Genomic DNA, 57671 nt, shown 5'->3' on the forward strand with positions numbered 1-57671 from the left:
CGGCCACCTGAATCAGGCGGCGGCCCGGCGCGTTGGCAATCTCAGCCGAGAATGCCTGGCAGGTCCAGTCCCTTCTCTTTCGCGCAGTCGATGGCGATCTCGTAACCGGCATCGGCGTGGCGCATCACGCCAGTGGCCGGGTCGTTCCACAACACGCGGGCGATGCGCTTGGCCGCGGCCTCGGTGCCGTCGCAGACGATGACCATGCCGGCGTGCTGCGAAAAACCCATGCCGACGCCGCCGCCGTGGTGCAGCGACACCCAGGTCGCGCCAGAGGCGGTATTGAGCAGCGCATTGAGCAGCGGCCAGTCGGACACGGCGTCCGAGCCGTCGCGCATGGCTTCGGTTTCGCGATTGGGTGAGGCGACGCTGCCGCTGTCCAGGTGATCGCGGCCGATGACGACCGGCGCTTTCAGTTCACCATTGGCGACCATCTCGTTGAACGCCAAACCCAACCGATCACGATCGCCCAGGCCGACCCAGCAGATGCGCGCCGGCAGGCCCTGGAATTTGATCTTCTCGGCGGCCATGTCCAGCCAGCGATGCAGGTGCGGGTTGTCCGGAATCAGTTCCTTGACCTTGGCATCGGTCTTGGCGATGTCCTCCGGATCGCCGCTTAGCGCGGCCCAGCGGAACGGGCCGATGCCGCGGCAGAACAGCGGACGGATGTAGGCAGGCACGAAACCAGGGAAGTCGAAGGCATCGTCAACGCCTTCTTCCAGCGCCATCTGGCGCAGGTTGTTGCCGTAGTCCACGGTCGGCACGCCGAGCGCGTGGAAGGCGAGCATGGCGCGGATGTGGTTGGCCATCGACGCGCGCGCGGCCTTCTCTACGTCCTTCGGGGCGGACACGCGCTTGTCGTCCCACTGCGCGACGGTCCAGCCCTGCGGCAGGTAGCCGTTGACCGGATCGTGCGCGGAGGTCTGGTCGGTCAGCAGGTCCGGCTTGACTCCGCGCAGCAGCAGTTCGTCCAGCACGTCGGCGACGTTGCCGAGCAGGCCAACCGACAGCGGCTTCTTGGCCGTGCACGATTCCTCGATCAGGCGCAGCGCCTCCTCGAGGTTGTCGGTCCAGGTATCCAGATAGCCGGTGCGCAGGCGCATCTCGATGCTGCTCTTGCGGCATTCCACGGCCAGGCACGAGGCGCCGGCCATCACCGCGGCCAGCGGCTGCGCGCCGCCCATGCCGCCCAGCCCACCGGTGAACAGCCAACGCCCGGCCAGGCTGCCGTTGTAATGCTGGCGGCCCATTTCCACGAAGGTTTCGTAGGTGCCCTGGACGATGCCCTGCGCGCCGATGTAGATCCAGCTGCCGGCGGTCATCTGGCCGTACATCGCCAGGCCCTTCTTATCCAGTTCGTTGAAGTGATCCCAGTTGGCCCAGCGCGGCACCAGGTTGGAATTGGCGATCAGCACGCGCGGCGCGTCGGCATGGGTGCGGAATACGCCGACCGGCTTGCCCGACTGCACCAGCAGGGTCTGGTCGTCGTCCAGCCGCTTGAGCGTTTCGACGATGGCATCGAAGCTTTCCCAGTCGCGTGCGGCGCGGCCGATGCCGCCGTACACCACCAGTTCCTGCGGGCGCTCGGCCACGTCCGGGTGCAGGTTGTTCATCAGCATGCGCAGCGGCGCTTCGGTGAGCCAGCTCTTCGCGGTCAGCGTGGTGCCAGTAGGCGCCTTGATCACGCGGGTATCGTCGCGACGGGTCATGGAAGGTCCTTGAATGAATTAGACAGTCCGCACAGGGATGTGTGGGCTTGTTGCGAAGGGATGCGCAGATGTGAAGTGCAGGCAGTCGTCCATCACCTGGCGCAGCACCGCCTGCAGTGCGGCGGCGCGCGCGTCGGTATAGGGCGTGGGCCAGGTGTCGGGCGCGGTGACGGCGGGCTCGTCCATGTAGCCACGGCAGGCCAGTTCCATCTGGATCGAATGCACGCCGCCGTGCGGATCGGCGTGCTTGCGGGTGATCCAGCCACCCTTGAAACGGCCGTTGAGCACGTTGCTGAAACCGCTGGCGGCGCAGCGCGCTTCGACCGCGGTTTGCAGTGCAGGATTGCAGCTGGTGCCGGAGTTCGTGCCGATGTTGAACTGCGGCAACTCCCCATCGAACAGATGCGGGATGTGCGAGCGGATCGAATGCGCGTCGTACACCACGATGTGCGCATGCCGTGCGCGCAGGCGGGCTATCTCCGCATCCAGCGCCTGGTGATACGGATGGAACCAGGTGTAGGTGCGGCGTTCGATTTCCTTCTCGTCCGGCGTCAGCCCATCGCGATACAGCGGCTGGTCATCGAAGGTGGTGACCGGGCACAGGCCGGTGGTGTTCTGGCCCGGATACAGCGACACGCCGGACGGATCGCGGTTGACGTCGATCACCGAGCGGCTGATCGACGTGCGCACCGTGGTGGCGCCCAATGCACGGACGAAGTCATAGAGCTGGTGCACGTGCCAGTCGGCATCGCGACGGGCCAGCCACGGCGAGACGAACTGGCCTTCCAACTCCGCTGGCAGGTCGGTGCCGGTATGCGGAAAGCTGATGATCAGCGGCGCCTCGCCGCGATGGATTTGCAGCCAGTCATGGACCTGGTTCATGCGTGGCTGCTCCAGTCCATGCGATGCACTTTGACCTCATCATCCCCGCGCAGGCGGGGATCCATGGACTTTCGCAATGTACCGACAGACGTCCATGGGTTCCCGCGTTCGCGGGAACGACGGAAGTACCTTCCGCTTGCACGTGAATGACGCGCAAAAGCGGATCGCGCCTGGCAGTGAAGCCAGGCAATCACGACAGGCTGCCGGCGCTGGGCAGGGCGTGACCGGTGGCCTTGGCCAGATCCCCGGAGCGCACCAGCGTGGTGGCGGCGACCATGTCCGGATGGAAATAGCGGTCGTCCTGCAGCGTCGGCACCTGCGCGCGCAGCAACGCGCGCGCGGCTTCCAGCGAGGCGCTGGAGTGCAGCGGCGTGTGGAAATCGCAGCCCTGGCCGGCGGCCAGCAGCTCGATGCCGACCACGTTCGCCGCGTTCTCGGCCATCGCCAGCAGCCGGCGCGCGCCGTGTGCGGCCATCGATACGTGGTCTTCCTGGTTGGCTGAAGTCGGGATCGAATCGACGCTGGCCGGATACGCGCGCTGCTTGTTCTCCGACACCAGTGCCGCGGCGGTGACCTGCGGAATCATGAAGCCCGAGTTCAGCCCCGGCTTGGGCGTCAGGAACGCAGGCAGGCCCGACAGCGCCGGGTCGACCAGCATCGCGGTGCGGCGTTCGCTGATCGAACCGATCTCGCACACGGCCATGGCCAGCATGTCGGCGGCGAAGGCGACCGGTTCGGCGTGGAAGTTGCCGCCGCTCAGCGCCTCGCCGGTGTCGGTGAACACCAGTGGGTTGTCGGACACACCGTTGGCTTCGGTTTCCAGCGTGCGCGCGGCCTGGCGCATGACGTCCAGGGCCGCGCCCATGACCTGCGGCTGGCAGCGCAGGCAGTACGGATCCTGCACGCGCACGTCGCCTTCGCGATGCGATTCGCGGATGGCGCTTCCGGCCATCAGCCCGCGCAATGCATCGGCGACCGCGATCTGTCCGGGCTGGCCGCGCAGCGCGTGGATGCGCGGATCGAACGGCGTATCCGAGCCTTTGGCCGCTTCTACCGATAGCGCGCCGGCAACCAGTGCCGCCTGGAATACCGCTTCGATCTCGAACAGGCCGGCCAGCGCGTAGGCCGTCGAATACTGGGTGCCGTTGAGCAGGGCCAGGCCTTCCTTCGCGCCGAGGGTCAGTGGCGACAGGCCGACGCGCGCCAGCGCTTCGGCGGCGGGCAGGCGTTCGTCGCCGATGAAGGCTTCGCCCACGCCGATCATCACCGTGGCCATGTGCGACAGCGGCGCCAGGTCGCCGGAGGCGCCGACCGAACCCTGGCAAGGCACCACCGGCATCACGTCGTGCTGCAGCAGCGCGGCCAGCAGCGCCAGCGTGGCCGGCTTCACGCCCGAGGCGCCCTGGGCCAGGCTGACCAGTTTGAGCGCCAGCATCAATCGCACGACCGGCACCGGCATCGGTTCGCCCACGCCGGCGGCGTGCGACAGCACGATATTGCGCTGCAGGGTTTCCAGGTCTTCGCGCTCGATCCGCACGCTGGCCAGCTTGCCGAAGCCGGTGTTGATGCCGTAAACGGGCGCGCCCTTGGCGACGATGGCATCGACGGTCTGCGAGCTGCGCAGCACCGCGTCGGCGCAGGCCGGGTCCAGCTGCACACGGGCGCCGCGATAGACGGCGCGCCATTGCGCCAGGCTGACCGCGCCGGGGCGCAGCAGGACGGAATCGCTCATGGGTGTACTCCGAAGATCATGTGGGTGTTGCCTGGCAATGAGGATCGCGGACGACCCGTAGAGCGGAGCTTGCTCCGCTGGGGCTTTCCCGACGTCCGATCGGATAGCAGCGGAGCAAGCTCCGCTCTACAAAGCGCAATGCGCGTGTCACGCATCGCGCCCATGGCGGACGCGTGCGTGCAGCGGGTTGAAGCCCATGCGGTAGACCAGGTCGGCCGGGGCTTCGATGTCCCAGATCGCCAGGTCGCAGTCGAAGCCTGCGCGCAGCCGGCCCAGGCGATCCTGTCGACCCAGTGCCCGTGCGGCTTCGCGGGTGAAGCCGGCGATGCATTCGGACACGGTCATGCGGAACAGGGTGGCGGCCATGTTCATCGCCAGCAGCGGGCTGGTCAGCGGCGAGGTGCCTGGATTGCTGTCGGTGGCCAGGGCCAGCGGAACGCCAGCCTCGCGCAGCTGCTGGATCGGTGGCGCCAGTGTGTCGCGGGTGAAGTAGAACGCGCCCGGCAGCAGCACCGCGACCGTGCCGGCGGCAGCCATCGCCGCGATGCCTTCAGCATCCAGGTGTTCGATGTGATCGGCCGAGAGTGCACCGTGGCGCGCAGCGAGCGCGGCGCCATGCTGGTTGGACAGCTGCTCGGCGTGGATCTTCACTCGCAGCCCATGCGCTTTGGCGGCGACGAAGACCTGTTCGGCTTGTGCGGTGCTGAAGGCGATGGTTTCACAGAACACGTCCACCGCTTCGGCCAATCCCTGGGCGGCGACCGTCGGAATCATCTGCATGCAGACCTGGTCGATGTAGGCCTGTGCGTCCTCGCCCGGCGGCACTGCATGGGCGCCCAGGAAGGTCGGCACCACTTCGACATCGCGCAGTTCGCCCAGGCGTCGTGCGACGCGCAGCTGCTTGCGCTCATCGTCCAGGGTCAGGCCGTAGCCGGACTTGATCTCGAGGGTGGTCACGCCTTCGGCCAGCATCGCGTCCAGGCGCGGCAGGCTTGCGGCGATGAGCGCGTCCTCGTCGGCCGCACGCGTGGCGCGCACGGTGGAGACGATGCCGCCACCCGCGCGGGCGATGTCGGCATAGCTCACACCGCGCAGGCGCTGTTCGAACTCATTGGCGCGGTTGCCGGCATAGACCAGGTGGGTATGGCAGTCGATCAGGCCGGGACTGATCCAGCGGCCTGCGCAGTCGATGCGCCGTGCAACGTCCAGCGTCGTGGGAAGGTCGCGAGCCGGGCCTGCGTAGACGATCCGGCCATCGCATGCGGCGACCACGCCATCGTGGATTTCACCCAGTCCGCCATCGGCAGCGTCGAGTGTGATCAGCTGGGCGTCGTGCCAGAGCGTGTCGCAGCGCATGGGCATCAGGGATGGGTGGACGGGTATTTGTCTATACAATACGAGTGAGAATGCGAAGGTGTCCAGTCGCTTGGAAATGAAGATGACCGACGTGCGGTTCTGGATTGAACATGCCTTGCTCCCGCAGGGTTGGGTGCGCGATGTGCGACTGCAGGTCAGCGCAGGGCGCATCGTCGGGGTGATGCCGGGGGCGGTGCCCGAACACGGCGACGTGCGCCTGAAGATCGGCGTGCCGGGCCTGGGCAACCTGCACAGCCATGCGTTCCAGCGCGGCATGGCCGGGCTGGCGGAGATCGGCGGGGCCAGCGGCGACAGCTTCTGGACCTGGCGCGAGCTGATGTACACCTTCCTGCACCGGCTCGACCCGGACAGCTTCCAGGCCATCGCTGAGCAGGCTTACATGGAGATGCTGGAAGCCGGCTTCACCCGCGTCGGCGAATTCCATTACCTGCATCACCAGCCTGATGGCGCGCGGTACGACCGGCCGGCCGAGATGTCCGCGCGCGTCGCGGCGGCCGCGCACGCGACCGGGATCGGCCTGACCTTGTTGCCGGTGTTCTACGCCCACGCCGATTTCGGTGGCGCGCCGCCCAATCCGGCGCAGCGTCGGCTGATCCACGATGTGGACGGCTTTGCCCGCCTGCTGGACGACGCATCGCGCGCGGTCGCGTCGCTTGGCGATGCGGTGCTCGGCATCGCGCCGCACAGCCTGCGCGCGGTCACGCCGGAGGAGTTGAATGTCCTGGTGCCGCTGACTGCCGGCCCGGTCCATATTCACATCGCCGAGCAGACCCGTGAAGTCGACGCCTGCCTGGCCTGGTCCAGCCAGCGCCCGGTGCAATGGCTCTACGACCATGCGCCGGTCGATGCGCGCTGGTGCCTGGTGCACGCCACGCACGTCGATCCGGCCGAAGTGGCGGCGATGGTCGCCAGCCAGGCCGTGGTCGGCCTGTGCCCGATCACCGAAGCGAATCTGGGTGACGGCATCTTCCCGATGCAGGCGTTCGCGCAGGCGGGCGGGCGCTTCGGCGTGGGTTCGGATTCCAACGTGCTGATCGACGCGGCCGAGGAACTGCGCCTGCTCGAATACGGCCAGCGTCTGGTCGCGCGCGGGCGCAACGTGCTGGCGCGTGGCGATGGGGTATCCAGCGGACGCTGGCTGTATCAGGGTGCGTTGGACGGCGCGGCGCAGGCGCTGGGGGGTGAAGCAGGCCTGGTGGTCGGGGCATCGGCGGATCTGGTCGAACTCGATGCCGGCCACGCTGCGATGACGGCACGCAGTGGCGATGCCTGGCTGGACAGCTGGCTCTTCGCCGCGCGCCGTGGCGCGGTCAAGGCCGTCTGGCGGGCAGGGCGGCAGGTCGTCAGCGAAGGACGCCATCGCCACCGCGAGGCCATCGCCGCGCGTTACGCCGCCGTGCTGCACAAGGTGCTGGGCGCATGAGTGGTTGTGGTCGGCCTGCGATATCGTCCAGGCGTCTGCGTCATGCTGGCGTGGGCAGGCTGCAACCAGGAAAGCAACACGCATGAGCAACAGCGGGGCGATGCCGCTCAACCAGCGGATCCGCGGCGACATCGAAGGCAACATCCGCAGCGGCGCCTGGCCACCGGGCCATCGCATTCCGTCCGAACACGCGTTGATGGTCGAGTACGGCTGCTCGCGGATGACGGTGAACAAGGTGCTGGCGATGCTGGCCGATGCGGGGATGATCGAGCGCCGCCGCCGCGCCGGTTCATTCGTGTCGCGTCCGCATCCGCACATCGAACAGGTGGCGCTGGAGATCCCTGATATCCCGATCGTGGTCGCCGCGCGCGGCCACGTCTACGGCTACCGGCTGTTGCAGCGACAGCTGCGCAAGTCCCGTGCCGGCCACCCGCAGGAGCACGAACTGGGCAGCCAGGACCGGTTGCTGGCGCTGCAATGCCTGCATCTGGCCGATGGCCGGCCGCTGGCGCTGGAACAGCGGGTGATCGACGTGGCCACCGTGCCGGAGGCGTTGCAGCAGGACTTCGGCGTGCTGGCGCCGGGCAGCTGGTTGCTGCGTACCGTGCCGTGGACGCGCGCGCAGCACAGGATCAGCGCGGTCAATGCCGATGCCACGCAGAGCGCTGCGCTGGCGGTGGCAGTCGGCACCGCGTGCCTGGTCATCGACCGCCATACCTGGCGCGGCGAACAGCCGGTGACCTATGTACGGCAGGTGTTCCTCGGCGAGGCCTATGACCTGGTGGCGCGGTTCGCGCCTGGGTTGCGCTGAGCCGCAGGCGGAAGGAACGGGCTTGGGATAGCGCGACGCCGCCCGCAGGCGGCGTTGTCACGGTTGCGGTGCATCGGCGGCGTGGCCTCAGGCCAGCACGGACAGGATGGTGCCGACCGTGCCGATCGCTGCCAGCACCTTGCCGGCGGTATAGAACTTGTTCTGTTCTTCCTTGGGTTTCTCGATCGTGGGGTCGTCCAGCCCGAGCGCACCGCTGACCATCGAATGCACGGCCTGCAGGCTGCCTCCCTCGCTTTGGCTGGTGGCTTCCGCCTCATCGGCCTTGGCGACGTTCTTGTCGCCCTCCACCTTCGGGGTGGGGCGATTGGCAAGGGCGGCGCTGCTGCTGCCGACGCTGCTGATGGCCATCTGGACGTGCTCCGTAATCAGTTACCTATCAAGTTAACGGCGGGGCTGACAGGAAATTGAGGCCCTATTCGGGGTTTCACGGACTGACACAGCCTCCCTCGTAGAGCCGAGCTTGTTCGGCTGCTCTCCGGCTGGATCATCGGGAAAGCCCCGGCGGAGTCCCCAAGACGGGGTTGAAACAAGTTCCGCGCTACAGGTATGGAGCGCAGGGAGGCATGGGTCGAATCAATGGTGCCCGGTCGGCGGCACGGCCAGTGGCGCGGCTTCGCACTGGCGCCAGCGCACGCGCTCGTTGCTGTCCGGTGCCGGATTGAGCTGGATCCGCGAGAGCGTCAGCTCCGGATGCTTGGCCAGCTCGGCACAGACCGTGGCCATGACCGCGGCTTCGCTGGCGAGCATGTCCACCGACAGCGTCGAACCCGAAATCCACATCGGCTGGCGCAGGCCGCCCGCCTTGGCCAGGGCCTTGGCGACCTGGCTGCGCTGCTGGGCCAGTTCCTGCTCGGTGACTGGTTCGGCGGGCATCGGGATCGTCGGCGTCGTGGCCGCTGGCGGCGGGGCGACCGGTGCCACCGTGGGTGCCACCGTCGAGGCCTGCTGCACGGACGGCACGGCTTCGGTCACGGGAAGGAGCGTGGTGACCAGCACGCCAGTCAGCAGGGCCAGGATCCAGCACAGGCCGATGCGCCGGCGCGCATGCAGGTTGGCCTGGCCGACGATGCGCTGGGTGATGGCGCTGTCCAGCATCGGCTTCACTTCATGCCACAGCCTGGCCCCGTCGAGGACTTCGACGCTGGAACGCTCGGCCTTGTCGCGGCCAGTGGCATCGACCACGCCCTCGGTGGCCAGGATGGCGCGGTGCGCGCCACGCAGGCGCGCTTCGGAAGCCAGTTCGTCGATGGCGACCGAGCCGATGCGATAGGCGGTGCCGTGCTTGCAGCTGAGCAGCCAGTGTTTGCCCTGGGCATCGCCCAGCAGGAAGCTCGGATGCTGGTTGCGGACATCTTCCGGTTCGAACGACAGGCGTTCCAGCCCGCGCAGCTGCAGCGAAGACAGCACAAGCCGCGAGAAGTCGCGCCAACGCATGGCGGCCAGCGCCAGCAGGCCGGCCGAGGTTTCATCGATCCGGCGCCGAAGCACCCACAGGTAGAACGTTGCAGCAAGACCAAGCGCCAGGGCGACGAGGGTTCCGATCAGCCAGGACGGCATGTTGAACTTTTCCAGTAAAACGCGGGGAGGGAGTTTAGTGCGTGCCGAGGATTTTGAGGTGCGCTGCGTTGGTTTTCAGCGATGTGGGTGACGCATGGCGCCGTGTTGCACGCATTGCCAAGGTGGCTGATGCGCGCGTTGTCCCGGCGCATCACCGGCCAGCCCGCATGCATCTCCAGATCCACGGCATGTTCATGGAAAACGTCTCCGGACGAGGTGTTGCGCACCGGGCCCACGTCAGCCCCTTGGTCAGGTCGAGGCCGGCTTGCGGCCTGGCTTCCCGCTGGCACGCACCGGGGCCTTCTTGACGGCGCGCTTCACGGCTTTGCGTGGCGCTGCCTTCTTCGCGGTCGTTTTCCTGGCGGGCGCACCGGGGGCGCTGGCCGGAGCCTTGCGGCTTGCAGTTTTCCGGGTCGCAGTCTCGGGTGCCGGGGGCGCGTTGTGTTTGCGCAGCTGGTCGTTGAGTGCGTCGATCCGGTCGATCAGTGCGCCGAGTTCGCGCCGGGTCGGGACTTCCAGCGATTTCAGCGCGCCCTGCACATTCGCGCGGAAGGCTTGGTCAACCTTGCCAAGGGTGTCGCGCGCGCCTTGGACGGTGTCGTCCAGGGCATCGCGCAGCTTGCCTGCACCAGCACCGGCGCGTTGCTCGACGCGGCTTCCTTCCTTGACCAGGGTGTCGAACAGTTGGGTGCCCTGGGTCTGGGCGCGGCTGAAGGCGCCGACGCCAGCCAGCCAGATCTGCTGGGCCGATTCGCCCAGGGTCTGCTGCAGCCGTTCAGCCTGCTGCTGCAATGAAGGTTCGGATGCGGAATTGCGCTTGCCTGCGGTCTTCTTCGTGGCCATGGGGTGCCTCCGGATCGGATGGAATGCCCGAGATCGGGCTTCGCCGGCAGTGTCCCTGCCATTGGGTGAGCGCGATGTCACCGTGCCGCCGCTGGATGGATCGACAGGCGCGCGCTTGCAGGGCCGCTTGCCGCGGGCCGATCATGCCGAGCATGGCGCGAGGCACTCCCATTCCTGCACGTCTTGCCCGGCGCTTGTCCTGGCACCAGGCGCTGCATGACCCGCAGCGCGAGCCGCGCAATGCCTCGCGCTGGCTTTCGCCGCTGCGGCAGTGGCAGGCCAGGCGCGTCGAACACAGCTTCGGCCATTTCCTCGAAGACCCGCAGCGCCACGACGCGGCGATGTTCTTCCTGTCCGAGGTCTACGGCGACCACGACTTCAGCCGGCGCGATGCCAGCGTGGCCAGGATCGTGCCGACGATGCAGAAGCTGCTGCCGGCCTCGGTGCTGGGGACCCTGGCAGACGCGATCGAACTGGATGCGCTGACCCATGCGCTGGACCTGCGCATGGCCGGCGCGCTGGAATCCCTGGCGCCGCGGCGCAAGACCCTGGACCAGGCGCTGTACGCGCAGGCCTATCGACAGGTGGGCCTGCGACGGCTGCGCCTGCACCAGATCGCGCTGATCGTGCGGGTCGGTGCGGGGCTGGCGCAGGCCGTGCGCCTGCCCGGCGTGTCGATGCTGCTGCGGCTTTCGCGTGGGCCGGCCAGGGCGACCGGGTTGGCTGATCTGCAGGGATTCCTGGAGCGCGGCTTTGCGGCCTTCGCGCTGCTGGGCGACGCAGGCACGTTCCTGCACGAGATCCAAACCAGCGAGCGGGCCAGTGCCGGGCGGTTGTTCGCCGGCAAGCCGGATCCGTTCGGGCTGGGGGCGCCAGCCAAACCGGCCGCCGCGAAGCGACCGGCGACGAAACGGCCTGCGGTCAGGCGAACCGCTCGCTGAGCACGCGGCGGATTTCCGACTCGATCGGGCCCTTCATGGCCGACATCAGGAAGCCCAGTTCGGCGGTGACGTGCAGGGCATCGGGCTGCATGGCGATGCGGCCATCGACGCCGGCACCGTTGAAAGCCAGTGTGTCGCCATCCCAGTGGTGGTCCACGCCGAAGCGGCTGGACAGCTTGCTGGCCACTTCCTCGAGTGCCGCGCGGGTCTGTTCGGGCGTCTTGGTGTTGGGGTGCTGGATTTCGATGCGGGACATGGCGGCTGCTGTGCGAAAGAAAGTAGTGGTGCATTGTGCGCAGGCAGGGCGCGGGGCGCCAAGCGTGGGTGCTGCATGCTAGGCTCGCGCCGCGTGCAGAACCTCAGTCTCCATTTCCCCCAGGGCCGAACGGCCGACCGTGCATTGGGCACCGGTGTCCACCGCATCGTGCGCGAAGCCAGTGGCACGATCGGCGTGGGCGATGCCGTGCCCGGCGCACTGCTGGTGCAGTTTTGCCTGGACCGTCGCGGCCTGTGGCTGCAAGTGCCGTCGGGCATGCGCGGCATCCACGTCAACGGTCGCCCGGTCCGGCGCATGGCCATGCTGCGCCCTGGCGATGCGGTCTACGCCGATGGCGTGGAAGTGCTGGTACGCGGCCAGGCCTCGACCAATACGCCCCATGCCGCGCCGCGCAGTGGCGAATCCGATCCGCGCGTCGTGTTGCGTGGCATTGGTGGGCGTCATCACGGCCGTGCGTTCCCGATTGAATCCGGTTGCGTGGTCGGTGCCTCGCGCGAGGCCGACATCCGCGTCGAGGCCCCGCACATCGGCCAGCAGCATGCGCGGCTGAGCCTGCATGGCGGCGGCGTGGTGTTGCGTCACCACGATGGCGCGGTGACCAGCGTGGTCAACGGCATTCCGGTGCATGAAGCCATGTTGGGCGCGGGCGACCAGGTCGCGTTCGACCCGCAGTCGCGCTTCGTGGTGGAAATCCCGTGGGCGCAGCTGGAGGCGGACAAATCGATGGCCGCCGACGAGGGCGAAACCGAAGTCGCGCTCCAGGCCGAAAAGCCTTCGGGCGCGTCGTTCAAGCGCTGGCCCTGGCTGCTTATTGCGGCCGCGGGGCTGGCCGGGCTGTTGTCGCTGCTGCTGCTGTTCGGCGCCGGCTGAGCGATTTCCAGGCGCGCCAACCCAGCAGCACGGCCAGGATGCCGGCATAGAGCATCGGCTCGCGGATGTCGGACTTCACCAGCCACCAGAAATGCAGCACGGCCAGCACGCCGATGGCGTAGATGGCCTTGTGCAGCTTGCCCCAGTTGCGGCCCAGCCGGCGGATCCAGCCGGTGGTCGAGGTGATCGCCAGCGGCACCAGCAGCAGCCAGGCGGTGAATCCCACGGTGATGTACGGGCGCTTGACGATCTCGGCGAAGATCTGGGTCCAGTAGCCACGCAGGTCCAGCCCGAGATAAGCGCCCAGGTGCAGGGTCGCGTAGGCGAAGGCGTACAACCCCAGCATCCGGCGGAAGCGGAGGAATTCGGCCCGTCCGGTGAGCTGGCGCAGCGGCGTCATCACCAGGCAGATCAGCACGAACCGCAGCGCCCATTGGCCGGTGAAGTGTTCGACCGCGGCGATCGGATCGGCGCCGAGTGCGTCGCTGCCGGTCTGCCACACCGCCCAGAAGCGCCAGCCCAGCAGGGCCAGCGGCATCAGGCACAGCAGGTGGACCACCGCCTTGGCGGCGACCAGCCAGGCGGGCGTCTTGGGTTTGGGGCGGGTTGGTCGGGGGCGTGCGGCAGGGGTAGGGGCAGGGCGCTCGGCACTCAGAACCATTTGTGCAGGTCCATCCCGCTGTACATCGAGGCGACCTGGTCGGCGTAGCCATTGAACATGCGCGTTTCGATGCGCTCGGCGAACAGCTTGCTGGCATTGCCCGCGATCCGGCGCTCGGTCTTCTGGCTCCAGCGCGGATGGTCGACCTGCGGGTTGACGTTGGAGAAGAACCCGTACTCGCTGGGCTGCAGGTCATGCCAGGCGGTTTCCGGCATCTTCTCGACGAACCTGATCTCCACGATCGACTTGATGCTCTTGAAGCCGTACTTCCATGGCACCACCAGCCGCAGCGGCGCACCGTTCTGTTGCGGCAACGCCTTGCCGTACAGGCCGGTGGCCAGGAACGCCAGCGGGTTCATCGCTTCGTCCATGCGCAGGCCCTCGCGGTAGGGCCAGTTGATCGAGCGGTAGCGGATGCCTGGCATCTGCTGCGGATCGGCCAAGGTGGTGAAGGCCACGTACTTGGCCTTGGAGGTCGGCGCGAACTGCTTGAGTACCGCTGCGAGCGGAATGCCGATCCATGGGATCACCATCGACCAGCCTTCCACGCAGCGCAGGCGATAGATGCGCTCCTCGGCCGGGGCGGCCTTGAGGATGTCTTCCAGGTTGACCTTGCCGGGCTTGTCGCATTCGCCAGACACGGTGACCGTCCATGGCGAGGTCTTGAGCGTCTTGGGCGCGCGCGAAGGATCGGTCTTGTCGGTGCCGAATTCGTAGAAGTTGTTGTAGCTGGTGACGTCTTCCAGCCTGGTCAACTCCTCGGTGGTGCGGAAGCCGGACCTGGCCTGTTCCGGGGTGACCACGGCCTGGGGTGCGGCAGGCGGATCGGCATCGGCACAACCGGCCAGGGCCAGCGCGGGTGCAGCGGCCATCAGCCGGAACAGATCGCGCCGCCCGCGGTAGATGGCTTCATCGGTGACCTGGTGGTCCTTGATCTTCAGGGCGTCGCGAATGGACACGGGGTTCTCCTGTGAAAGTCACAATGGCAACCAATTGGACGTGCAAAGCGCCGGAAAATTCCCTGCTCCTGCGACTTTTCCATCCTTACGCCGCCGCATTCCATCCCGGTTACGCAAATCGCGTCAGCGCGGATGCAGGCGCGGGCGTTTGCCGATTCAGGCTGCGGCATACTATGCGCCCCCTGAAAGAGGCTGCCATGGCACGCGTCCACAACTTCAGCGCCGGCCCTGCGGCACTGCCCGAAGCCGTCCTGCGCCAGGCGCAGTCCGAAATGCTGGAATGGAATGGCGTGGGGGCCTCGATCGTCGAGATCAGCCACCGCAGCGCGGAGTTCATGGAAGTGGCCGCCAAGGCCGAAGCCGACCTGCGTACGCTGGTCGGCATCCCCGACGACTACGCGGTGCTGTTCCTGGCCGGTGGCGCGACCACCCAGCAGGCGCTGCTGGCGCTGAACTTCGCCAGCCCCGGCCAGACCGTGGATTACGTGGTGTCCGGCCACTGGGGCAAGACCGCGATCAAGCAGGTCAAGGATTACGTGAACGTGCACGTGGCCGCGACCAGCGAGGCCGGCGGCTTCACCGATATCCCGGCGCGCGACACCTGGCAGTTGTCGGCCGATGCGGCCTACGTGCACATCACCGCCAACGAGACCATCCACGGTGTCGAGTTCCGCGGCACGCCGGAGGTGGGCGCAGTGCCACTGTTCGCCGACTTCTCCTCCTCGATTGCATCCGAGCCGGTCGATGTGTCCAAGTACGGCGTGATCTACGCCGGGGCGCAGAAGAACCTCGGTCCTGTCGGCGTGGCGGTGGTCATCGTGCGCCGCGACCTGCTGGAACGTGCCGGCCAGCCGCGTGCGGACATCTTCGACTACCGCTCGCATGTCGCGCGCGACTCGATGCTCAACACCCCGCCGACCTGGAACTGGTATCTGGCCGGATTGATGTTCCGCTGGATGCTGGACGAAGGTGGCGTCACCGAATTCGCCAAACGCAGCGCGGCCAAGTCCGGGCTGGTGTACGGCGCCATCGACGGCTCGGGCGGGTTCTATCGCAATGATGTCGTGCCGGGCGCGCGTTCGCGGATGAATATCCCGTTCTTCCTGCCGGACGACACGTTGACCGCGCGCTTCGTGGCCGAATCCAAGGCCGCCGGCCTGTTGGCGCTGAAGGGCCACAAGGCCGTCGGTGGCCTGCGTGCGTCGCTGTACAACGCGCTGCCGGTGTCCGGCGCGCAGGCGCTGGTGGATTTCATGCGCGACTTCCAACAGCGCAACGGCTGATACCGCTTGATGTGAGATCTGCCCTGGCGGCGGAGACCTGACCGGTAAAGCCTCGCCGCTGTTGTCCGGGCTCCATCAACACCGCCGCATCGCTGGCTTCTTTCATTGCCCCCTGCATTTCGCTTCATGGATCACCGCGAATGACCAAGAAAACCTCCAAGCCTGCTCCCGCCAAGACCGCCTCGGCGTCCAAGGTCGCCAAACCCAAACCTGCCGCCAAGCAGGCCAAGGCCAAGGCGCCGGTGCCGGAAGCGCCCACGTTCAACCTGGCCGAAGTGCGCAGCCGCATCGACAGCATCGACCGCGAGATCCAGGCCTTGATCGCCGAGCGTGCGAGCTTCTCGCTGCAGGTTGGCAAGGCCAAGGGCAAGCTGGCCGCCGCGGTGGATTACTACCGTCCCGAGCGCGAGGCGCAGGTGTTGCGCATGGTGGTGGACCGCAACGAAGGTCCGCTGTCGGATGAGCTGCTGGTGCACATCTTCCGCGAGATCATGTCCTCCAGCCTGGCCCTGCAGGAGCCGCTGAAGATCGGCTACCTCGGCCCGGAAGGCACCTTCAGCCAGCAGGCCGTGCTCAAGCACTTCGGCCGCTCGGCGCTGGGCCTGCCGATGGCCAGCATCGAGGAAGTCTTCCAGGAAGTGGAAAGCGGCAGTGCCGATTTCGGCGTGGTGCCGGTGGAAAACTCGGGGCAGGGCACGATCCAGATCACGCTGGACATGTTCCTGACCTCCAATCTGAAGATCTGCGGCGAAGTGGAACTACGCGTGCAGCAGTACCTGATGTCGCGCAGCGGCCGGATCGAGGACATCGAGCGCGTCTACGCCCATCCGCAGTCCTTCATGCAGACCGCTGGCTGGCTGCGTTCCAACCTGGCCAAGGCCGAGAAGGTGCCGGTGTCCAGCAATGCCGAGGGCGCACGTCGCGCCCGTGGCAGCGATGACGCCGCGGCCATCGGTGGCGAGAGCGCGGTGCATGCCTATGGCCTGAAGAAGGTCGTGACTGGCCCGATCCAGGACGACAAGGACAACACCACGCGTTTCCTGGTGGTGGGCCGGCAGATCTTCCCGCCGTCGGGCCACGACCGCACCTCGGTGCTGGTGTTCATCCACGACAAGCCTGGTGCGCTGTTCGACGTGCTCAGTCCGTTCGCGCGCCATGGCATCAGCATGAACCGGATCGAGTCGCGTCCCAGCCACCACGCCAAGTGGGAATACGGCTTCTTCATCGACCTGGCCGGCCATATCGAGGACGAAGCGATGAAGCTGGCCCTGGCCGAGCTGAAGGCCCATTCGGCGCAGATCAAGGTGCTGGGCAGTTATCCGGTGGCCGTGCCGTAAGCCCACTTTTTGTAGAGCGGAGCTCGCTCCGCTGCTCTTCGTGGCGTTCTCCATGCCATTCCTTTGCACCGGCTGCCGGCTAACCGGCGGCGTATGAAAAAGATGACCGCCCCATGACCAATACCCAAGACTGGATTGCCTCGCCCGGAACCCCGCTGCGCGGCACGCTGGAGATTCCCGGCGACAAGTCGGTTTCGCACCGCGCCATCATGCTGTCGGCGCTGGCCGACGGCACCAGCCAGATCGATGGTTTCCTGGAAGGCGAGGACACCCGCGCCACCGCCGCGATCTTCGCGCGGCTGGGCGTGCAGATCGAAACGCCGTCGGCCTCGCGTCGCATCGTCCATGGCGTGGGCATCGATGGCTTGAAGGCCGCCGATGGCCCGCTGGACTGCGGCAACGCCGGCACCGGCATGCGCCTGATCGCCGGGGTGCTGGCCGCGCAGGCATTCGACAGCACCCTGGTCGGCGATGCTTCGCTGACCAAGCGGCCGATGCGCCGCATCACCGATCCGCTGGCCCTGATGGGCGCGAAGATCGACACGCAGGAAGGCGGCGTGCCGCCGCTGCACATCCACGGCACCACGGCGCTGACCGGCATCGACTTCACCCCGCCGGTGGCCAGCGCGCAGATCAAGTCCTGCGTGCTGCTGGCCGGGCTGTTCGCGCAGGGCGAGACCATCGTGCGCGAACCGCACCCGACCCGTGACTACACCGAGCGCATGCTCGCCGCGCTGGGCGTGGACATCGAATTCTCGCCCGGCTATGCGCGCCTGCGCGGCGGCCAGCGGCTCAAGGCCGGCGACATCGTGGTGCCGGCGGACTTCTCGTCGGCAGCGTTCTTCCTGGTCGCTGCCAGCATCGTGCCGGGCAGCGAACTGCGCCTGCGCCAGGTTGGCCTGAACCCGCGTCGCACCGGCTTGCTGCACGCGCTGCGCCTGATGGGCGCGGACATCACCGAAGAGAATGCCGGCGTCCATGGCGGCGAATCGGTCGCCGACCTGGTCGTGCGTTACGCGCCGCTCAAGGGCATCGAAGTCCCGCTGGAGCTGGTGCCGGACATGATCGACGAGTTCCCCGCGTTGTTCATCGCCGCGGCCTGTGCGCAGGGCCCGACCGTGGTGCGTGGCGCGGCCGAACTGCGGGTCAAGGAATCCGACCGCCTGGCCGCGATGGCCAATGGCCTGCGCGCGCTGGGCCTGCAGATCGACGAGACCGAAGACGGTGCGACCATCCATCCCGGTCCGATGCACGCCGGCAGCATCGACAGCCATGGCGACCACCGCATCGCGATGGCTTTCGCCATTGCCGCGCAGCGCTGCACCGGCCAGATCCGCATTGGTGACATCGCCAACGTGGCCACTTCGTTCCCCGGTTTCGATGCGCTGGCGCGTGGGGCAGGGTTCGGTCTGCGCGAACCAGTCTGATTCGGGCGGTTCATCACGGAAGAAATCTGATTCCGTGCGTGAAATTGCCTTGCTTGGTTTCGCAATTCCGGGGTTCTGCGGTCCGCGTCGGCCTGTTGGTACCGCGCCGCGGGATTGCCGGTCTTTTCCGCACCCTGCATGCTTGCTGCTGAAACAGGGGGAGTGGAACGATGTTTGCTGGTCTTGACTGGATGAACGGGTCGCCGGAAGCATGGGCGGCTTGGACGCAGGCGGTGTTTTCCGTGCTGGCCATCTGCGTGGCGATCGTGGTGCCGTGGCGTTACCGCCGTCGCCAGCACAAAGCCGAAGCGGCGCTGGAGCGCCTCAAGGCGCGCAGCCTGGCGTTGCTGGCCACTGGGGCCTGCAAGCAGGTCGTCGATGGCGTTGGCGAAGTGCTCGAACTCAAGGGTGCCGGCACCCACGCGATCTTTTTCGGAGAAGCCGCCCGGCGTGCCGCCAAGGTGCCGGAGGAACTGCGACGGTTGATCCCGCAACTCCCGATGCTTGGCCGCAATGGCGCCTTGTTGCAGGACCTGATCCTGGTGCTACAGGGGATTGAGTCCATGCAGCACGCGTTCGACCGGAAGGGCGTCGGCCATCTGCGTGATCCGGACGACGCGTTCCCCTTCATTGGTGAGCAGTTCGAACTGGCCATGCGCCTGGCCGAGGAAATCGAACTGCGGTTGAGCAACCTGTTCGACATGCGCCCACTGGATGGACTCGACCTGGCACCGTCCCTGGCCGCCCCGGACCGGCACCGGCGCCAGCAGGCGGCCGGTGTGCGCCAGGATTGAGTCGAGCGCGCCGATCCACACAGCGTTGCGTTCACATGATCGGGGTGGCAGGTGCCGGATCGGCTTGCCGGGTCCGGCAAGGCGCGCTCAGAAGTTGGGAAGCCCCGGCGGATTGGTTTCGGAGCGGGGTACGGCTTCCTCGGTGAGATTCCAGCGCGCCAACGCCTTGGCGTAGGTGCCGCTGGCGATCTGCGCGTTCAAGGCTTGGGTGATGGCATCGGCCAGGCCGCTGCCCTTGCGGGTGGTGACCGAGATGGCCGCGGCGCTGGGCCAGCCGCCCGGGAACAGGCCCACGCGGCGCACCTTGCCGTCACGCGCGGCATAGGCGCCAGTGGCATTGGGTTCGAAGGAGACATCCGCGCGGCCGGTGATCACCGCCAACCGGCCGACCACCGCATCGTCGAAATACTGGTACTGGACCGGCGCCAGGCCGGCGGCGATGTTCTGCTTGTCCCACTCGCGCAGGATCTGGTCCTGGTTGGTGCTCGCGCCCAGCACAACTTTCAGGCCTGCGACGTCGGCGGGTTTTTCGATCTTCTGGATCGGCCCATCGGTGCGGGTGTAGATGCCCAGCAGGTCGTAGCGGTAGCTGGAGAAGTCGAACTTCTTCTTGCGCTCCTCGGTGACGGTGATGTTGGAGATCACCGCGTCGTATTTGCCTGACTCCAGTCCCAGCGGCCAGTCCGGCCATGCCACGTCCACCAGCTTGAGCTTCAGGCCCAGGCCATCGGCGGTCAGCTGGGCGATGTCCGGTTCCACGCCGACGATGCGCTTGCTGTCGGCACCGTAGTCGCCCAGCGGCAACATGCCGGGGTGGGTGGCGATGGTGAGCGTGCCGGGGGTGACGAATTTGTAGTCCGCCGGGATCAGCGCCCTGGCCTTGGCATCGGGGGTTCCGGCCAGCGGCGGCGCATCGGCCGCGGCCAATGTCGAGGTGGTGTCGGTGGGCGCAGCCTCGGGTGCGGCGGTGTGGCGCGTACGGGTGTAGACGATCGCGCCGATGCCTGCGACCAGGACGAGGGCGATCAACACGGTGCTGCCGGGCAGGCGCCGTTTCTGTGGGGTGCTCATGGACATCCTTTGCGTGGAGAGCGCGGGTTACAGGGTCTTGGCCAGGAAATCGGCGGTGCGTTGCTGGCGTGGGCGTTCGAACAGCACTTCCGGCGGCGCCTGCTCGATCACCCGGCCCTGATCCATCATCACGATGCTGTCGGCCACGCGGCGGGCAAAGCCCAGTTCGTGGGTGACGATGACCAGGGTGGTGCCCGAGCGTGCGAGTTCCTCGATGACGCTCAATACCTCCGACACCAGTTCCGGGTCCAGGGCCGAGGTCGGCTCGTCGAACAGCAGCACCCGGGGCTGCAGGGCCAGTGCACGGGCGATGGCCACGCGCTGCTGCTGGCCACCGGAAAGCTGGCGCGGATAGGCATCGGCTTTCTCGGCCAGGCCTACGCGCTCGAGCAGCGCACGGGCTTGCTGCTCGGCCTGCGCACGCGGGATGCCGCGCACGGCGAGGGGGGCTTCGACGATGTTTTCCAGCGCGGTCATGTGCGGGAACAGATTGAAGCCCTGGAACACCATGCCGACCTCGACACGGCGGCGGCGGATCTCGCTTTCGGCCAGTTCGTAGAGGGTGTCGCCTTCGCGCCGGTAGCCCACCAGTTGTCCGTCGACGCTGACCAGACCGGTGTCGGCGCGCTCCAGATGGTTGATCAGGCGCAGCAGGGTGGACTTGCCGGCGCCGGATGGGCCGATCAATGCAGTGACGCTGCCGGCCTTCAGCTCTAGGTTGACCTGGTCCAGCACCGTCTGATCGCCGAAGGACTTGCTTACGCCCTGCAGCGATACCGCGGCGCCTGTGTGCGCTGCCGCGGGGACAACGCTGGCGATGCGTGCGGTTGCGTGCGCGGTATCGGCCACGGTGGGCGCAGGACGTGCGGGAACGCTGGAGACCCTGCGCTCACGCTGCAGCTGGCCTCGGGCGAAGCGGCGTTCCACCCGCTGCTGGACCAGCGACAGCACCGTGAGGATCAGCAGATACCAGACTGTGGCGACCATCAGCAGCGGCACCACTTCCAGATTGCGGCGATAGATCACCTGCACGGTGTAGAACAGCTCCGGCAGCGCCAGCACATAGACCACCGAGGTGCCCTTGGCCAGGTTGATCACGTCGTTGAACGCGCCCGGCAGGATCGAACGCATGGCCTGCGGCAGGATGATCCGGCGGATCTGGCGGCTGCGTGGCAAGCCAAGCGCAGCCGCCGCTTCGTACTGGCCATGGTCCACCGCCAGGATGCCGCCGCGGATGACCTCGGCCGAGAACGCGGCCTGGTTCAGCGTCAGTCCCAGCACCGCAGCGGTGAACACGCCGATCAGCTGCGTGGTCGGGTAGGAGAACAGACTGATGCCGGTGAACGGCACGCCCAGCGAGATGGTGCTGTAGAGGTAGCCCAGGTTGTTGAGCAGCAACAGCAGCACCAGTAGCGGGATCGAGCGGAACAGCCAGACGTAGCCCCAGGACACCGCCGACAGCAACGGTGAACCGGAAACGCGCGCCAGCGCCAACAGCGTGCCCAGCGAGAAGCCGAAGAACGTGCCCAGCGCCGTCAGCCACAGCGTGCGCGCCAAGCCTTCCAGCACCGGGCGCGCGAAGAACCATTCCGCAAACGTGCCCCAGCCCCAACGCGGGTTGCCCAGCACCGACTGCAGGGTGATCAGGACCAGCGCCAACCCCAGCAGGGTGCCGAACAGCTGCAGCGGGTGCCGGGCCGGCACGATGCGCAGGACGGAGGGTGCCGGCCGCGCGCTGACCTCGGCCAAGGTGGAAACCGATGGCGTGCTCATGCATGGGCTCCGTGCTGGGCCTGGATCGCAGGTGTCGCGATCTGGGTGGCCCAGGGCAGGTGTTTTTCGAACGGCAGGTGCGCGACGGTTTCAGGGTCGGCCTGCAGGTCGAACAGCGCGGTGTAGCCATGGCTCAGATACAGGCCCACGGCCTCGGGCTGGCGGAAGCCGGTGGTCAGGAATACGCGTCGATAGCCCTGGCGCACGGCCTGGTCCTCCAGTTCCTGCAGCACGCGCCGTGCGATGCCCTGGCGACGCAGGCCGGGCAGGGTCCAGATGCGCTTGAACTCGGTGGTGTCCGGATCGCGATGTGGCATGAACGCGCCACCGGAAATCGCCTGGCCATCGCGCAGCAGCAGGACGAACGCACCGACCGGCGCTGCGAACGCCTCGGCCGGGTAGCGCTCCAGTTCCTCGCGGGCGGTGCCGCCGATCCTGCGCCGCACGTCTTCATAGCGCGTGTCGTATTCATGCTCCAGCCCATCGAACAGTGGCTTGGCTAGCGGATCGTTCACCGAGGTATAGACAAAGCGTTCGCTCACGCGACGTCCTCCACCAGGTAGCGTTCGGCCAGCCGCGCCCACAGGCTGGCCGCGGGCGCGATGGCCGCATCGTTGAACACGTAGCGCGGGCTGTGCAGCGGCGCGCTGTCGCCATTGCCGACAAAGACGAAGCTTCCCGGCCTGGCCTGCAGCAGGAAGGCGAAATCCTCGCTGGCCGTGCGCGGCGCGAAGCCTTCAACCACCTGATCGGCGCCGAAGCCTTCCAGCGCCACCTGGCGCACGAAGGCGGTTTCGGCCGGGTGGTTGATCACGCTGGGGAAGCCGCGTGGGAATTCGATCTCCGCGCGTGCACCGAAAGCCGCGGCGGTGGATTGGGCGAGTTCGGTCACGCGCTTGCGCAGGGTTTCGCGCACTTCCGGCAGGAACGCACGCACGGTGAGTTTGAGTTCCACCTCGTCGGGAATCACGTTGGCGGCCTTGCCGCCATGGATCGAACCCACGGTGACCACGCCCATCTGGCGCGGATCGATGCTGCGCGACACCGCGCTCTGCAGGGCGGTGATCACGTGGGCGGCGGCCAGGATCGGGTCGACGCTTCCCTGCGGCTCGGCGCCGTGTCCGCCCTTGCCGATGACGCGCAGGCGCGCCCAGTCCACCGACGCCATTGCCGGGCCTTCGACGAAACCGAAGTGGCCAGTCGGCACGCCTGGCCAGTTGTGCAGGCCGTAGATGGCATCGACCGGGAAGCGCTCGAACAAGCCATCGGCAATCATCTTCGACGCACCGGAGCCGGTTTCTTCGGCCGGCTGGAAGACCAGCTGCAAGGTGCCGTCGAAACGGCCGTGGTGCGCCAGGTAATGCGCGGCCGAGAGCAGGATGGCGGTGTGGCCATCGTGGCCGCAGGCGTGCATCAGGCCCTCGTGCTGGCTGGCATAGCCCAGGCCGGATTCTTCATGGATGGGCAGGGCGTCGATATCCGCGCGCAGCCCCAGCTTGCGGCTGCCCTGGCCGCGCGCCAGCGTACCGACCACGCCGGTGCCGCCCACGCCGGTGGTGACCTGGTAGCCCCACTGCTGCAGCAGTTCGGCCACGCGCGCGCTGGTGCGGTGTTCCTCGAAGGCCAGTTCAGGATGTGCATGCAGGTCGTGGCGGATGCCGATGGCGTCGTCGGCACGTGCGGCGATCTGGGGCAGCACGCCGGTGTCGAGCGGCGGATGGCGCAGGATGTTCATCGGCGTCTGTCCTCAGCTCGCTTTCTGCGCAGGGACATCCTGCGCGGCGTATCGGCTGGGCTTGGGCGGCAGGCCCAGGTGGTCGCGCAGCGTGCTGCCTTCCAGCGTGCTGCGGTGATAGCCGCGCGCTTCCAGGACTGGCAGGACCAGCGCCACGAAGTCGTCCAGGCCCTCACGCTGCACGCCGAAGCCCAGGATGAAGCCATCGCTGGCGCCGGCTTCGAACCAGCGGATCAGTTCGTCGGCAACCTGTTCGCCGGTACCGATGAACTGCGGGCGCGGGCTCACCGATTCCTGCGCGACCTGGCGCAGGCTCAGGCCGCGCTCGCGCGCATCGTGCTTGATCTTGTCGGTGGTGGAGCGGAAGGAATTGGCGCCGATGTCGCCCAGCTCCGGGAACGGCGCATCCGGGTCGTACCGGGTGAAGTCATGGTGGTCGAAGAAGCGGCCCAGGTAGGCCAGCGCATCGTCCAGGTTGGCCAGTGCGGCGATGGCCTGGTACTTGGTTTCGGCTTCTTCGGCGGTGCGGCCGACGATGGGGCCGATGCCGGGGAAGATCTTGACGTCGTGGGCGCTGCGGCCATGGGCAATCGCGGCGTTCTTCACCTTCTGGGTGAACGCGCGGGTCTCCTCCAGCGAAGGTCCGTGGGTGAAGACCGCATCGGCGTACTTGCCGGCCAGCGCGATGCCGTCATCCGAGGCGCCGGCCTGGAAGATCACCGGTTGGCCCTGCGCCGAGCGCTGGATGTTGAGCGGGCCTTCCACCTGGAAGAAGCGGCCCTTGTGGTCCAGCCGGCGGAACTTGTCGGGTGCGAAGAACGTGCCGCTGTCGCGATCGCGCACGAAGGCACCGTCATCCCACGAATCCCACAGGCCTTGCACGACCTCCAGATACTCGTCGGCGATCTGATAGCGCAGTGCGTGCTCGGGATGCGGCCGGCCGTAGTTGCGGCCGGAGCCTTCCAGCGGCGAGGTCACCACGTTCCAACCCGCGCGTCCGCCGCTGATCAGGTCCAGCGAGGCGAACTGTCGGGCCACGGTGAACGGATCGCTGTAGGAGGTGGACAGCGTGCCGGCCAGGCCGATCTTCGTGGTCGATGCCGCCAGCGCCGACAGCACGGTGATCGGCTCGAAGCGGTTGAGGAAGTGCGGGATCGACTTTTCGTTGATGTACAGGCCATCGGCCACGAAGCCGAAGGCGATGCCATTGGCTTCGGCCGTGCGGGTGATGTCGATGAGGAAGGGCAGGTTGACGCTGGCATCGGCCGGATTGGACGGATGCTTCCAGGCGTTCATGTGGCCGCCGGGGCCGTGCAACATGATGCCGAAGGGGATGAGGCGCGGGGTCTTGCTCATGGGAATCTCCTGAAGGTCAGGCCACCGCCGCGCGCGGCGCGGGCGACAGCAATTCAAGTGAGGTCAAGCGCGCATCGATGTCGGCCACCGGTGCATCCAGCACGAATTCCTCCACGCCGAAGCGGCGATGCAGGTCATCCAGTGCCGAACGCACGTGGTGGGCATCGCCGGAGAGCACGCTGGGATGGGTTTCTTCGATGCGGTAGTCGTGCACGCCCACCTGGCGCGCGTATTCGGCGGCGGCTTCCGGGCTGGGCAGGTTGACGGCCTGTCCGGGGCCGAGATGCAGCTTGTAGATGCGTAGCGCGCCCAGATGACGTGCGGCGGCCTCGCTGGTCGGCGCGGCGAAGGCGACCGTGGCCAGCAGCGGGGACTGGTTGGACACCTTGCGATAGGCGTCGAAGGCCGCTTCGATGTGCAGCGGGTCGCCATCGAAATGCGCTGCATACACGAAGCGCCAGCCAAGCTCGGCGGCCACCTGCGCACTCTGCGGGCTGGCCCCCAGCAGGAAACGCTCGGGCTGCAGCTGCGGGGTCGGGCGTGCCTGCGCCGCGGCATGCGGGTGATCGGATGGCAGCGCGCCGGAGATGAAGCCTTCCAGGTCGTGCAGTTGCCGGTCGAAGTCGCCCACCGGCGCACGTCCGGCGGCCAGTGCGGCGGTCGAGGCGGGCAGTCCGCCCGGCGCCTTGCCGATGCCCAGGTCGACGCGGCCCGGTGCAAGGCTGGCCAGCAGGTTGAACGTCTCGGCCACCTTGTACGGCGCGTAGTGGCGCAGCATCACCCCGCCGGTGCCGACGCGGATGCGGCGCGTCTGGGCCAGCACCCAGGCGACCAGCACTTCCGGCGCAGGACTGGCCAGCTGCGGCGTGGCGTGGTGTTCGGCGAACCAATAGCGGTGATAGCCCAGTCGTTCGGCATGCTGGGCCAGCCGCAGGCTGTTGCGCAGGGCTTGTTCGGGCGTGCCGCCTTCGGCCACCGGACTCTTGTCCAGCACGCTGATGAGATAGCTCATGTGCCGCTCCCCGTGTTCAAGGATGTGCCACGGGAATGCCGAGCAGTCCGTTGAGCGCCGCCAGGATCGGTTCGGCGCCCGAGACGTACTGGCGATCCTCATGGGTGCCGCTGGCGTGTTCGGTTCGCACGCCCTGCGGCAACACCAGCTTGGGCAGCGACTGGTCCTGGTCGCCGATTTCGGCGATGACTTCGCGTCGTGGGCGGGCAAAGCCGATCCGGCGCACGTCCAGCTGCGCATCCAGGCCATCGATGCTGGACAGAGCCCCTTCCAGCAGCAGGCTGTGCCTGCAGAAGAAATGCTGTCCGGGCAACTGGCCGTCTTCGAAAGCACGATCCAGCAGGAACAGGATGGGTTTGTGGGTTTGCTGTGTGGCCACGTGGATGCCTCGTCTCGTGCGGCACGAACCTGCCGTTGGAACATCGATGCTAGACAAGCGCGTCGACCGGCTCGCCTCGCAAGTCGACAATCGGCGGTCGGATCCGGCCAGGCAAATGCGGGTTGGCAATAAGCAGAACGCCAGTCGTTATGGCGCGGCCCGCAGGCGTTGGGCGGATTGCGGTTGCGCCTGCCAGCCCAGCGCGGGCGCGACGCGTTCGACGATGGTTTGCAGGATGCGGCGGTAGTCGCCTGCGGGAAGTTCGTACGGCAGTTCGACGCGCAGTTCGTTCACCTGCTGCAGGACCGGGTCGGCCGAGAGCGCGTCGACGATCTGCGCGGTGCTGCCGACCACGTCGGGTGCGAACATCGTGCGCCGTGGCCCTTGCGGGCTTTCGGTGCGTGCGCGGCGTTGCGCGGCAAAGTCCAGCAACCGGCGGCGGGTGGCTGCATCGACGCCATCGGTGGGCACCACCACGCGACCTGCGGCGATGCGTGGGCTGGCTTGCGCGGGCAGGGCGGCGCGGTAGACCGCCAGGTGCTGCAATTGGGCGGCGACGAAGTCATCGTGCGATTCGGCACGATTGACGTTGCCAAGCAGCAGGTGCAGGCCGTGCAGGCCTGCCCAGCGCGCTGATTCGAGCGAACCGGCGCCATACCAGACACGTTGCGCCAGGCCGGGTGCGAACGGCTGCAGGCGCGGCCGGTACAACGATGCGGCGTTGCCCACGCGCACCTCTTCGGTGCCCAGCGCATTGCCCTGCAACGCTTCGATCAGGCGCAGGACGCGTGCATGGGAAAAATCGATCCGGGCAGGGTCGGTATCGAACAACAACGGACCGAGCAGCTCGGCGAAGGGCGGCGCTCCGGTGCTGACGCCCACCTGCAGGCGCGCGCCGGCAAGCGCATCCAGCAGCGACAGGTCTTCGGCCAGGCGGAATGGCGTTTCATATCCCAGCTGGATGACCGCAGTGCCCAGTTCGATGCGCCGGGTGTGCTGGCTGGCTGCGGCCAGGAACACCGCGGCCGAACTGATGCCGGGTTCAAGATGCCGGTGACGCACCCAGGCGCCGTCGTAGCCCAGTTGTTCGCCGAAGGCGATCAGCGCAAGCGCCGCTTCAAGCCCCGTGCGCGGATCGTCCGGCGGATAGCTGCCCGGGGTGAGAAAGGCCAGGTGCCGCAGTTCCACCCGCGCCGGCCTAGGCGATCCGGCGCAGTGGCGCGCGTGCCGCGCCTGCGGGCGCCAGGTGCCCGGCCGCCCGATCCGCCGCCAGCGCGATGCGTGCCTGCAGCGCGGGACTGCCGGCCTGATCGTCCTCGAAATCGCCGGGCGTGGCGTACACGCCAATCGGCAGCGTATGCGCCTGCAGGAAGCTGAAGAGCGGCCGCAGCTGGTGGTCGATCACCAGTGCATGGCGTTCGCTTCCGCCGGTGGCGGCCAGCAGCACGGGCGTGTCGATCAGCGCGTCCAGCGCGATGAAATCGACCAGATGCTTGAACAGCCCCGGATACGAACCGCGATACACCGGCGTGGCCACGATTAGCAGGTCGGCCGATTCGATGTCGACCAGGGCCTGTTCCAGCGGCGGTTCCAGTTCGCTGCGGGTCAGCGCCTGCCCGAGCGAACGCGCAATGCCGGCCAGTTCCACCAGCTGGATGTCCAGCTGCAGGCGCGCCTGCAAGGCATCGAGTAGATGGCGCGCCAGCAGCAGCGTGCGGGAGTTGGCGGAACTGGTCGGCGATCCGACCAGCGCCACGACCTTCAATGACTTGGACATGGAAACCTCACGGATAGGGAGATGGCCGGCATCGCGGCCGACCTCAGAAGCGGTAGTTGATGCGCCCGTACCAGAACGCGCCGATGGTGCTCAGCACATCACCGGTGTCGTAACTGGTCTCGATGCTGGCGATGTCGCTGGCGCTGCGGGCGCGGGCGGGGATCTTGCGGGTGCGTTTGTCGAACACGTTGTTGATCCCCAGCGCCGCGCTCCAGCCGGCGCCCAGGTCCACGTTGCCACCCAGGTTGGTGACCAGCACCGGCGGCAGCTTGTACTTGACGCCGTTGTTGAGCCGCTTGATCGGCCCGTACCAGGTGAAGTCCAGGTTCGTACCCCAGCGGCCGTGCTGCCAGCCAAGGCCGGCCACCTGGGTGTAGGCCGGCGTGCGATAGCGCAGCGCGTACTCGCTGCTCAACGTAAGCAGGTTGATGTTGGGCAGGCCCTGCAGCACCTGCGGGATGTCGCGCACTTTCTGGATGGTGGTGCGGCCCACGTTGGCTGCGTAGTTCCAGCGCAACTTGCCCCAGCGCGTGTCCTGGTTGGCTTCCAGGGTCAGTTCCAGCCCGCGGGTGCGGGTGTCGCCCACGTTGGTGAAGTAGCTGGCATAGAACGCATCGCCGCTGAGGATGCTGATGCCCGCGCTGCTCAGCAGCGTGTCGATGACCTGCTTCTGCGCGGCGGTGAGCACCGTGCCGCTGTTGTCGGTGATCTGGGTCGGGTCCTGCGCGTTGTAGCCGATCTGGCTGGACTGGCCCAGCTGGTTGCGGATGTCGATCTGATAGGCATCCAGGGCCAGGTGCAGGGCGGGGTTGGGGTCCCAGGTCACGCCCAGGCTGTAGTTGTTCGCTTTTTCCGGCTGCAGTGGCGTGGCACCCAGGGCCAGCGCCGCCGGCGAGGACACCTGTGCCACCAGCGTTGTGCCGCACGGGCAGCTGCCCGTGGCCTGGTAGTACTGCGCGCCCAGGCTGGGGGCATGGAAGCCGTTGCTGACCGTGGCCCGCAGGCCGAAGGCTTCGGTGACGTCGAAGCGCGTGGTCAGGCGCCCGGTGGACACGCTGCCGAAATCGGAGTGGTCTTCCCAGCGTGCGGCTGCATCCAGGTACCAGCGCGAGGTGATGTTGGTGGCCGCCCCGACGTAGACCGCCTTGCTGTTGCGCGTGGCTTCCACCGCGTCGGCGGTGGAGTAGCCGACGAAGGCCGATGCGCCAAAGCCTGTATAGGATTCCCACTGGCCCGGTGAGCGCTCGTAGCGTTCGTGCTGGTATTCCACGCCCGTGCTGACGTCCAGCGGCGCGGCAAAGGCCGGTACCTCAAATCCACGGCGCAGGTCGAGGTTGACGATGCCCTGCTGGTAATCGACCTTGCCGTCGTAGAAGTCGGTTGGCGCATCGGGATAGGTCAGCGAGAAATTGGCCGAATGCCGCGTATAGGTGCGGATCGTGTCGCGATTGCCGGTCAGGCTAACGTCGTAATCCCAGCCGGCCAGCACGCCTTTCACGCCACCGGTCCCGGTGTATTGCTGCTCCTTGGTTTCGAGCAGTGGCAGGAAGCCGTCGGGCCACACGGTCAGGACGGTCGGCGCGCTGTAGGTGCCGAAGATCGTCGCCGGGAGCCGGAAGTTCTGGATGGCCTCGGAGGTGCGGTCGCTGGCCGTGGCCGTGGCATAGAACTGGGCATCGGCGCCAAGGCCATGGCCCACGTTCAGTGCCGCCGACTTCAGGTCGTACGAAGGCGAGCTGAGGATGGTGTTGGCTTCGTCGTTGCGGGTGGTTTCGGCCGGATTGGGGCTGGCACCGGCGGGCAGGCTGTTGTTGGCGCCCAGCTTGACCAGGTTGCCATCGGCATCCACGGCCGGATAGCTCAGGTAACCGTCGATGTAGCGGCGGGGACGGATGGCGTGATGCTGCCGGGTGGATTCGGCGGAAATGTTGACGAAGCCGTCCTGCCCCCATGGCAGCCCCACGTTCGCACGCACGCTGGTGCGGCTGCCGTCGCCGTCGATGCTCTGGCCGCTTTCGACCGAAACGTCACCGCCCTGCGCCTGCGACTTGAGGATCACGTTGATCACGCCGGTGATGGCATCGGAGCCATAGATGGCTGATGCGCCGTCGCGCAGCACTTCGATATGGTCGATGGCCGACACCGGGATCAAGGCCAGGTCGGTCCATGCATGGCCCGGATAGCCGCCGCCGTTGGCGCCACTGACATAGGCGCTGGCATTGCGGCGCTTGCCATTGACCAGCACCAGCGTGTAGCCGGGTGAAAGATTGCGCAGCTGGTAGCCGCGGATCAGGCTTTCCTGGTCGCTCTGGTAGCCGCCGATCTGGCTCAGCGAAGGCAGGCTGCGCTGCAGGGCTTCCAGCAGGTTGGCCTGGCCGGTGGCGGCCAGGTCCGCAGCAGAGATCACGTCGATCGGCGTGGAACTGTTCTTGACCGTGCGACTGCTGGTGCGCGAGCCGGTGACCACCACGGTATCCAGGGTCGATGCGGTGGCGGGCGCGGCGGCTGCTTCGGCATCTGCTGCTGGCTCGGCTGCATTGACCCGCCCCGGCATGGCCGCCATGGCAAGGGTGGATGCGATCAACAAGGGCAGCGGCAGCAGCGCCGGCAAGCGTATGGCGGCAGGGGAGCGGAAGGCTGGAGGCATGTGGACTCTTGGGCGGACGGGGCGGAAGGGTCGCTGCGGCAGGCGCCGTGCTGGGCACGGCTGGCGCTCAGGGGGGGGCGGGTGTGCGGGGCTGCGCGGCGGCAACATCGCGACGTGGACGAGCGGTGCATGGCGAAAGGCCGGTTCTGGAATGCGTCCACATTCAAGGCGTTGGCGGCCGTCGAAGACAGGCGTGAAAGCGCCACATCACCGGCACATCGCGCCAGTGATATGACGGATCGTCATCACATTAGGAGCAGTCGCGCGCCAGTGTCCGCATGCGCGGCACTAGCATGGCGCCATGCATTCCCCCTCGATTCCGCATGCACCACCCACGGTGGCCATCGTCGCCTGCCACGGGCAGGGACTCTTTGAATTCGGCTGCGCGGTGGGCTTGTTCGCGCCGGTGCGCCCGGAGCTGGACGTGGCCTGGTACACCACCCAGCTCTGTGCCGGTGAACCCGGTGCGCTGCGGATGCTGGGCAGTGCGCTGGTGCAGCTGCCGCACGGGCTTGAAGCGGTGGATCAGGCCGATATCGTGGTGATTCCCGGCTGGCGCGATCCTGCCGAGCGGCCACCGGAAGTGCTGCTGGACGCGGTGGTCCGCGCGCATCGGCGCGGCGCGCGCATCGCCTCGATCTGTTCGGGCGCTTTCGTGCTGGCATGGGCCGGCCTGCTCGATGGACGCAACGCCACTACCCACTGGCGCCTCACCGAAACCCTGGCCCGTCAGTTCCCGGCGGTGACGGTGCGCGAGGACGTGCTGTACGTCGATGAAGGCAGTGTCATCACTTCAGCCGGCTCGGCCACGGGCATGGACATGATGTTGCACATGGTGCGTGGGGATTACGGCGTGCACGTGGCCAACCTGGTCGCCGAACGCCTGGTACTGGCGCCCTGGCGGGACGCCGAGCGCAGCCAGCGCGTCACCCGCGCCATTCCCGTCGGCGAGCCGACCCGCCTGGCGCGGCTGATGGAGTGGGTACGGGGCAACCTGCACGAGGACCATTCGCTCAGGAGCCTGTCGGAGCAGGCAGCATTGAGCCAGCGCACGCTGCAGCGGCAGTTCCTGGAAACCACCGGGCTGTCGCCGATCGACTGGCTCATCCGCGAGCGCGTGGCGTTCGCGCGCGAACTGCTGGAAACGACCGACCGACCGCTGAACTGGGTGGCCGAACATGCCGGCTTCGGCTCGCAGGAATCGTTCCGGCGTCACTTCCGCAGCCAGACACAGGTCAGCCCCACCGGTTACCGCAACCTGCATCGTGAAGGCATCGCGTCGCAGGCACTGCTGCCGGAGCCCTTGCCGCCGTCGATCGGTTGAGCCCCGCGCCCTGCCGAGCCAACGGGGGGCGTCTGCGTGTTGCGGCGACGGGTCTTCATGGGTGTGCAGCAGTCGCAAAGCGCTCGCGCACAAAAAAGCCCGGAAAACGTGTGTTTTCCAGGCTTCTTGTGACCTTGAAACTGGTCGGGGAGACAGGATTCGAACCTGCGACCTCTACGTCCCGAACGTAGCGCTCTACCAGACTGAGCTACACCCCGAAGGAGCCGCGCATTCTAAGCAAGGTTTGCGGGTCCGGCAAGAGGAATTTTCATTTCGATGACGATGCCTTGCCCGCGTGATGTCGGCGGCGGTGCCGCAGGCCCCGTCAACGCTAGAATATGCGGCCCACGCACCCGGAGTTACCCGCTTGATCAAGCCGCGCACGCCGCCTGGCGTCATGGAGCTGCTGCCCCGTGACCAGATCGCCTTCCAGCGCATGCTGGACACGATCCGCCGCAACTACGAGCGGTTCGGCTTCCTGCCGGTGGAGACGCCGGTGTTCGAGCTATCTGAGGTGCTGCTGACCAAGTCCGGCGGCGAAACCGAACGCCAGGTGTATTTCGCCCAGTCCACCGGCGCGCTGGCCCAGGAAAATGAAGGCCTGCCGGAACTGGCGCTGCGTTTCGACCTGACCGTGCCGCTGGCCCGCTACGTGGCCGAGCACGAGCACGAGCTGGCGTTCCCGTTCCGTCGCTACCAGATGCAGCGCGTGTACCGCGGCGAACGCGCCCAGCGCGGTCGTTTCCGTGAGTTCTACCAGTGCGACATCGACGTGATCGGTAAGGATGCGTTGAGCATCCGTTTCGACGCTGAGGTCCTGGCGGTGATCCATGCGGTGTTCTCCGAACTGCAGATCGGCGATTTCACCGTGCAGCTCAACAACCGCAAGCTGATGCGTGGGTTCTTCGAGAACCTGGGCGTGGCCGATGGCGAACAGCAGATGCTGGTGCTGCGCGAGGTCGACAAGCTCGACAAGCGCGGTCCGGACTATTTGCGTGAAACGCTGACTGGCGATGCCTTCGGCTTGTCGGTCGAGGTGGTCGAGACGATCCTGGCGTTCGTTGCCAAGCGCTCGGTGGGTTACGACGACGCGCTGGCGCAGCTGGATGCGCTGGGGCAGGGCAGCGAGGTCCTCAACGAAGGTATCGCCGAGCTGCGCGAGGTGCTGACCCTGGTCAAGGCGCTGGGCGTGCCGGACAGTGCCTGGTGCCTGAATTTTTCCATTACGCGCGGCCTGGATTACTACACCGGTACCGTCTACGAGACCCAGCTGGATGCGTATCCGCAGATTGGTTCGATCTGCTCGGGCGGGCGCTATGAAAGCCTGGCCAGCCACTACAGCAAGTCCAAGCTGCCGGGCGTGGGCATCTCCATCGGCCTGACCCGCCTGTTCTGGCAGCTGCGCGAAGCGGGCCTGATCGTCGAGGCCGACGTCAGTTGCGTGCAGGCGATGGTTGCGCTGATGGAGGATTCGCAGCTGGATCAGTCGCTGGACATCGCCCGCCGTCTGCGCGCCGGTGGCATCAATACCGAAGTGCAGATGGAGCCTAAGAAGCTGGGCAAACAGTTCCAGTACGCCTCGCGTGCCGGCATCCGCTTCGTCGCCCTGGCCGGCGAAGACGAATTGGCCCGTGGCGTGGTCACGGTCAAGGACCTGGTTCGCGAACTGCAGTTCGAAGTCCCGCGCGACGAGCTGGCCACGGCCCTGCGCGTGGAACTGGCCCAGGCGAGTGCGCTGGCGGGGCGCTGAGTCTCGGGCCTGCGAGCTGACGAAATAGAAAAGGGCGCCGCTGGCGCCCTTTTTCTTGGGTAATTCCAGCTCTTTCCGGACCAGGCCTATCGCCGCCCTTCGGTGCGTCGAGGCATTGCAGTCCTCATTTCAGTATCTCGACAGGTTGTGGCGTTTCAGTAGGTCGATCAATGCTCTGGCAGGATCGTGGTCGATTTGAATATGCTCAAGGACATCTCCGTCCCCGGCAACGAACAGGATTGGCGTTATCCAGTTTGGAAAGGGCCAGTCCGCCCAGTTGCCAGCAGGCCAGGCGGGTGTTGCAGGGTGGCGTAGATGCCAGGCGGGTAGGGCATCGATCGGCTCGCAACCCGGGGGCTGCGTGAGCCAGCCGCCGAATGTGTCACCTACGTTCTTCCAGATGTCCTCATGCAGCAGCGTGGCGAGCGCTTCTGCTTCCGCCGAATAGGTGATTCGCGAGGCGACCCACCAACGCTTCTTGGTCAGGTCCAATGCGTCGCGTTGCAGTGTGAGCAGGCCATTCTTGACGGTGGGCCTCCACGCACTCGGGCCCTGTTCCTTGCGCCACGTGCTCCGCATGTGGGGAATGGCCGGCAGTTGCGCCTTCGGATGGCGTGTGGTGAGTTGCCCGGCCTGTTCGTAACAGCCTGCCCGGAGCAGCGCCGCCTGTGCCTGTCGTAGGCGCCACAGCGTGGCCATTCTGCGCAGCTCCAGTGTCCGCAAGGCGTTGAGGAGTAGCGGTCGCCGGTCTTGTCCGGTGAATACGCAATCCGGCTCCATCATGCATAAGGCATCGAACACGATCAGCAGATTTTCCTTGTGCAGCCGACGCAGCGTGGGGATGTCGTAGGGTTCTGCGTCAACACCGTTGATGTTCAACGGGGACGCGCTGTTTTCTGCCCGGGAGTTCGTACCGAACAGCATGAAGGAAGAGACGTGCAGATCGGCGTCAGGAGGCAGGTTCTCCAGATGTTGTTCCAGCGTGGCCTGGTGCTCTGGTGGTGTCATCGACAGGAGGATTTCCCGCAGCAGTGCCTGCCTGGCTTGCGCTGGCAATACTGCGCGCAGCTCATCCAGGCTGAAGGCGGCCAATTGGTCGCCGGAAAAGCGAAGCTGCATCATGAATCGTTCGCGGGCAGCGGGGCGTAGGCGGGTCACCGCGGCGGCGGCCTGCGGAAAACCTCTGAGCCAGGCGATGCGTCGTGCGTCCTGATCTTCCATGTGTCATTCCTGTGCGACGAGGTCCTGGCCAGATCCGTGGCCGATTCCCGGCAAGCCTAACCCAGTCGGTTGTCCCGTCGTATCTGTTGTGCTAACGTGATAGCGCGTTATTACATTGGAATGCCATGAAGCGCCGTACCGAGATCGACGAAAAGACCGCCAGCCTGGCCCTGCAGTCGCTGGCCCGGGCCCTGGCTGGGCTTTCCAAGCCGGAAGAGGTGCGTGGCTTCCTGCAGGACCTGTGCACGCCCGCCGAGCTGGAGGCCATGGCCGACCGCTGGCGCGTGGTGCCGTTGATCCTCAAGGGTGTTCCCTACCGCGAAATCCACGAACTGACCGAGGTCAGCGTCACCACCATCGGGCGGGTGGCGCGCACGCTGGAAACCGGCACCGGTGGCTATGCCGCCGCCCTGCGCCGCCAGCAGTCGCGCACCAGCGCCTCCAACTAACTGAAGACCACCATGCCTCCCATCGTCGCCAATGCGACGCGCGACCGTTTGCGCATCGCCATCCAGAAATCCGGCCGCCTGGCCGAACCCGCGCGCAGCCTGCTGGCCGCGTGCGGCCTCAGCTGGCGCGAAAGCCGCGACAAGCTGTTCTGCTACGGCGAATCGCTGCCCGTGGACCTGTTGCTGGTCCGCGACGACGACATCCCCGGCCTGATCGCCGATGGCGTCTGCGATTACGGCATCGTCGGCCGCAATGAGTTGAACGAGCAGGCCGCCGCGCGCGCCGAACTCGGCCTGCCGGCGGCGTATCGCGAAATGCGGCCATTGGGCTTCGGTGGCTGCCGGCTGATGCTGGCCATTCCCGAAACGTGGGAATGGCAGGGCGCCCAGCAGCTGCAGGGCCTGCGCATCGCCACCAGCTACCCGGCGATCCTGCGCCAGTGGCTGGAAGCACGCGGGGTCGAGGCTGCGGTGGTGGAACTGTCCGGCTCGGTCGAGATCGCGCCGAAGCTGGGCACCGCCGACCTGATCTGCGATCTGGTGTCCAGCGGCGCGACGCTGCTGGCCAACCAGCTCAAGCCGGTCGAGACGCTGCTGGACAGCCAGGCCGTGCTGGCCGGTCCGACCCGCCACTTCGACGATGCCCGCGCCGACCTGTCGGCCATGCTGCTGCGGCGCATGGATGGCGTGCTCAAGCTCAAGGACAGCAAGCTGCTGATGTTCCGCGCCGCTGCCGAGACCGTGCCGGCACTGACCCGTTTGCTGGCCGATGCAGAGCCACTGGTGCAGCTGCCTGGCGATGACGGCGAAGGCCTGTCGCTGCAGACCATGTGCCACACCGCCATCAGCTGGCAGCAGCTGGAAGAACTGGAGCGTGCAGGTGCGCGCGGCCTGATGGTGCTGTCGGTGGAGCGGTCGCTGGCATGAATGCCTCCTTTCAAAACGAAACCCTGGCCGTGCAGCGCATCGATTGGAGCGCGCTGGATGCCTCCGCCCAGGCGCAGGCCCTGGAGCGCCCGGCGCAGACCGTGGCCGGCGAGACGCGTCGCACCGTCGCCGCGTTGATCGACGAAGTCCGCAGCGGTGGCCTGGACGCATTGCGCGCCATCACCCAGCGCTTCGATGGCGCAGCGCCTGAATCCTTCGAAGTCGGCGAAGCCGAGTTCGCCGCCGCCGAAGCCGCCATCGACCCGGCGCTGAAGCAGGCGATGGTCGATGCGGCTGCACGCATCACTGCGTTCCACACCGCCGGCATGGCCCAGCCTTACGCCGTGGAAACCGCGCCTGGCGTGGTCTGCGAACGCATCATCCGGCCGATTGGCCGGGTTGGCCTGTACGTGCCGGCCGGCAGTGCGCCGTTGCCGTCCACCGCGCTGATGCTGGGTGTACCCGCAGGCCTGGCTGGCTGCCGCGAGGTCGTGCTGTGCACGCCGCCGCGCAAGGACGGCACGGCCGATCCGTCGGTGCTGGTCGCCGCGCGCTTGACCGGCGTGCACCGCGTGTTCGTGCTGGGCGGGGCGCAGGCAATTGCCGCGATGGCGTACGGCGCAGGTCCGGTGCCGGCCTGCGACAAGCTGTTCGGACCGGGCAACAGCTATGTGACCGAAGCCAAGCAGCAGGTCGCCCAGTCCGGCGCGGCTGCCATCGACATGCCGGCTGGCCCATCCGAAGTGCTGGTGATCGCCGATGCCGGCGGCAACCCGGACTTCATCGCCGCGGACCTGCTGTCCCAGGCCGAACACGGCCCGGATTCGCAGGTGCTGCTGCTGTCCGACGATAGCGGGCTGCTGGCGCGCGTGGAAGTCGCGCTGGAAACCCAATTGCGTGCGCTGCCGCGCGCCGACATCGCGCGCAAGGCGCTGTCCGCTTCGCGCCTGGTCAAGGTCGAATCGCTCGACGTGGCCTTTGACATCAGCAACACCTATGCGCCCGAGCACCTGATCCTGGCATTGCGTGACCCGCGCGCGTGGCTGCCGAAGGTACTGGCCGCCGGTTCGGTGTTCCTGGGCGACCACACGCCAGAAGCGCTGGGTGACTACTGCAGCGGCACCAACCATGTGCTGCCCACCAACGGCGCGGCGCATGCCTATAGCGGCGTGTCGGTGGGCAGTTTCCAGAATTTCGTCAGCGTGCAGTCGGCCTCGCCGGCCGGCATCGTGGCGATTGGTCCGTCGGCGGTGACGCTGGCCGAGGCCGAAGGTCTTGAAGCGCACGCCAATGCCGTGCGCCTGCGTCTGAAGGAGGCGCTGCGATGAGCGCGGGACTCAAGCGGGATGTACTGGAACTGGTCCGGCCCGACCTGCGCGGCTTTGGTGGCTACAAGTCCGCGCGCACCGAGGACATCAGCGGTGACGTGTGGCTCAATGCCAACGAGTCGGCCTGGGCCAATCCGGCCGATGCCAGCGCCTCGGTGCGGCGCTATCCCGATCCGCAGCCGGCCGCGCTGCGCACTGCGCTGGCGGGCCTGTACGGCTGTGCAGAAAGCGAACTGTTGATTGGCCGCGGCAGCGACGAGGCGATCGACCTGCTGGTGCGTGCGCTGTGCGTGGCCGGGCAGGACGCGATCGTCGCCACGCCGCCGGTGTTCGGCATGTATGCGGTGAGCGCACGGCTGCAGGACGCGCGCTTGATCAGCGTGCCACTGATCGACGGCGATGCGGGCTTCGCGCCGGACATTGACGGCATTGCCGCGGCAGTGCTGGAGCAGCGCGCCAAGCTGGTGTTCCTGTGCTCGCCGGCCAATCCGACCGGGCGCGCGATCCCGCTGGAACAGATCGAAGCGTTGCTGACCAGGCTCGAGGGCCGTGCGCTGGTGGTGGTGGACGAGGCTTACGGCGAGTTCTCGGCCGTGGACTCTGCGTTGACCCTGCGTTCGCGTTTCCCGGAGCTGGCTGTGCTGCGCACACTTTCCAAGGCGCACGCGCTGGCGGCGGCACGCATCGGCGTGGTCATCGCCGAGCCGCGCCTGGTCGCGGTGCTGCGCGCTTGCCAGGCGCCATATCCCATCCCGACGCCATGCGCGGAGCTGGCCGTGGCCGGGCTTTCGACCGCAGCGCTGGCGACCACGCAGCAGCGCGTGGCGACGGTGCTGTCAGAACGGGCGCGCCTGCAGGCGGCGCTTTCGGTGTTGCCAGGCGTGCGCCGGGTCTACGCCTCGGATGCCAACTTCCTGCTGGTGCGTTTCGTCGACGCCGAACGTGCATTCCGCGCGTTGCTGGCGGCCGGCGTGGTCGTCCGCGATCAGCGCGCCGCGCCACAGCTGGACGATGCGCTGCGCATCACCATCGGCACGCCGGAGCAGAACGCCCGGGTGCTGGCTGCATTGAACGCACAGGCGGTGGCCGCATGAGCACTCCGATTCTCTTCATCGACCGCGACGGCACCCTGATCGAAGAGCCGGCCGATTTCCAGATCGATGCCTACGAAAAGCTGCGCTTCGTGCGTGGCGTGGTGCCGGCGTTGCTGAAGCTGCGTGATGCCGGCTTCCAGTTCGTCATCGTCACCAACCAGGACGGGCTGGGCAGCGAAGGCTATCCGCAGGAATCTTTCGACGGCCCCAACAACCTGATGCTGCAGATCTTCGAAAGCCAGGGCATCACTTTCCGCGAGGTGCTGGTCGACAGCAGCTGGCCGGCCGACAACGCGCCCACGCGCAAGCCGCAGCTTGGCCTGGTGATGCATTACCTGCGTGATCGTGGCATCGACCTGGATCGCTCGGCCATGGTCGGCGACCGCGACACCGACGTGCAGTTCGCGCAGAACCTGGGCATTCGCGGCTTCCAGCTGAAGACCGAACAATTCGGCGGCGAGTGGGACTGGGCCGGGATTGCCCACGCGCTGGCCGATGCGCCGCGTACATCCAGCGTGCGACGCACAACCAAGGAAACCGACATCCTGGTCGAGATCGACCTGGACAAGGTTGCCGAACCGAAGATCCACACGGGCCTGCCGTTCTTCGACCACATGCTGGACCAGATCGGCAAGCACGGCGGTTTCGCGCTGACCATCCAGACCACCGGCGACCTGCACATCGATGAGCACCACACCATCGAGGACACCGCGCTGGCCCTGGGCGAGGCACTGAAGAAGGCACTGGGCGACAAGCGCGGCATCGGCCGCTATGGCTTCACCCTGCCGATGGACGAGTGCCTGGTGAGTGCGGCGCTGGATTTTTCCGGGCGCCCATACCTGGTGTTCGACGGCACGTTCAAGCGCGAGCGCGTGGGTGACCTGCCGACCGAACTGGTCCCGCATTTCTTCCGTTCGCTGTGCGATGCGGCGGGCCTGAACCTCAACCTGCAGGTGCGTGGCGACAACGACCACCATCAGGTCGAAGGCTGCTTCAAGGCATTGGCGCGTGCGCTGCGCCAGGCGATCAAGCGCGAAGGCTCCGAGCTGCCGACCACCAAGGGAGCGCTGTGATGCGACTGGCTTTGGTGGATGCCGGTGGCGCCAACATCGGCTCGGTGCGCTACGCGCTGGCGCGGCTGGGTGTGGAAGCCGAGTTGACTGGCGACGCGGAGGTCATCCGCCGTGCGGATCGGGTGATCCTGCCCGGTGTCAGCACCGCTGCGCAGGTGATGGGGCGTTTGCGCGAACTGGAGCTGGTCGACACGCTGCGTACGCTGGAAGCGCCACTGCTCGGCGTCTGCGTAGGCATGCAGCTGCTGTTCGAGCACTCCGAAGAAGACGGCACGCCGTGCCTTGGCCTGTTGCCTGGCACGGTGGCCAAGCTGCCGGTGGGCGAGGGCATCCGCGTCCCGCACATGGGCTGGAACACCCTGGTGCCGCGTCGCGCGTCGTCGCTGACTGCCGGCATCGATGCCGATGCGCAGGCGTACTTCGTGCACAGCTACGCTGCGCCGGTGACCGAGGACTGCATCAACACGACCGAGCATGGCCAGGTGTTTGCTTCGGTCGTGCAGCGCGGCCGCGTGGCCGGCGCGCAGTTCCATCCCGAACGCTCGGCCGCCGTTGGCGCCCGGCTCTTGCAGAATTTCATCGAAGGAGGACTGGCATGAGTGCCGTGCCCGTCAATCAGAATGCGACCCCCGCGTTCCAGCTGTATCCGGCCATCGACGTGCGTGGTGGCCGCGTGGTGCGCCTGGCCCAGGGCGATTACGACCGCGAAACCACCTACGGCGACGATCCGCTGGCCGCCGCGCAGGCGTACGCCGCCCAGGGCGCGACTTGGCTGCACCTGGTTGATCTGGATGCGGCGCGTGCCGGTGGTTACACGCTGGCGCCGCTGCTGCAGCAGATCCGCGCGACCACCGGCATGCAGGTGCAGACCGGTGGTGGTGTGCGCGGCCATCGTGACGTGATGGCGCTGCTGGACGCTGGCGCCTCGCGCGTGGTGATCGGTTCGCTGTCGGTGCGTGCGCCACTGGAAGTGCTGGGCTGGCTGGCCGAGTTCGGCACCGACCGGATCACGGTCGCGCTGGACGCACGCCAGGACGATGCCGGCGTGTGGCAGCTGCCGATCCACGGCTGGACCGAGACCTCCAGCACCACGCTGGACGAGCTGGCCGTGCGTTACGCCGAAGCCGGGTTGCAGCACCTGCTGTGTACCGACATCGCCCGCGACGGCATGTTGAACGGGCCGAACTTCACCCTGTATCGCCATCTGGTCGATCTGCTGCCGGGCGTGCAGGTGCAGGCATCGGGCGGCGTGCATGCGGTCACCGACATCAGCCAGGCCAAGATCGCAGGCTGCGGCGGCATCGTGCTGGGACGTGCGTTGCTGGAAGGCCGCTTCACCCTGGAGCAGGCCTTTGCGGAAGCCGCGACATGCTGAGCCGGCGCATCGTGCCGTGCCTGGATGTGCGCGGTGGGCGCGTGGTCAAGGGCGTCAAGTTCCGCGACCACATCGACATGGGTGACATCGCCGAGCTGGCGCTGCGCTATCGCGACGCCGGCGCCGATGAGCTGGTGTTCTACGACATTGGCGCCAGCCCGGAAGGGCGCTCGGTCGACTACGGCTGGGTGGAAAAGGTTTCGCGCCTGCTCGACATCCCGTTCTGCGTGGCCGGTGGCATCCGCAGCGTGGAGACCGCGCGTGCGGTGCTGCATGCTGGTGCCGACAAGATTTCCATCAACACCCCGGCGCTGGAACGCCCGGCGCTGATCACCGAGCTAGCCACGGCGTTCGGCGTGCAGTGCGTGGTGGTCGGCATCGATTCGGTGCGCGAAGCCGACGGGCAATGGCGCGTGCGCAGCTACACCGGCGATCCGTCCAAGACTCGCGCCGAAGCGCTGCGCACGCTGGACTGGATCGTCCGCGCGCAGGAACTGGGCGCCGGCGAGATCGTGCTGAACTGCATGGACAGCGACGGCGTGCGTCGTGGCTACGACATCGAGCAGCTCAAGGCCGCGCGTGCGCTATGCCATGTGCCGCTGGTCGCTTCCGGTGGCGCGGGCACGCCCGAACATTTCGTTGCAGCGTTCAAGGACGCCGACGTGGATGCGGCGCTGGCCGCCAGCGTCTTCCACAGTGGCGCCATCGCCATCCCCGACCTCAAGCGCACGCTGGCCGACGACGGCATCGCCGTGCGCCTGGCGGCCTGAGCGCCGATACAGGAACCGACATGAGTCAGATCGAAACACTGGACTGGGCCAAGGGCGAGGGCCTGCTGCCGGCCGTGGTGCAGGACGCCGACACTTTGCGCGTGCTGATGCTGGGCTACATGACTGCCGAGGCGCTGGAAGTCACCCGCACCACCGGCCACGTCACCTTCTTCAGCCGCAGCAAGCAGCGGCTATGGACCAAGGGCGAAACTTCCGGGCATTTCCTGGACCTGGTCGACGTACAGGTGGATTGCGATGCGGACACCGTGCTGGTGCTGGCCCGGCCGCACGGCAATACCTGCCACCTGGATCGGGTCAGCTGTTTCCCCGATGCGCCAGGAGTGGATGCGAGTCCCTCGCAAGAGCCCGCACATCCCTGTGCGGACGTTTCATTTTTGGGCGAACTGGATGCCTTGATCGCCAAGCGCCATATCGACCGCCCGGCGGGCAGCTACACCACCAAGCTGTTCGATGACGGCATCCGTCGCATCGCGCAGAAGGTGGGCGAGGAGGGCGTGGAAACCGCACTGGCCGGTGTGGTGCAGGACGATGCCGACCTGCTCGGCGAGAGCGCGGACCTGCTGTATCACCTCACCGTACTGCTGCGTGCACGCGGCCTTTCGCTGGCCGATGCGGTGAATGTGCTGCAGGAGCGTCATCGTCCGCGTTGATGCGGTGCGGTAGCCGGGCCGTCGCGCGTTCCTGACAGCCCGCCCATGGGGATGAAGTGGCATCCGGCGCTGTCCTGGCGCTGACTGCTTTTCACGACGGCCTGTCGTCCTGATGCGACATGTGCCATGTCCTGTCTGCCGGGCAGGCCGTGGCCTTGCCCGGAGCGGGCGCGGCCGGCGTAGGGATCGGTGGCTCGCGTCGGTCATCGATCGCAATCCTGCAGCTGATGTGCGGCCGCGTCCGCCAATGACGCTTCGCGTGGCGGGGTGCTCACACAGCGTGTGTGCCATCCAGGTCCATTTCCGCATACGGGTGCTTCCTGGTGGGCCATCTTCGTGCCTTGCGCTGGCGCAGCAGGGTCATCGAAAGACCTGTTTCCACGCATCTGCAGCCGTGTGGAAGGTCATTGGGACTGAGTCGTCATAACCGAAAGTTCGTGTTTGACAACGTTGTCTTCTCAAACGCACCGTCGCTTTCGCCGGGTGTGACAGTCCTGACATCCGCAGCCAAGCAGTCCAGCAGTGCTCAGGTCCTGTCCGGCAGGGGGGGATGGGGTGATGTCCTGGCCGGCGCCGATGCCGTGCCATCAACTGGAGAGACGCGATGTCCATCAGGAACTCGGTGCTGTGGTCAATGATCACCGCCAGCACCACCACCAGCATCCTCGGCACGCTCGTGACGGCTGCGACCGTCGCGGCAGTCCCTGTCGGTTCGGCCATGGCCCAGCAGGCCGCCTGTGCCACCGCCTGGAGCGCGGCCACGGTCTATACCGGCGGCAACACCGCCAGCGAGAACGGTACCAATTACCTGGCCAACTGGTGGACGCAGGGCGACGAACCGGCCACGCACAGTGGCGCGGCCGGTTCGGGCCAGCCGTGGACCTCACAGGGCGCGTGCAGCGCGACCGGCGGTGGCGACGATGGCGGGGATGATGGTGGCGACAACGGCGGCGGGGATGATGGCGGTACGCCGACCAATCCGACCTATCCCAGCTTCGTGTTCAGTCCGTACAAGGACGTCACGATCAACCTCAACTGGAACAACAACGTCATGCAGTCCAAGGTCACCGGCACCGCCTTGCCGGTAGCGGGTGCGGGCAGCCTGATCTCCACCCAGGTTCCCAACCTGGACACGGTGACGCTGGCCTTCGCCACTGGCGCGTGCGGCAGCGAGAGCTGGGGAGGCGTGTCGGCCGATGCGTTCAAGAGCGCCAACATCCCGGTGCTGGATGGCGCAGGCGTGAACTACATCATCTCCACCGGCGGCGCCTCGGGTACCTTCACCTGCGACAGCGCCGCGGGCCTGACCAACTTCATCGCGCGCTACTACACCCCGCACATGGTCGGCGTGGACTTCGACATCGAGGGCGGCCAGACCCAGACCCAGACCGATGCGCTGGTGGCCGCGGCCAAGGTTGCCGAAGGCCAGTACCCGGGCCTGCGCTTCTCCTTCACCGTGGCCACGCTGGGCGCCTCGGACGGCAGCTACGGCGGCGTCAATGCGCTGGGCAACCAGGTGATCCAGGCGGTGCAGGCCTCCGGCCTGCAGCACTACACCATCAACCTGATGGTGATGGACTTCGGCCGCGCCCAGGCATCCAACTGCGTACTCAAGAGCGATGGCCTGTGCGACATGGGGGCTTCGACCATCCAGGCGGTGGAGAACCTGCGCCACACCTACGGCATTGCGCCGGCGCACATCGAAGTGACGCCGATGCTGGGCCGCAACGATACGGCCGACGAGATCTTCACCCTGGACAACGTCGATACGGTCGCGCTCTACGCCGCACAGAACGGCCTGGCCGGCGTGCACCACTGGTCGCTGGATCGCGATACGCCGTGCGATGTGCCGTCCGACTACGCCTCGCCGATCTGCAACTCCTACAGCGGCCCAGGCGTGCTGGCCTACACCAAGCGGTTCCTCAACGACCTGGGATATTGATCGGCTGAACTGACGTCAGGGATTTTCCCGGAGCCGGTGCGCATGAGGCGCACCGGCTTTTTTTTGGGTTGTCCTGCGGTCAGGTCGGCCAGGCGCAGCGCGACGATCCGTGGATCTGGCACCTGCCTGGCGTGATCGGTGCCGGCTGCCGTTCGGCATGCCGAACGGCGACCGCCGGGCCCGCGATGCGCATCAGCGCATTGGCGCCTGGGTGGATTGTTCATGCGTCCGCAGCTGATCCTGGCTCTGCGTCTGGCGCAGGATGTCTGCCGTCTGCTGCTGGCTTTGCTCCAGCGGAACGGTTGCGGCCTGCTGCCGGTCCACGTAGACGCGGTTCACATCGAGCGGGTTGTTCGGGTTGCGTTCCACCGCGAGCATGCCCCTGCCGTCGGTGCTGCGTACCAGGTCATCAATGCGTGACATGCCACTGACCCTGGCCTCGAAGACGACCTGGCCGGCTGCACGCTGCATTTCTTCGCGGTTGGCGTAGCCGCCATTCGGACCCTGCTTCTCCAGGTGCTTGATGGCCTGGTCGAACATGGGGTCTTCGCGACGCAACTGGTCGACGCCTTGCTGCTTCTGCAGCTGCTTGTCGATGGAAGCGAGCGTCTCCGGCCCGGCCTTGCCGTCCACACCCTTGAGGCCGTTGTGCTGCTGGAATTTCTCCACGGCGGCTTCGGTCTTCGGGCCATAGGTGCCGATGGCGTCCTTGGCGTCCATGTAGCCGAGCCTGGAAAGCTTCTCCTGAAGGTCCTTGACCGCCACGCCATGCTCATTGCGCGTGAGCACGCCGTCGCCGTTCTCCGCTGACGGGCTGTGAGCCGCATGCGACTTGCCCGGTTGCCGCGCCGGGTCGCGGTTGCCGTGCTGCTCGCCGGTCCTGGTGACCGTGTTGTCCAGGTCGGCCAGCTTGAACAAGTCCGCCTTCTCGTTCCTGGCACGGTTCTCCAGCGAATCGAGGGTTTTCTGCTTCTCCACGCGCGGGAACAGTCCCTTGACGTGATCGGCCTTGTAGTCCTGCACCGCGCCGACGATGTCCTTGTCGGAAAGCTTCGAAAGGTCGTAGTCCTTGCCGAACTTCGCTTCCAAGCCCTTCAGGAACACGCCCGAGCCGCCTGGCTTCTTGTCGCTGCCGGGGCCGTACTGGACCGCGGTGCTCCAGAGCGCATCCTGCACTGCCGGGCCGCGGTCGGACAGGTCCAGCCCCTTGCCCTGCAGGCGATCAACCAGCTTGTCGTAATGAGTGCGCTTGATGTAGTCGTGCTGCTCCTGCGCAAAGCTGCCGTCGGTCCTGGCCAGGTCTTTCCACTTCGCGCTGAATTCGGCCGAGCCGGGCTTCAAGCCCGCAAAGTCGTCGGCGTGCTTGCTGTCCTTCACGAAGGACGCGACCGTCCCTCCCACGATGATCTTGCCCTCCTTGGTCTTGACCTGCGAGGTCATCTGGTACGAGCCGTAGGACACACCACCCGGATCGTCGATACCGGAAGACACCGTGCTCGCGCCGCGTCCGCCTGTCTCGTAATGCTTCGAGGTCTGGCCCAGTTCCCAATCCTTGCCGCTCATCGCACATCTCCTTGTTTTTAAAGATCACAACACCAACGTCGTTGTCTGGCTCAACGTGCTTCCAATGCATCCGCGCGATTGGCCGTCAGTTCGAGGCTGCATTGGGCAGCGTCCACGCGCCCGGCTTGCCCGCTGTCGGGATCGTAGAAGCATTTTTCGTCGCGTTCGACGATCCATTTGCGCTGCTGGTCGCGCAGCGTGTTCTTTTCCGCTTCGTCCAGTTTGGCCATCAACGCCTTGTAGGCCTTGTTCAGGCGACCATCCTGGTAGGCGTATTCGGTGGCAATGCAGTCCTGCATTTCTGGCGTCACGCCTGCGGCAGCGCTGATGCAGGTGTCATAGGGCGGTCTTAGCACGGGAGTCGCTCCTGAAGGTGGTGAAGACGCGGAGGTATCAAGTCCCTGGGAGGATTGGGCGCTTGCCGGTTGCGGGCCGGTCGTGAGCGCGTCATCCGCAGGCGAAGCCGAAACTGGGGTGGATGTAGGCGCCGCGGTGCCTGCCGAGGTGGAGGCGGTCGCTGGTGCGGGTGACTGGCCGTTGCAGGCCGAAGTCAGTCCACAGAGGGCCAGCAGGCATGAAGCAGAAAAAACCTTGACGGTAGCCACTGTCGAAATTCGCCTTGTCGTAATGCAGATAAGGGAAGCAGTTCTCAACGACCTTCGAAGCCCTGTCCAACGGGCCCGCCGTGCTGCGATGTCCCCGCTTCCCACCCAGACAATAACCTGTTGACCCTTGGCCGTTCCGCTCAGTCGGTCACCAGATCGGCAAGCCGCAGTGCGGCGATCTTCTCGATCTGCTGCAGGCACTCGGCGATCTCGACCTCGCTCGCATGGTCCACGCGCGCGCGCAGTGCGGCGATGATGCTGGCCCGGGTATGGCCACGCACGGCCAGGATGAAGGGAAAGCCGTGGCGCTGGTGATAGGCGCGGTTCAAGCCGACCAGCTCGGCATATTCGTCCGGGCTGCACTGGTCCAGGCCGGCACCGCGCTGTTCGCTGGCCGATGAGGCGGTGAGTCCGCCGGCAATCGCGGCCTTGCCTGCAAGTTCGGGGTGGGCGCGGATCAGGCCCAGCTGTGCGTCGATGCCTGCGTCGCGGACGACGGTGCACATCGCCGCATGCAACGCATCGCGGGAGGGATAGGGGCGTGTGGCGGCCACGCCGGCCGGCACCCACGGCGAGTGTTCGAAGATGCCTTCCAGCGCAGCGATGAAGGCATCGCGTGGCAGGGCGTTGAGATCGGCCAGGGTGATCATGCCGCGCCCTCGACGAACGGATGCCGTTGCCGCCAGTGATTGGCGATGTCGATCCGCCGGCACACCCAGACCCGGTCGTGGCGGGCGATGTGGTCGAGGAATTTCTGCAGTGCCACGATGCGCCCCGGGCGGCCGAGCAGGCGGCAGTGCATGCCGATCGAGAGCATCTTCGGTGCATCTTCGCCTTCGACATACAGGGCATCGAAGCTGTCGCGCAGGTATTCGAAGAACTGCGTCGCGGTATTGAAGCCCTGTGGCGTGGCGAAGCGCATGTCGTTGGCATCCAGCGTGTAGGGCACGACCAGATGTGGCTTGCGCTCGCCGGTGGAAGTTTCGACCCGGGTCCAGAACGGCAGGTCGTCGCCGTAATAGTCCGCGTCGTAGGCAAAGCCGCCGTGTTCGACCACCAGCCGGCGGGTGTTGGGACTGTCGCGGCCGGTGTACCAACCCAGCGGCGCGCTGCCGGTCAGCTGTGTGTGCAGCGCGACGGCGCGCTGCAGGTGTTCGCGTTCCAGTTCGGGTGCCATGTCCTGGTAATGGATCCAGCGCCAGCCGTGGCTGGCGACCTCGTGGCCCAGTTCGACGAAAGCCGCCGTCGCCTCGGGGTTGCGCTGCAGGGCCATGGCCACGCCGAACACCGTCAGCGGCAGCTGACGCCGTTCGAACTCGCGCAGGATCCGCCAGACACCGGCCCGCGAACCGTATTCGTAGATCGATTCCATGCTCATGTGTCGCGCCGGATACGACGCAGCGCCGACGATCTCGGACAGGAACTGTTCCGATCCCGCATCGCCATGCAGCACGTTGTTCTCGCCGCCTTCCTCGTAGTTCAGCACGAACTGCACCGCGATCTTCGCCTTGCCAGGCCAGTCGGCGTGGGGCGGGGTGCGGCCATGGCCGATCAGGTCGCGGGGATAGGGGGCATCGTGCATCGAGGGGATTCGCAGCGGCAGCGGGAATCCGCACTGTAGGAACAACCGCGCGTAATTTGAAGGGTGCGCCACGCGGTTGCGCAGGCGTGGTTTCGTAAACGAGAAACGCCTGGCGGAAACTTCCGCCAGGCGTTCTCGGGTTACCCGGTCAGGCGCGATGGCCCGGGGCGGTGCTTACCATTCGTACATCAACTGCAGGCGTGCGTAACGCGGTTCCTGGTAGTACTGACCCAGTCGGTAGTTCGCGTAGTAGGTCGTACCGTTCTGCTGGACTGCCTCGTAGGTCTGGTACACCTGCAACGGCTTCTCGTTGTTGAACAGGTTCAGGATCGACACCTGTGCGGTCAGGCCCTTGATGGCCGTGGGCTTGTAGACCAGGTTGGGGCTGAGCGTGAACGTCCACGGATTGCGGCCCTGGGTTCCTTCGTTGCTGATCTCGCCGTTGCAGTAATGGAACTGGCTGGTATAGCCGTATTCGGTCCCGAGGGTGCCGTAGCCACCGCCATAGCAGCTGATCGGTGCACCGGACTGGACTTCCAGGTTCACGCCCACTTGCCATTCGGGGGTGATCTTGAAGCCACCGTAGGCCTTGAAGCTGTGCATGTGGTCGTTGGGCAGGAAGCCGTACGCGCCTTCCATGATCTGGGCGAAGTCGAAGTCGGCGGTCGTGCCGGTATCGGCCTGGCCATTGTTCGACTTGACCAACCCTTCGTAGTTGCCCTTGCTCTGCGACCAGGTGTAGCTGGCGTTGACATACCAACGATCACTGGCCTTCTGCGCGCTCAAGGTCATGGCCTTGTAGGTGCGCTTGGCCTTCGGGCCCAGTGAATCGGCCGACATGGTGATGGTGTCCAGGCTGCCGTTGCCATCAACGTCCACGTTGATGGTCGAGGCGCTGCCTGGGTTGTACAGCCAGCAGCCCGAGCTGCCTTCCGGTGCCGTCCACTCGTCGAAGCCGGAGGTGTCGTAGCCATCCGCCGTGGCTGCGTCGTACAGCGCCTGCGACGAGCACGAGTCGTCGATGGCGTTGTGCACCTTGCGATAGGTGCCCTTGGCGCCCAGCACCCAGCCGTCCAGGAACGCGTAACCGCTGCTCAGGCGGTGCTCGAAGCCCAGGATGGCCTCATCCTGCGTGTAGGGCTTGAGGCCTTTGCTGGCGGCCGAGGATGCGGACGGCGTGGTGCCGTTCTCGCCGTTGAAGTAGACCGTGTCACCCAGCGCAACCGGATCGATCGGCGAGCCGGTCGAATCCACGCCGCTGTAGCTGTAGGCGGTTTCCGAATAGATCGAGGCGCTGGCGCCGCGCAGGGCGACGTTGGCGGCGATCGGCAAGGCATAGCGACCCAGGTTGCCGTACAGGCGGCTGGTGCCGTCACCGGTCATGTCCCAGGAGAAGCCCAGGCGCGGCTGCCAGATGTTGTCCTGTTTGACGAACACGCCGCCGGTGCTGTTGTAGTTCTTGAACGAATCGTTGCGGATGCCCAGCGACAGCAGGAAATCGTCGGTCACATGCCAGTGATCCTGCACGTACCAGGAGTTCTGCTTGACCTCCACCGTGCCGCCGGTCGCGTAGATGTCGTCATAGACGATCTGGTTGCCATCGTCGTCGGTGGTGTAGTCGTAGGCATGGCCACCGGAGTACGACTCGCCCTGGCGGGCGGTGAAGTCGTTGTAGTCATAGCCGAAGGACAGCTCGTGGTCGCCCAGCGTCCAGTCGAAGTCCAGACGGTAGTCCTTGCGCTGGCTGTAGCCGTTGTTGATGCCGAGCGTGGAATCCATGTAGCAGCTGTTCTGGGCGCCGACATAGTCCTGCTCGTAGCTCACGTAAGGGCAGCCGGTGGCAGGGGAGTTGATGTTGCCGGCATAGCTGGCGTGGGTGCCGTCGGCCGTCACCGCGTACTGCTCGCTGACCGTCTTCATCTTGCCGTACTGCAAGGCCATGGTGAGGTCGTCGGTGAGGTTGCTGGTCCACTTCAGGATGCCGGTGGGGCCACCGCTCTTGGACACGATGCGGCCGTTGTAGCCGTCCTTGAAGGCCTTGTTTTCCTCAAAGCCGATGTTGTTGTAGTCGTAGGTGGTGCGGCTGCTGTTGTCGAAGCCGGTGAATTCCAGATGGTTGCTGTCGTTGAGGAACCAGTCCAGCTTCACCAGCTTGTAGGGCTTGCTTTCGTTGTAGTCGTTCTCGCTGGCGGTGGTGCCGGAAGCGGAGCTACGGCCACCCCAGGTGCTGCCGGTGGTCTTGTTGTACTGGGCGATGGCGAAGAAGAACAGCTTGTCCTTGATCAGTGGGCCGCCTTCCCAGAGTGCCCAGGTGTTGCTGTTGGAGCGGTTCTTGCTGAGCGGACGGTACAGGCTGCCGTCGCTGAAGTATTCGTCGCTGGTATGGGCCGCCAGCGAGTCCGGTGCCGAATCCCAGCTGATGCCGCCGTGCCACTCGTTGGTGCCGCGCTTGACGTTCACGCTGGTCACGCCACCGGTGGAGAAGCCGTACTGGGCGCCGTAACCGCCGGTCTGCACGTCCAGCTGGTCGATGGCCTGCCACGGCACCTCGCTGAAGGAGAGGTTGTCGTAGGAGTTGGTGACGTTCATGCCGTTGACGTAGTAGCTGTTCTCCGCCACCGACGCGCCACCGAAGGAGTTGACGTTGCCAAAGTAGCCGCTGCCGGTCGAGGTGCCAGGCGTCAGCTTGGCCACGCTGCTCACGTCACGCGGCACCGGCAGTTCATTGAGCTGGCTGGCGGTGAAGGTGGTGCGCGATTCGACGCTGCTGGTGTCGATGTCGTTGATGACCATCGGACCGGTGACCTTGACCGTTGCCAGGCTCTTGGCGCCGGCCTCCGTCAGGTTGACCTGCGCGGTCTGGCCTGCAAGCACGGTCGTGGTGCTGTTGGCCACGGTCTGGCCATCTTCGACCAGCTTGACATCGTACTGGCCGGTCGGCAGCGCCGGGATGCGGAAGCGTCCATCGGCACCAAGCGCGACCGTGCGACTGATGCCCGAGGCCGGGTTGGTGATCTGGATCTGTGCGCCGCTGGCATAGCTGGCGGTACCCACGATATCGCCCGAGGTGGCCTGCGCGAATGCGTTGGGCGCCTGCGACAGGCACAGGCCCAGCATGACGGCCAGGGCGGTGCGCTTGATGGTGGGTTTCCGGGAGGAGAGCTGGCTCATTGACTGCCTTTGCAATTCAAGTAGAAAAAACCTGGCCCCACAGCGCGCCGGGCGCACTGCATGTGAGGGCTTTGAGTCACCGGGGATGCCGCAAAGATGCAACGCGGACAACGAAGGCTTGCCGCGGATTTAACGCCACGGTTACACCTGGAATTTTTCGACCAGGCTCAACAATTTCCGCTTGATGACAAAACCGTCAGCTTTACCTGTTTGGCATGAATGCCGGAAGTCGTCGCAAATGGCGTAGCGACGGGCATGTGGCGGGAGTGGCTCGTGTCGTTTGCATGACATGTTGCGACACATGGCGTTCAGATTTGCCACGTCGCAGGCATTTTCCAGACAGGTTTGCTTCATGAACGTCAGGCTTGGTGGGCATTGGCATTAACAACCACTCGGGCAGCCCGTGAGGCATGGCTCGGATTTGACGTTGCAAGGCGCTCGGTCAGCGGATGTCGTCCACGTGCGGGTCACCGAAGCTGCCACCGCCAGATCACGGTGTCAGGCGTGCTTGCCCATTGTCATTGCCGGGAAGGTTGCTGGCAGCATGTCGCGCACGATCTGCAGGACAACCTGTGCTGGTCGTTGCGTGCTGAATCTGCAGGGGCGCGGCGATACGGTCAGGAATGCCCGGACTCCGACTCCGGTACCAAGGGTTCGGCATGCACCGACGCGCGCGCGCCTAGTCCGTTGAACCACAGGTTCAGGCCGACACAGCCCAGCGTGGCCAGCAGGATGCCGCTGTGCAGCAGCGGCGCAAGCGCGGATGGCAACTGGTCGAAGATGGTCGGCGCGACTACAGGTGTCATCGCAAGGCCGATGCCGACCGCCACGATCAGCAGGTTGTGGCGGCGCGTGGTGAAATCCACGTGGCCCAGCACGCGGATGCCATTGGCGGTGACCATGCCGAACATCACCAGCCCGGCGCCGCCGAGCACCGCCGGCGGGATCGCCGCGACCAGCACGGCCAGTTTCGGAGTCAGGCCCAGCGCGATGAGCAGGGCGCCGGCTAGCACGCACACCCAGCGGCTGCGCACACCGGTGATCGCCACCAGGCCGATGTTCTGCGAATACGACGTGTCCGGGAACGCGTTGAACACACCGCCGAACAGCGTGGCCAAGCCATCCACGCGCAGGCCGCGGACCAGGATTGGCCGGTCGACCGGGCGTTCGACGATGTCGCCCAATGCCAGGAACATGCCAGTGGACTCGACGAACACGATGAACAGCACCACGCACATCGTGACGATCGACCAGGGCTCGAATTTCGGCAGGCCGAAATGGAATGGCGTGACCGGCGCCAGCCATGCGGCATCTGCAAGTCCGCTGAGATCCATGCGGCCCAGCAGCGCCGCCAGCAGCGTGCCGGCGGCCAGTCCCAGCAGCACGCCGATGTTGGCGATGAAGCCGCGCCCATGGCGCAGCACTGCCAGCACGCCAATCAGTACCGCGGCAGCCATGGCCAGGTTCGCTGGCGATCCGTAGTCCTTCGCGCCGATCCCGCCGGCGGCCCAGTTCACCGCCACGCCGATCAGGGTCAGGCCGATCGCGGTGATGACCGTGCCGGTCACCACGGCAGGAAACAGCCTGAGCAGTCGCCCGATCAGCGGCGCGGCCAGGATGCCGAGGACGCCGGCCACGATGTTCGCGCCGAACACATAGGGCAGGCCAAGCGCCGGATTGCCGCCGATGGCGATCATCGGCCCGACGCAGGCGAACGTGGCCGCCATCACCACCGGCAGACGGATGCCGAAGCCGCCGATTCCCAGCGACTGGATCAGCGTGGCCAGCCCGCAGCAGAACAGGTCCGCGCTGACCAGGAAGGCGGTATCGGCACGCGACAGGTGTAGTGCGCCGGCCACGATCAGCGGCACTGCCACCGCGCCTGCATACATCACCAGGACGTGCTGCACGGCCAGCAGCCACCAGGACGCTGCGGCTGGCCTGACATCGATCGGTGATGTGGATACGTGAGCTGGCGACACCGGGCGCTCCGACGAAGGCGATGCTTTGAACTTAGCCGGTGATGCTGCGTTGCACAATCCCGCACTTGATGCGGCGATCAACGGCAGTGGTCGTGCCTGGATGTCGTGGCGGGCCGGGGTATGGCCATGGCCGATCAGGGCGTAGGGCGGCGAGCATCGAGAGGACTCGCAGCGCGGGTGCCTGGAGGCCGGGGGATAAAAAAACGCCTGGCAGGAGAACCCGCCAGGCGTTTGTTGTGGCACGGCAGCAACTGCCGTTGGATCAGGTGATCACCATTCGTACATCAGCTGCAGACGGGCGTAGCGCGGCGTCTGGTAGTACTGGCCCAGCTTGTAGTACTCGTAGTACGACGTACCCGACGAACTGACGCGTTCATAGGTCTGGTAGACCTGCAGTGGCTTGTCGTTGTTGAGCAGGTTCATGATCGACAACTGGACGGTGAAGCCGCTGAGGCCCGTGGGCTTGTAGACCAGGTTCGGGCTGATCTCGTAGGTCCACGGGGTACGGCCCGAGGTGCCCTGCGCACTGATTTCGCCGTTGCAGTAATGGTACTGGCTGTAATAGTTGTAATAGGTCCCAAGGGTGCCGTAACCACCGCCGTAGCAGCTGATCGGCGCACCCGACTGCACGCTCAGGTTCAAGCCGACCTGCCATTCCGGTGTGATCTTGTATCCGCCGTACGCCTTCAGGCTGTGGCGATGATCATTGGCCAGGTAACCGTAGGAGCCCTCCATGATCTCCGCGAAGTCGAAGTCGGCGGTGGTGCCGGTATCGTCCTGACCGTTGCTCGACTTGACCAGGCCCTCGTAGTTGCCTTGGCTCTTGGACCAGGTATAGCTGATGTTGCCGTACCACTTGTCGGTGGCCTTCTCGGCGGTCAGCGTCACCGCCTTGTAGGTGCGCTTTGCCTTCGGGCCCAGCGAGCTGGCCGACATGGTGATTGCCTCGGACGTGCCGTCACCGTCCACGTCAGTGGTGATGGTGGAACTGCTGCCCGGGTTGTACAGCCAGCAACCGGTGGCGCTGTCAGGCGTGGTCCACTCGTCTTCCCAGTTGGAGGTGTCATAGCCAGCGTCGGTGGCTGCGTTGTACAGCGCGCTGGATGCGCAGCTGTCGTCGATCGCGTTGTGGATCTTGCGATAGGTGGCCTTGGCACCCAAGACCCAGCCATTGAGGAACGCGTTATCCAGGTCCAGCGTGTGCTGGTAACCCAGGATAGCCTCGTCCTGCGTATACGGCTTCAGGCCCTTGCTGGTCACCGAGTTGGCGTTCGGCGTGCTGCCGTTTTCGCCGTTGTAGTAGGTGGTGTCGCCGACTTGGGTGGTGCCGGTTGGCGTGCCGGTGGAGCTCACGCCGGTGTAGGTGTACTCGGTTTCGGAGTAGATCGATGCGCTGGCGGCGCGCAGGGCGACATTGGCTGCGATCGGCAGGGCATAACGGCCCAGGTTGCCGTACAGGCGCGAGGTGCCATCGCCACCGATGTCCCAGGAGAAGCCCAGGCGCGGCTGCCAGATGTTGTTCTGCTCGACGAACACCTCGCCCGAGGTGTTGTAGTTCTTGAACGAGTCGTTGCGGATGCCCATCGACAGCAGGAAGTTGTCGGTCACATGCCAGTGGTCCTGCACATACCAGGAGTTCTGCTTGACTTCGACGGTGCCACCGGTCTTGTAGACGTAGTCGTAAACGGTGTCGTTGTCGTAATAGTAATAGTAGTGGCCGCCGGAATAGCTCGAGCCCGACTTCGCGGTGAAATCGTTGTAGTCATAGCCGAACTTCAGGTCGTGGTTGCCCAGCGTCCAGTCGAAATCCAGGCGCGTGTCCTTGCGCTGGCTGTAACCGTTGGAAACGCCCAGTGAGGAGCTGATGTAGCAGCTGTTTTCCGAACCGGTGTAGCCGCTCGCGTAGTACACGTAGGGGCAACCCGAGCCACTCGAGGTCACGTTGCCGTCATAGCTGGTCGTGGTGCCGTCGGGGCTGATCGTGTACTGCTCGCTCTTGGTCTTCATACGGCCGTACTGCAGGGCCATGGTCAGGTTGTCGCTGAGGTTGCTGGTCCACTTGAAGATGTTGGTCGGGCCGCCGCTCTTGGAGACCAATTGGCCCTTGTAGGCGGTCTTGGAGGTGCTGTTGCCGTCGTAGCCGACGGTGGAATAGCTGTAGGTGGTGCGGCTGCTGTTGTCGAACCCGGTGTATTCGAGGTGGTTGCTATCGTTGAGGTACCAGTCGAGCTTGAGCAGCTTGTAAGGCTTGGTGCCGCTGTAGTCGTATTCGGTCGCGGTGCTGCTGCTGGACGAGCTGCGACCGCCCCACGAGCTACCCGACGTCTTCTGGTCCTGGAACGTGGCGAACATGAACAGCTTGTCCTTGATCAGCGGGCCGCCTTCCCAGATCGCGTAGGTGCTGTCGTTGCTCGTGTTCTTGCTCAGCGAGCGATAGAGATCGCCGTTGTTGAAATTCTCATCGTCCAGGTGCGCGCGGAAGGCATCCGGGGCCATGTCGGCGCTGATGCCGCCGTGCCACTCATTGGTGCCGCGCTTGATGTTGACGCTGGTGACGCCGCCGGTGGAGAAGCCGTACTCGGCGCCATAGCCGCCGGTCTGCACGTCCAGCTGGTCGATGGCCTGCCACGGGACTTCGCTGAACGACAGGTAGTCGTACGAGTCGGTGACGTTCATGCCGTTGACGTAGTAGCTGTTCTCGGCAACGGACGCGCCGCCAAACGAGTTCAGGTTGCCGAAGTAGCCACTGCCCTGGACCGTGCCGGGGGTCAGTCGGGCGACGCTGCTCACGTCGCGGGGGACGGGCAGTTCGTTGAGCTGTTCGGCAGTGAAGGTGCTGCGCGATTCGACGCTGCTGGTGTCGATGCCGTTGATGACCATCGCGCGCTTGACCTTGACCGTGGTCAAGGTGGTGGCATCGGCGGCGGCCAGGTTGACCTGTGAGGTCTGGCCGGCGATCACCGAAACCTGCTGCGTGGCGACAGTACTGCCGTTCTCCACCAAGCTGATGTCATAGCGGCCGGTCGGCAGGGCCGGGATGCGGAACTTGCCGTCGGCGCCAAGCGCGACAACGCGGCGGAGGCCGGAATCCTGGCTGCTGATCTGCACCTGTGCGCCACTGACGTAGCTGGCCGTGCCGGCGATGTCGCCCGAGGTTGCCTGGGCGAAGGCGTTCGGTGCCTGTGACAGGCACAGGCCCAGCATGGCGGCCAGGACGGTGCGCTTGATGGTGGGTTTCCGAGAGGAGAGCTGGGTCATTGACTGCCTTTGCATTTCTAAGGGAAAAACATGCCCGCGCAGAGAAGATCTCGTTCTGCGTGTGGGTCTTGGATCACCGGGGCGCCCGCGTTCAGACGCGGCGGGCAACGAAGGCTTGTCGTAAATTTAACGATATGGTTACAGCGGGAATTTTTCGGGTGGACTCAATAATTTCCACTCGCTGGCATAACTGTCAGGGCGATATTTCCCGTCTGCGCCGGTGATCTCCCGAGCGGAAGCGGGCACGGGCGTTTCGCACGAATGCGCGCAGCCTGCCGCTGACATGCTGTGCCAAGTGCGGTTCAGGCACCGAGGTTTCAGCTCAATGCGCAGACAGGAGCGCTTCATAAAGGTCGCCACTTTTGGCGCCCAATGCGTGGCAGATGTATGCAAGTGCCTTGACGATCGAAGGTTTGTCGCAGGCGTATGGCACGCATGCGAGCGGACGGGCTGCAGTGCTCGCAGGCCTGAGCCTGGCGTGCCGAACATCAACAGCAGGGTGTCGACCCGCACTGCAGTGAGGGCGCCGCCATCAGGGCCGCGGGTGTTGGGGCCAGGTCCGCGGCACCGATGGCACCGAGCTGCCTGTACGAAGCGCCAACGCAAAGCGCAATGCCTTGAATGTGGTCCTTGTCGCTGCGCCTAAGCATGCTTGCGGGCGAGCTTCGGACTGGCTTTGGTATTTCAGGCCGGCGGCTTGGTGCGAGCGCTGCCCTTGCGCTTGGGCGCGGAACGCGGCGGCGCCAGGCGCTCGGGCAACGCCTGCAGCGCGGCAACCGTACGCGCGAGCACCAGCTGTGCTGCCCGGCTGGGCTGGCGCCGCGGCGCGGTACAGACGGCCAGCTGCAGCGGCCGCGCCTGCCAGCCGTGGAGTGGCACGAAGGCCAGCAGTCCTTGTTCCACGTCGTGTGCGACGTCGACCAGGCTCAGCA

At 66.2% G+C, this 57671-nt stretch carries 49 protein-coding genes and 1 tRNA gene (1 of these 50 cut by a window edge); 20 read left to right on the plus strand and 30 right to left on the minus strand.

Annotated features, from left to right (window positions below):
* Window positions 1-41: 41 nt before the first annotated feature.
* The 4 genes from hutU to hutI form a co-directional block, all read right to left on the minus strand.
* Window positions 42-1709 (minus strand): urocanate hydratase, encoded by a 1668-nt coding sequence (hutU, locus tag O8I58_RS01360; RefSeq protein ID WP_298320020.1) that lies wholly within the window; start codon window positions 1707-1709, stop codon window positions 42-44.
* A gap of 18 nt (window positions 1710-1727) precedes the next feature.
* Window positions 1728-2591, minus strand: a complete 864-nt coding sequence (gene hutG / locus O8I58_RS01365; RefSeq protein ID WP_298320022.1) for an N-formylglutamate deformylase — start codon at window positions 2589-2591, stop codon at window positions 1728-1730.
* 190 nt (window positions 2592-2781) lie between these two features.
* A complete protein-coding gene (hutH, locus tag O8I58_RS01370; RefSeq protein WP_298320024.1) occupies window positions 2782-4323 on the minus strand; it encodes a histidine ammonia-lyase in 1542 nt (513 codons plus the stop codon).
* 147 nt (window positions 4324-4470) lie between these two features.
* The gene (gene hutI / locus O8I58_RS01375) at window positions 4471-5679 is read right to left on the minus strand and encodes an imidazolonepropionase (RefSeq protein WP_298322622.1); all 1209 of its coding nucleotides are present in this window, start codon (window positions 5677-5679) and stop codon (window positions 4471-4473) included.
* A gap of 76 nt (window positions 5680-5755) precedes the next feature.
* Here hutI and O8I58_RS01380 point away from each other — a divergent pair, with 76 nt between their 5' ends.
* Together O8I58_RS01380 and hutC are read left to right on the plus strand one after the other, a co-directional pair.
* On the plus strand, window positions 5756-7123 hold the full coding sequence (locus O8I58_RS01380) for a formimidoylglutamate deiminase (RefSeq protein ID WP_298322625.1): 1368 nt from the start codon (window positions 5756-5758) through the stop codon (window positions 7121-7123).
* An 82-nt stretch (window positions 7124-7205) separates the two neighbouring features.
* Window positions 7206-7934: a histidine utilization transcriptional repressor HutC gene (gene hutC, locus O8I58_RS01385; RefSeq protein ID WP_298320026.1), complete on the plus strand. Its 729-nt coding sequence runs from the start codon at window positions 7206-7208 to the stop codon at window positions 7932-7934.
* An 87-nt stretch (window positions 7935-8021) separates the two neighbouring features.
* On the opposite strand, the gene O8I58_RS01390 is transcribed toward hutC, so the two are convergent.
* The 3 genes from O8I58_RS01390 to O8I58_RS01400 form a co-directional block, all read right to left on the minus strand.
* On the minus strand, window positions 8022-8303 hold the full coding sequence (locus O8I58_RS01390) for a hypothetical protein (protein ID WP_298320028.1): 282 nt from the start codon (window positions 8301-8303) through the stop codon (window positions 8022-8024).
* A 225-nt stretch (window positions 8304-8528) separates the two neighbouring features.
* On the minus strand, window positions 8529-9512 hold the full coding sequence (locus tag O8I58_RS01395) for a restriction endonuclease (protein ID WP_298320030.1): 984 nt from the start codon (window positions 9510-9512) through the stop codon (window positions 8529-8531).
* 249 nt (window positions 9513-9761) lie between these two features.
* On the minus strand, window positions 9762-10355 hold the full coding sequence (locus tag O8I58_RS01400; protein ID WP_298320032.1) for a phasin family protein: 594 nt from the start codon (window positions 10353-10355) through the stop codon (window positions 9762-9764).
* A gap of 194 nt (window positions 10356-10549) precedes the next feature.
* Here O8I58_RS01400 and O8I58_RS01405 point away from each other — a divergent pair, with 194 nt between their 5' ends.
* Window positions 10550-11296 (plus strand): DUF8198 family protein, encoded by a 747-nt coding sequence (locus O8I58_RS01405; RefSeq protein ID WP_298320034.1) that lies wholly within the window; start codon window positions 10550-10552, stop codon window positions 11294-11296.
* Here the strand turns inward: O8I58_RS01405 and O8I58_RS01410 are convergent.
* The gene (locus tag O8I58_RS01410) at window positions 11277-11552 is read right to left on the minus strand and encodes a polyhydroxyalkanoic acid system family protein (protein ID WP_298320036.1); all 276 of its coding nucleotides are present in this window, start codon (window positions 11550-11552) and stop codon (window positions 11277-11279) included. The genes O8I58_RS01405 and O8I58_RS01410 overlap by 20 nt on opposite strands.
* Window positions 11553-11627: 75 nt before the next feature.
* Here O8I58_RS01410 and O8I58_RS01415 point away from each other — a divergent pair, with 75 nt between their 5' ends.
* Window positions 11628-12443, plus strand: coding sequence for an FHA domain-containing protein (locus O8I58_RS01415; RefSeq protein ID WP_298320038.1), 816 nt, complete (start codon window positions 11628-11630; stop codon window positions 12441-12443).
* Here the strand turns inward: O8I58_RS01415 and msrQ are convergent.
* Window positions 12382-12981, minus strand: coding sequence for a protein-methionine-sulfoxide reductase heme-binding subunit MsrQ (msrQ, locus tag O8I58_RS01420; RefSeq protein WP_298322628.1), 600 nt, complete (start codon window positions 12979-12981; stop codon window positions 12382-12384). The two genes, O8I58_RS01415 and msrQ, sit on opposite strands and share 62 nt — an antisense overlap.
* 113 nt (window positions 12982-13094) lie before the next feature.
* Window positions 13095-14063 carry a protein-methionine-sulfoxide reductase catalytic subunit MsrP gene (msrP, locus tag O8I58_RS01425; protein WP_298320040.1) on the minus strand — a complete coding sequence of 323 codons (969 nt, stop codon included), beginning with the start codon at window positions 14061-14063 and terminating at the stop codon, window positions 13095-13097.
* Window positions 14064-14260: 197 nt separating this feature from the next.
* Here msrP and serC point away from each other — a divergent pair, with 197 nt between their 5' ends.
* The 4 genes from serC (at window position 14261) to O8I58_RS01445 (ending at window position 18904) form a co-directional block, all read left to right on the plus strand.
* The gene (gene serC, locus O8I58_RS01430; RefSeq protein WP_298320042.1) at window positions 14261-15346 is read left to right on the plus strand and encodes a phosphoserine transaminase; all 1086 of its coding nucleotides are present in this window, start codon (window positions 14261-14263) and stop codon (window positions 15344-15346) included.
* 140 nt (window positions 15347-15486) lie between these two features.
* Window positions 15487-16683 (plus strand): prephenate dehydratase, encoded by a 1197-nt coding sequence (pheA, locus tag O8I58_RS01435; RefSeq protein WP_298320044.1) that lies wholly within the window; start codon window positions 15487-15489, stop codon window positions 16681-16683.
* Window positions 16684-16796: 113 nt separating this feature from the next.
* A complete protein-coding gene (aroA, locus tag O8I58_RS01440; protein WP_298320046.1) occupies window positions 16797-18110 on the plus strand; it encodes a 3-phosphoshikimate 1-carboxyvinyltransferase in 1314 nt (437 codons plus the stop codon).
* A gap of 233 nt (window positions 18111-18343) precedes the next feature.
* A complete protein-coding gene (locus tag O8I58_RS01445) occupies window positions 18344-18904 on the plus strand; it encodes a hypothetical protein (RefSeq protein WP_298320047.1) in 561 nt (186 codons plus the stop codon).
* Window positions 18905-18991: 87 nt separating this feature from the next.
* Here O8I58_RS01445 and O8I58_RS01450 read toward each other — a convergent pair whose 3' ends face one another.
* From O8I58_RS01450 to O8I58_RS01495, 10 genes are all read right to left on the minus strand, one after another.
* Window positions 18992-19975 (minus strand): ABC transporter substrate-binding protein, encoded by a 984-nt coding sequence (locus tag O8I58_RS01450; protein WP_298320049.1) that lies wholly within the window; start codon window positions 19973-19975, stop codon window positions 18992-18994.
* Window positions 19976-20002: 27 nt separating this feature from the next.
* Window positions 20003-21748: an amino acid ABC transporter permease/ATP-binding protein gene (locus O8I58_RS01455; protein ID WP_298320051.1), complete on the minus strand. Its 1746-nt coding sequence runs from the start codon at window positions 21746-21748 to the stop codon at window positions 20003-20005.
* On the minus strand, window positions 21745-22290 hold the full coding sequence (locus O8I58_RS01460; RefSeq protein ID WP_298320053.1) for a GNAT family N-acetyltransferase: 546 nt from the start codon (window positions 22288-22290) through the stop codon (window positions 21745-21747). The genes O8I58_RS01455 and O8I58_RS01460 overlap by 4 nt, the downstream gene beginning before the upstream one ends.
* Window positions 22287-23483, minus strand: a complete 1197-nt coding sequence (locus tag O8I58_RS01465) for a M20 aminoacylase family protein (RefSeq protein ID WP_298320055.1) — start codon at window positions 23481-23483, stop codon at window positions 22287-22289. Before O8I58_RS01465 ends, O8I58_RS01460 begins: the two co-directional genes overlap by 4 nt.
* A gap of 12 nt (window positions 23484-23495) precedes the next feature.
* The gene (locus O8I58_RS01470) at window positions 23496-24839 is read right to left on the minus strand and encodes an LLM class flavin-dependent oxidoreductase (protein WP_298320057.1); all 1344 of its coding nucleotides are present in this window, start codon (window positions 24837-24839) and stop codon (window positions 23496-23498) included.
* A gap of 16 nt (window positions 24840-24855) precedes the next feature.
* Complete coding sequence (locus O8I58_RS01475) at window positions 24856-25851, minus strand: LLM class flavin-dependent oxidoreductase (RefSeq protein ID WP_298320059.1); 996 nt, start codon at window positions 25849-25851, stop codon at window positions 24856-24858.
* Between the two features lie 16 nt (window positions 25852-25867).
* Window positions 25868-26230, minus strand: coding sequence for a DUF3088 family protein (locus O8I58_RS01480; RefSeq protein ID WP_298320061.1), 363 nt, complete (start codon window positions 26228-26230; stop codon window positions 25868-25870).
* A 147-nt stretch (window positions 26231-26377) separates the two neighbouring features.
* On the minus strand, window positions 26378-27418 hold the full coding sequence (locus O8I58_RS01485) for an LLM class flavin-dependent oxidoreductase (RefSeq protein ID WP_298320062.1): 1041 nt from the start codon (window positions 27416-27418) through the stop codon (window positions 26378-26380).
* A 10-nt stretch (window positions 27419-27428) separates the two neighbouring features.
* Window positions 27429-28007, minus strand: a complete 579-nt coding sequence (msuE, locus tag O8I58_RS01490; protein WP_298320063.1) for an FMN reductase — start codon at window positions 28005-28007, stop codon at window positions 27429-27431.
* Between the two features lie 43 nt (window positions 28008-28050).
* Window positions 28051-30654 (minus strand): TonB-dependent receptor plug domain-containing protein, encoded by a 2604-nt coding sequence (locus tag O8I58_RS01495; protein WP_298320065.1) that lies wholly within the window; start codon window positions 30652-30654, stop codon window positions 28051-28053.
* A 301-nt stretch (window positions 30655-30955) separates the two neighbouring features.
* Here O8I58_RS01495 and O8I58_RS01500 point away from each other — a divergent pair, with 301 nt between their 5' ends.
* Window positions 30956-31978 carry a helix-turn-helix domain-containing protein gene (locus O8I58_RS01500; protein ID WP_298320068.1) on the plus strand — a complete coding sequence of 341 codons (1023 nt, stop codon included), beginning with the start codon at window positions 30956-30958 and terminating at the stop codon, window positions 31976-31978.
* Window positions 31979-32119: 141 nt separating this feature from the next.
* On the opposite strand, the gene O8I58_RS01505 is transcribed toward O8I58_RS01500, so the two are convergent.
* Window positions 32120-32196: transfer RNA gene (locus O8I58_RS01505), tRNA-Pro, on the minus strand.
* 149 nt (window positions 32197-32345) lie between these two features.
* Here O8I58_RS01505 and hisS point away from each other — a divergent pair.
* Window positions 32346-33728, plus strand: coding sequence for a histidine--tRNA ligase (gene hisS, locus O8I58_RS01510; RefSeq protein ID WP_298320070.1), 1383 nt, complete (start codon window positions 32346-32348; stop codon window positions 33726-33728).
* 129 nt (window positions 33729-33857) lie between these two features.
* Here hisS and O8I58_RS01515 read toward each other — a convergent pair whose 3' ends face one another.
* Complete coding sequence (locus O8I58_RS01515; protein ID WP_298320072.1) at window positions 33858-34949, minus strand: hypothetical protein; 1092 nt, start codon at window positions 34947-34949, stop codon at window positions 33858-33860.
* 125 nt (window positions 34950-35074) lie between these two features.
* On the opposite strand from O8I58_RS01515, the gene O8I58_RS01520 reads away from it, so the two are divergent.
* The 10 genes from O8I58_RS01520 to O8I58_RS01565 all read left to right on the plus strand — a co-directional run bounded on the left by O8I58_RS01520 (window position 35075) and on the right by O8I58_RS01565 (window position 44578).
* Window positions 35075-35398, plus strand: coding sequence for a YerC/YecD family TrpR-related protein (locus O8I58_RS01520; RefSeq protein ID WP_298320074.1), 324 nt, complete (start codon window positions 35075-35077; stop codon window positions 35396-35398).
* 12 nt (window positions 35399-35410) lie between these two features.
* Window positions 35411-36325 (plus strand): ATP phosphoribosyltransferase, encoded by a 915-nt coding sequence (gene hisG / locus O8I58_RS01525; RefSeq protein WP_298320076.1) that lies wholly within the window; start codon window positions 35411-35413, stop codon window positions 36323-36325.
* A gap of 29 nt (window positions 36326-36354) precedes the next feature.
* Window positions 36355-37653 (plus strand): histidinol dehydrogenase, encoded by a 1299-nt coding sequence (hisD, locus tag O8I58_RS01530; protein WP_298322631.1) that lies wholly within the window; start codon window positions 36355-36357, stop codon window positions 37651-37653.
* Entirely contained in the window at window positions 37650-38747 is a 1098-nt protein-coding gene (hisC, locus tag O8I58_RS01535; RefSeq protein ID WP_298320078.1) for a histidinol-phosphate transaminase, read from the plus strand. Before hisD ends, hisC begins: the two co-directional genes overlap by 4 nt.
* Window positions 38744-39820, plus strand: coding sequence for a bifunctional histidinol-phosphatase/imidazoleglycerol-phosphate dehydratase HisB (gene hisB, locus O8I58_RS01540; RefSeq protein ID WP_298320080.1), 1077 nt, complete (start codon window positions 38744-38746; stop codon window positions 39818-39820). The genes hisC and hisB overlap by 4 nt, the downstream gene beginning before the upstream one ends.
* Window positions 39817-40419: an imidazole glycerol phosphate synthase subunit HisH gene (gene hisH, locus O8I58_RS01545; RefSeq protein WP_298320082.1), complete on the plus strand. Its 603-nt coding sequence runs from the start codon at window positions 39817-39819 to the stop codon at window positions 40417-40419. The genes hisB and hisH overlap by 4 nt, the downstream gene beginning before the upstream one ends.
* Complete coding sequence (gene hisA / locus O8I58_RS01550; RefSeq protein ID WP_298320083.1) at window positions 40416-41195, plus strand: 1-(5-phosphoribosyl)-5-[(5-phosphoribosylamino)methylideneamino]imidazole-4-carboxamide isomerase; 780 nt, start codon at window positions 40416-40418, stop codon at window positions 41193-41195. Before hisH ends, hisA begins: the two co-directional genes overlap by 4 nt.
* Window positions 41189-41965 carry an imidazole glycerol phosphate synthase subunit HisF gene (hisF, locus tag O8I58_RS01555; RefSeq protein ID WP_298320084.1) on the plus strand — a complete coding sequence of 259 codons (777 nt, stop codon included), beginning with the start codon at window positions 41189-41191 and terminating at the stop codon, window positions 41963-41965. The genes hisA and hisF overlap by 7 nt, the downstream gene beginning before the upstream one ends.
* Window positions 41966-41985: 20 nt before the next feature.
* The gene (gene hisIE / locus O8I58_RS01560; RefSeq protein ID WP_298320086.1) at window positions 41986-42636 is read left to right on the plus strand and encodes a bifunctional phosphoribosyl-AMP cyclohydrolase/phosphoribosyl-ATP diphosphatase HisIE; all 651 of its coding nucleotides are present in this window, start codon (window positions 41986-41988) and stop codon (window positions 42634-42636) included.
* A 604-nt stretch (window positions 42637-43240) separates the two neighbouring features.
* The gene (locus O8I58_RS01565) at window positions 43241-44578 is read left to right on the plus strand and encodes a carbohydrate-binding protein (RefSeq protein ID WP_298320089.1); all 1338 of its coding nucleotides are present in this window, start codon (window positions 43241-43243) and stop codon (window positions 44576-44578) included.
* Between the two features lie 192 nt (window positions 44579-44770).
* Here the strand turns inward: O8I58_RS01565 and O8I58_RS01570 are convergent, their stop codons facing one another.
* The 8 genes from O8I58_RS01570 to O8I58_RS01605 all read right to left on the minus strand — a co-directional run.
* Window positions 44771-46141, minus strand: a complete 1371-nt coding sequence (locus tag O8I58_RS01570) for a peptidoglycan-binding domain-containing protein (RefSeq protein WP_298320091.1) — start codon at window positions 46139-46141, stop codon at window positions 44771-44773.
* Window positions 46142-46191: 50 nt separating this feature from the next.
* Window positions 46192-46746, minus strand: coding sequence for a lysozyme inhibitor LprI family protein (locus O8I58_RS01575; RefSeq protein ID WP_298320093.1), 555 nt, complete (start codon window positions 46744-46746; stop codon window positions 46192-46194).
* A gap of 140 nt (window positions 46747-46886) precedes the next feature.
* Window positions 46887-47396 (minus strand): 2-oxo-4-hydroxy-4-carboxy-5-ureidoimidazoline decarboxylase, encoded by a 510-nt coding sequence (gene uraD, locus O8I58_RS01580; protein ID WP_298320095.1) that lies wholly within the window; start codon window positions 47394-47396, stop codon window positions 46887-46889.
* Window positions 47393-48328 carry an allantoinase PuuE gene (gene puuE / locus O8I58_RS01585; protein ID WP_298320097.1) on the minus strand — a complete coding sequence of 312 codons (936 nt, stop codon included), beginning with the start codon at window positions 48326-48328 and terminating at the stop codon, window positions 47393-47395. Before puuE ends, uraD begins: the two co-directional genes overlap by 4 nt.
* Window positions 48329-48502: 174 nt before the next feature.
* Entirely contained in the window at window positions 48503-51499 is a 2997-nt protein-coding gene (locus tag O8I58_RS01590; RefSeq protein ID WP_298320099.1) for a TonB-dependent receptor, read from the minus strand.
* Window positions 51500-52116: 617 nt separating this feature from the next.
* Window positions 52117-53481, minus strand: a complete 1365-nt coding sequence (locus tag O8I58_RS01595) for a nucleobase:cation symporter-2 family protein (protein ID WP_298320101.1) — start codon at window positions 53479-53481, stop codon at window positions 52117-52119.
* Between the two features lie 270 nt (window positions 53482-53751).
* Entirely contained in the window at window positions 53752-56739 is a 2988-nt protein-coding gene (locus tag O8I58_RS01600; RefSeq protein WP_298320103.1) for a TonB-dependent receptor, read from the minus strand.
* Window positions 56740-57423: 684 nt separating this feature from the next.
* Window positions 57424-57671, minus strand: the 3' end of a protein-coding gene (locus O8I58_RS01605; protein ID WP_298320105.1) for a LysR family transcriptional regulator. Its footprint extends 721 nt past the window's final position; 248 of the gene's 969 nt are visible here — the last part of the coding sequence; its start codon lies off the right edge, out of view; it ends in the stop codon at window positions 57424-57426.

Source organism: Pseudoxanthomonas sp. (genome assembly GCF_027498035.1).
Classification (GTDB): domain Bacteria; phylum Pseudomonadota; class Gammaproteobacteria; order Xanthomonadales; family Xanthomonadaceae; genus Pseudoxanthomonas_A.

Bases quoted from the DNA above. Each gene is read 5' to 3' on its own strand.
- aroA (WP_298320046.1), top strand. From the start codon at position 16,797: ATGACCAATACCCAAGACTGGATTGCCTCGCCCGGAACCCCGCTGCGC.
- O8I58_RS01600 (WP_298320103.1), bottom strand. From the start codon at position 56,739: ATGACCCAGCTCTCCTCTCGGAAACCCACCATCAAGCGCACCGTCCTG.
- O8I58_RS01380 (WP_298322625.1), top strand. From the start codon at position 5,756: ATGAAGATGACCGACGTGCGGTTCTGGATTGAACATGCCTTGCTCCCG.
- O8I58_RS01470 (WP_298320057.1), bottom strand. From the start codon at position 24,839: ATGAGCAAGACCCCGCGCCTCATCCCCTTCGGCATCATGTTGCACGGC.
- O8I58_RS01465 (WP_298320055.1), bottom strand. From the start codon at position 23,483: ATGAACATCCTGCGCCATCCGCCGCTCGACACCGGCGTGCTGCCCCAG.
- hutH (WP_298320024.1), bottom strand. From the start codon at position 4,323: ATGAGCGATTCCGTCCTGCTGCGCCCCGGCGCGGTCAGCCTGGCGCAA.
- msuE (WP_298320063.1), bottom strand. From the start codon at position 28,007: ATGTCCAAGTCATTGAAGGTCGTGGCGCTGGTCGGATCGCCGACCAGT.
- hisG (WP_298320076.1), top strand. From the start codon at position 35,411: ATGCCTCCCATCGTCGCCAATGCGACGCGCGACCGTTTGCGCATCGCC.
- msrQ (WP_298322628.1), bottom strand. From the start codon at position 12,981: ATGCCGCTGGCCCTGCTGGGCTGGCGCTTCTGGGCGGTGTGGCAGACC.
- hisB (WP_298320080.1), top strand. From the start codon at position 38,744: ATGAGCACTCCGATTCTCTTCATCGACCGCGACGGCACCCTGATCGAA.
- hutU (WP_298320020.1), bottom strand. From the start codon at position 1,709: ATGACCCGTCGCGACGATACCCGCGTGATCAAGGCGCCTACTGGCACC.
- O8I58_RS01570 (WP_298320091.1), bottom strand. From the start codon at position 46,141: ATGAGCGGCAAGGATTGGGAACTGGGCCAGACCTCGAAGCATTACGAG.
- O8I58_RS01390 (WP_298320028.1), bottom strand. From the start codon at position 8,303: ATGGCCATCAGCAGCGTCGGCAGCAGCAGCGCCGCCCTTGCCAATCGC.
- O8I58_RS01415 (WP_298320038.1), top strand. From the start codon at position 11,628: ATGCTAGGCTCGCGCCGCGTGCAGAACCTCAGTCTCCATTTCCCCCAG.
- pheA (WP_298320044.1), top strand. From the start codon at position 15,487: ATGACCAAGAAAACCTCCAAGCCTGCTCCCGCCAAGACCGCCTCGGCG.
- hisF (WP_298320084.1), top strand. From the start codon at position 41,189: ATGCTGAGCCGGCGCATCGTGCCGTGCCTGGATGTGCGCGGTGGGCGC.
- O8I58_RS01395 (WP_298320030.1), bottom strand. From the start codon at position 9,512: ATGCCGTCCTGGCTGATCGGAACCCTCGTCGCCCTGGCGCTTGGTCTT.
- O8I58_RS01520 (WP_298320074.1), top strand. From the start codon at position 35,075: ATGAAGCGCCGTACCGAGATCGACGAAAAGACCGCCAGCCTGGCCCTG.
- O8I58_RS01515 (WP_298320072.1), bottom strand. From the start codon at position 34,949: ATGGAAGATCAGGACGCACGACGCATCGCCTGGCTCAGAGGTTTTCCG.
- O8I58_RS01400 (WP_298320032.1), bottom strand. From the start codon at position 10,355: ATGGCCACGAAGAAGACCGCAGGCAAGCGCAATTCCGCATCCGAACCT.
- hisC (WP_298320078.1), top strand. From the start codon at position 37,650: ATGAGCGCGGGACTCAAGCGGGATGTACTGGAACTGGTCCGGCCCGAC.
- hisA (WP_298320083.1), top strand. From the start codon at position 40,416: ATGAGTGCCGTGCCCGTCAATCAGAATGCGACCCCCGCGTTCCAGCTG.
- O8I58_RS01565 (WP_298320089.1), top strand. From the start codon at position 43,241: ATGTCCATCAGGAACTCGGTGCTGTGGTCAATGATCACCGCCAGCACC.
- O8I58_RS01495 (WP_298320065.1), bottom strand. From the start codon at position 30,654: ATGCCTCCAGCCTTCCGCTCCCCTGCCGCCATACGCTTGCCGGCGCTG.
- uraD (WP_298320095.1), bottom strand. From the start codon at position 47,396: ATGATCACCCTGGCCGATCTCAACGCCCTGCCACGCGATGCCTTCATC.
- hutI (WP_298322622.1), bottom strand. From the start codon at position 5,679: ATGCGCTGCGACACGCTCTGGCACGACGCCCAGCTGATCACACTCGAC.
- hutC (WP_298320026.1), top strand. From the start codon at position 7,206: ATGAGCAACAGCGGGGCGATGCCGCTCAACCAGCGGATCCGCGGCGAC.
- O8I58_RS01475 (WP_298320059.1), bottom strand. From the start codon at position 25,851: ATGAGCTATCTCATCAGCGTGCTGGACAAGAGTCCGGTGGCCGAAGGC.
- O8I58_RS01500 (WP_298320068.1), top strand. From the start codon at position 30,956: ATGCATTCCCCCTCGATTCCGCATGCACCACCCACGGTGGCCATCGTC.
- O8I58_RS01450 (WP_298320049.1), bottom strand. From the start codon at position 19,975: ATGAGCACCCCACAGAAACGGCGCCTGCCCGGCAGCACCGTGTTGATC.
- O8I58_RS01410 (WP_298320036.1), bottom strand. From the start codon at position 11,552: ATGTCCCGCATCGAAATCCAGCACCCCAACACCAAGACGCCCGAACAG.
- serC (WP_298320042.1), top strand. From the start codon at position 14,261: ATGGCACGCGTCCACAACTTCAGCGCCGGCCCTGCGGCACTGCCCGAA.
- O8I58_RS01455 (WP_298320051.1), bottom strand. From the start codon at position 21,748: ATGAGCACGCCATCGGTTTCCACCTTGGCCGAGGTCAGCGCGCGGCCG.
- puuE (WP_298320097.1), bottom strand. From the start codon at position 48,328: ATGCACGATGCCCCCTATCCCCGCGACCTGATCGGCCATGGCCGCACC.
- hutG (WP_298320022.1), bottom strand. From the start codon at position 2,591: ATGAACCAGGTCCATGACTGGCTGCAAATCCATCGCGGCGAGGCGCCG.
- hisIE (WP_298320086.1), top strand. From the start codon at position 41,986: ATGAGTCAGATCGAAACACTGGACTGGGCCAAGGGCGAGGGCCTGCTG.
- O8I58_RS01590 (WP_298320099.1), bottom strand. From the start codon at position 51,499: ATGAGCCAGCTCTCCTCCCGGAAACCCACCATCAAGCGCACCGCCCTG.